Origin of the sequence: Lysinibacillus sp. NPDC093692, assembly GCF_050280125.1 — a bacterium.
GTDB lineage: Bacteria > Bacillota > Bacilli > Bacillales_A > Planococcaceae > Lysinibacillus.
This window is the reverse complement of record NZ_JBNNUW010000006.1, coordinates 57672-114575: the sequence shown is the minus strand read 5'-3', so window position 1 is coordinate 114575 and position 56904 is coordinate 57672. Positions and strand designations below refer to the sequence as shown.

At 37.2% G+C, this 56904-nt stretch carries 66 protein-coding genes, 1 riboswitch and 2 other annotated features (2 of these 69 running past the window's edge); of the genes, 22 read left to right on the top strand and 44 right to left on the bottom strand.

Annotated elements, in window-relative coordinates; all coding sequences use genetic code 11:
- Positions 1-121 (top strand) — a binding site (T-box leader) (it extends 117 nt beyond the left edge of the window).
- Between the two features lie 123 nt (positions 122-244).
- On the top strand, positions 245-1816 hold the full coding sequence (locus ACQKN4_RS08780) for a 2-isopropylmalate synthase (RefSeq protein WP_427483389.1): 1572 nt from the start codon (positions 245-247) through the stop codon (positions 1814-1816).
- A 98-nt stretch (positions 1817-1914) separates the two neighbouring features.
- On the opposite strand, the gene metG is transcribed toward ACQKN4_RS08780, so the two are convergent.
- The 4 genes from metG to rsgA all read right to left on the bottom strand — a co-directional run bounded on the left by metG (position 1915) and on the right by rsgA (position 6374).
- Entirely contained in the window at positions 1915-3549 is a 1635-nt protein-coding gene (gene metG, locus ACQKN4_RS08775) for a methionine--tRNA ligase (RefSeq protein ID WP_427483387.1), read from the bottom strand.
- 184 nt (positions 3550-3733) lie between these two features.
- Positions 3734-4000: a binding site (T-box leader), on the bottom strand.
- Positions 4001-4165: 165 nt separating this feature from the next.
- On the bottom strand, positions 4166-4813 hold the full coding sequence (locus ACQKN4_RS08770) for an HAD-IA family hydrolase (protein ID WP_079562198.1): 648 nt from the start codon (positions 4811-4813) through the stop codon (positions 4166-4168).
- A 55-nt stretch (positions 4814-4868) separates the two neighbouring features.
- The gene (fosM, locus tag ACQKN4_RS08765; protein WP_079562197.1) at positions 4869-5294 is read right to left on the bottom strand and encodes a FosM family fosfomycin resistance protein; all 426 of its coding nucleotides are present in this window, start codon (positions 5292-5294) and stop codon (positions 4869-4871) included.
- A 51-nt stretch (positions 5295-5345) separates the two neighbouring features.
- Entirely contained in the window at positions 5346-6374 is a 1029-nt protein-coding gene (gene rsgA / locus ACQKN4_RS08760) for a ribosome small subunit-dependent GTPase A (protein WP_427483506.1), read from the bottom strand.
- 419 nt (positions 6375-6793) lie between these two features.
- Between rsgA and ACQKN4_RS08755 the strand changes: the two genes are divergently transcribed.
- A complete protein-coding gene (locus tag ACQKN4_RS08755) occupies positions 6794-7876 on the top strand; it encodes a type III polyketide synthase (protein WP_427483384.1) in 1083 nt (360 codons plus the stop codon).
- 1 nt (position 7877) lies between these two features.
- A complete protein-coding gene (locus tag ACQKN4_RS08750) occupies positions 7878-8420 on the top strand; it encodes an isoprenylcysteine carboxyl methyltransferase family protein (protein ID WP_427483382.1) in 543 nt (180 codons plus the stop codon).
- Positions 8421-8495: 75 nt separating this feature from the next.
- On the opposite strand, the gene ACQKN4_RS08745 is transcribed toward ACQKN4_RS08750, so the two are convergent.
- The 4 genes from ACQKN4_RS08745 to ACQKN4_RS08730 all read right to left on the bottom strand — a co-directional run bounded on the left by ACQKN4_RS08745 (position 8496) and on the right by ACQKN4_RS08730 (position 10931).
- Complete coding sequence (locus tag ACQKN4_RS08745) at positions 8496-9290, bottom strand: hypothetical protein (protein WP_427483381.1); 795 nt, start codon at positions 9288-9290, stop codon at positions 8496-8498.
- A 14-nt stretch (positions 9291-9304) separates the two neighbouring features.
- Positions 9305-9583 (bottom strand): hypothetical protein, encoded by a 279-nt coding sequence (locus tag ACQKN4_RS08740; RefSeq protein ID WP_240518307.1) that lies wholly within the window; start codon positions 9581-9583, stop codon positions 9305-9307.
- Positions 9576-10151: a hypothetical protein gene (locus tag ACQKN4_RS08735; protein ID WP_079562191.1), complete on the bottom strand. Its 576-nt coding sequence runs from the start codon at positions 10149-10151 to the stop codon at positions 9576-9578. Before ACQKN4_RS08735 ends, ACQKN4_RS08740 begins: the two co-directional genes overlap by 8 nt.
- A gap of 141 nt (positions 10152-10292) precedes the next feature.
- Complete coding sequence (locus ACQKN4_RS08730) at positions 10293-10931, bottom strand: hypothetical protein (RefSeq protein ID WP_079562190.1); 639 nt, start codon at positions 10929-10931, stop codon at positions 10293-10295.
- A gap of 309 nt (positions 10932-11240) precedes the next feature.
- Here ACQKN4_RS08730 and ACQKN4_RS08725 point away from each other — a divergent pair, with 309 nt between their 5' ends.
- Both ACQKN4_RS08725 and ACQKN4_RS08720 read left to right on the top strand, forming a co-directional pair.
- On the top strand, positions 11241-12692 hold the full coding sequence (locus ACQKN4_RS08725) for a hypothetical protein (RefSeq protein WP_427483378.1): 1452 nt from the start codon (positions 11241-11243) through the stop codon (positions 12690-12692).
- A 252-nt stretch (positions 12693-12944) separates the two neighbouring features.
- Positions 12945-13553 (top strand): exosporium glycoprotein BclB-related protein, encoded by a 609-nt coding sequence (locus ACQKN4_RS08720; protein ID WP_079562188.1) that lies wholly within the window; start codon positions 12945-12947, stop codon positions 13551-13553.
- Positions 13554-13693: 140 nt separating this feature from the next.
- Here the strand turns inward: ACQKN4_RS08720 and ACQKN4_RS08715 are convergent, their stop codons facing one another.
- From ACQKN4_RS08715 to ACQKN4_RS08655, 13 genes are all read right to left on the bottom strand, one after another.
- Entirely contained in the window at positions 13694-14206 is a 513-nt protein-coding gene (locus tag ACQKN4_RS08715; RefSeq protein ID WP_427483376.1) for a YfiT family bacillithiol transferase, read from the bottom strand.
- 151 nt (positions 14207-14357) lie between these two features.
- Positions 14358-14840: a hypothetical protein gene (locus tag ACQKN4_RS08710; protein ID WP_427483374.1), complete on the bottom strand. Its 483-nt coding sequence runs from the start codon at positions 14838-14840 to the stop codon at positions 14358-14360.
- 99 nt (positions 14841-14939) lie between these two features.
- Positions 14940-15590: a hypothetical protein gene (locus tag ACQKN4_RS08705; RefSeq protein ID WP_427483503.1), complete on the bottom strand. Its 651-nt coding sequence runs from the start codon at positions 15588-15590 to the stop codon at positions 14940-14942.
- A 5-nt stretch (positions 15591-15595) separates the two neighbouring features.
- Entirely contained in the window at positions 15596-15724 is a 129-nt protein-coding gene (locus ACQKN4_RS08700) for a hypothetical protein (protein ID WP_427483372.1), read from the bottom strand.
- Between the two features lie 20 nt (positions 15725-15744).
- Positions 15745-16005: a GNAT family N-acetyltransferase gene (locus tag ACQKN4_RS08695; protein ID WP_427483370.1), complete on the bottom strand. Its 261-nt coding sequence runs from the start codon at positions 16003-16005 to the stop codon at positions 15745-15747.
- A 363-nt stretch (positions 16006-16368) separates the two neighbouring features.
- Positions 16369-17139: an alpha/beta hydrolase gene (locus ACQKN4_RS08690; protein WP_079562185.1), complete on the bottom strand. Its 771-nt coding sequence runs from the start codon at positions 17137-17139 to the stop codon at positions 16369-16371.
- Complete coding sequence (locus ACQKN4_RS08685) at positions 17136-17936, bottom strand: ABC transporter ATP-binding protein (protein WP_079562184.1); 801 nt, start codon at positions 17934-17936, stop codon at positions 17136-17138. Before ACQKN4_RS08685 ends, ACQKN4_RS08690 begins: the two co-directional genes overlap by 4 nt.
- An 11-nt stretch (positions 17937-17947) precedes the next feature.
- Positions 17948-18979, bottom strand: a complete 1032-nt coding sequence (locus tag ACQKN4_RS08680; protein WP_427483367.1) for a FecCD family ABC transporter permease — start codon at positions 18977-18979, stop codon at positions 17948-17950.
- Entirely contained in the window at positions 18972-19979 is a 1008-nt protein-coding gene (locus tag ACQKN4_RS08675; protein WP_079562183.1) for a FecCD family ABC transporter permease, read from the bottom strand. Before ACQKN4_RS08675 ends, ACQKN4_RS08680 begins: the two co-directional genes overlap by 8 nt.
- A 282-nt stretch (positions 19980-20261) precedes the next feature.
- On the bottom strand, positions 20262-21245 hold the full coding sequence (locus tag ACQKN4_RS08670; protein ID WP_079562182.1) for an ABC transporter substrate-binding protein: 984 nt from the start codon (positions 21243-21245) through the stop codon (positions 20262-20264).
- Between the two features lie 219 nt (positions 21246-21464).
- A complete protein-coding gene (locus tag ACQKN4_RS08665; RefSeq protein ID WP_079562181.1) occupies positions 21465-22295 on the bottom strand; it encodes an AraC family transcriptional regulator in 831 nt (276 codons plus the stop codon).
- Positions 22277-22771: a DinB family protein gene (locus ACQKN4_RS08660; RefSeq protein WP_427483364.1), complete on the bottom strand. Its 495-nt coding sequence runs from the start codon at positions 22769-22771 to the stop codon at positions 22277-22279. The genes ACQKN4_RS08665 and ACQKN4_RS08660 overlap by 19 nt, the downstream gene beginning before the upstream one ends.
- 24 nt (positions 22772-22795) lie before the next feature.
- Positions 22796-23362: a nucleotidyltransferase family protein gene (locus tag ACQKN4_RS08655; RefSeq protein ID WP_427483362.1), complete on the bottom strand. Its 567-nt coding sequence runs from the start codon at positions 23360-23362 to the stop codon at positions 22796-22798.
- A gap of 179 nt (positions 23363-23541) precedes the next feature.
- Here ACQKN4_RS08655 and ACQKN4_RS08650 point away from each other — a divergent pair, with 179 nt between their 5' ends.
- Positions 23542-24336 (top strand): sulfite exporter TauE/SafE family protein, encoded by a 795-nt coding sequence (locus tag ACQKN4_RS08650; RefSeq protein WP_427483360.1) that lies wholly within the window; start codon positions 23542-23544, stop codon positions 24334-24336.
- Between the two features lie 12 nt (positions 24337-24348).
- On the opposite strand, the gene ACQKN4_RS08645 is transcribed toward ACQKN4_RS08650, so the two are convergent.
- The gene (locus tag ACQKN4_RS08645) at positions 24349-24708 is read right to left on the bottom strand and encodes a YybH family protein (RefSeq protein ID WP_079562178.1); all 360 of its coding nucleotides are present in this window, start codon (positions 24706-24708) and stop codon (positions 24349-24351) included.
- Positions 24709-24895: 187 nt separating this feature from the next.
- On the opposite strand from ACQKN4_RS08645, the gene ACQKN4_RS08640 reads away from it, so the two are divergent.
- Positions 24896-25387, top strand: a complete 492-nt coding sequence (locus tag ACQKN4_RS08640; protein WP_427483357.1) for an SRPBCC family protein — start codon at positions 24896-24898, stop codon at positions 25385-25387.
- Between the two features lie 434 nt (positions 25388-25821).
- Here the strand turns inward: ACQKN4_RS08640 and ACQKN4_RS08635 are convergent, their stop codons facing one another.
- Positions 25822-26331 (bottom strand): transporter, encoded by a 510-nt coding sequence (locus tag ACQKN4_RS08635; protein ID WP_427483355.1) that lies wholly within the window; start codon positions 26329-26331, stop codon positions 25822-25824.
- A gap of 160 nt (positions 26332-26491) precedes the next feature.
- On the opposite strand from ACQKN4_RS08635, the gene ACQKN4_RS08630 reads away from it, so the two are divergent.
- A complete protein-coding gene (locus ACQKN4_RS08630; protein WP_427483353.1) occupies positions 26492-27352 on the top strand; it encodes an endo alpha-1,4 polygalactosaminidase in 861 nt (286 codons plus the stop codon).
- Between the two features lie 74 nt (positions 27353-27426).
- Here the strand turns inward: ACQKN4_RS08630 and ACQKN4_RS08625 are convergent, their stop codons facing one another.
- Both ACQKN4_RS08625 and ACQKN4_RS08620 read right to left on the bottom strand, forming a co-directional pair.
- Positions 27427-27939 carry a DNA-deoxyinosine glycosylase gene (locus ACQKN4_RS08625; RefSeq protein WP_079562176.1) on the bottom strand — a complete coding sequence of 171 codons (513 nt, stop codon included), beginning with the start codon at positions 27937-27939 and terminating at the stop codon, positions 27427-27429.
- A gap of 226 nt (positions 27940-28165) precedes the next feature.
- Positions 28166-28954 (bottom strand): DUF2268 domain-containing protein, encoded by a 789-nt coding sequence (locus ACQKN4_RS08620; protein ID WP_427483351.1) that lies wholly within the window; start codon positions 28952-28954, stop codon positions 28166-28168.
- A 107-nt stretch (positions 28955-29061) separates the two neighbouring features.
- Here ACQKN4_RS08620 and ACQKN4_RS08615 point away from each other — a divergent pair, with 107 nt between their 5' ends.
- A complete protein-coding gene (locus ACQKN4_RS08615) occupies positions 29062-29322 on the top strand; it encodes a hypothetical protein (protein WP_079562174.1) in 261 nt (86 codons plus the stop codon).
- An 87-nt stretch (positions 29323-29409) separates the two neighbouring features.
- Here ACQKN4_RS08615 and ACQKN4_RS08610 read toward each other — a convergent pair whose 3' ends face one another.
- The gene (locus ACQKN4_RS08610; protein WP_427483349.1) at positions 29410-30144 is read right to left on the bottom strand and encodes a polysaccharide deacetylase family protein; all 735 of its coding nucleotides are present in this window, start codon (positions 30142-30144) and stop codon (positions 29410-29412) included.
- 204 nt (positions 30145-30348) lie between these two features.
- Here ACQKN4_RS08610 and ACQKN4_RS08605 point away from each other — a divergent pair, with 204 nt between their 5' ends.
- The 3 genes from ACQKN4_RS08605 (at position 30349) to ACQKN4_RS08595 (ending at position 32103) form a co-directional block, all read left to right on the top strand.
- Positions 30349-30651: a YunC family protein gene (locus ACQKN4_RS08605; protein WP_079562172.1), complete on the top strand. Its 303-nt coding sequence runs from the start codon at positions 30349-30351 to the stop codon at positions 30649-30651.
- Positions 30652-30765: 114 nt separating this feature from the next.
- Positions 30766-31389: a DUF2238 domain-containing protein gene (locus tag ACQKN4_RS08600; protein ID WP_079562171.1), complete on the top strand. Its 624-nt coding sequence runs from the start codon at positions 30766-30768 to the stop codon at positions 31387-31389.
- Positions 31390-31452: 63 nt separating this feature from the next.
- Complete coding sequence (locus ACQKN4_RS08595; RefSeq protein ID WP_427483347.1) at positions 31453-32103, top strand: SIMPL domain-containing protein; 651 nt, start codon at positions 31453-31455, stop codon at positions 32101-32103.
- Between the two features lie 68 nt (positions 32104-32171).
- Here ACQKN4_RS08595 and ACQKN4_RS08590 read toward each other — a convergent pair whose 3' ends face one another.
- Positions 32172-32828, bottom strand: a complete 657-nt coding sequence (locus ACQKN4_RS08590) for a uridine kinase family protein (protein ID WP_427483346.1) — start codon at positions 32826-32828, stop codon at positions 32172-32174.
- Positions 32829-33165: 337 nt separating this feature from the next.
- Here ACQKN4_RS08590 and ACQKN4_RS08585 point away from each other — a divergent pair, with 337 nt between their 5' ends.
- Positions 33166-33411 carry a group-specific protein gene (locus ACQKN4_RS08585; protein ID WP_427483344.1) on the top strand — a complete coding sequence of 82 codons (246 nt, stop codon included), beginning with the start codon at positions 33166-33168 and terminating at the stop codon, positions 33409-33411.
- A gap of 46 nt (positions 33412-33457) precedes the next feature.
- On the opposite strand, the gene ACQKN4_RS08580 is transcribed toward ACQKN4_RS08585, so the two are convergent.
- The 9 genes from ACQKN4_RS08580 to ACQKN4_RS08540 form a co-directional block, all read right to left on the bottom strand.
- Positions 33458-33616, bottom strand: a complete 159-nt coding sequence (locus ACQKN4_RS08580) for a DUF1540 domain-containing protein (RefSeq protein WP_079562167.1) — start codon at positions 33614-33616, stop codon at positions 33458-33460.
- 276 nt (positions 33617-33892) lie between these two features.
- Entirely contained in the window at positions 33893-35155 is a 1263-nt protein-coding gene (locus ACQKN4_RS08575; RefSeq protein ID WP_079562166.1) for an erythromycin esterase family protein, read from the bottom strand.
- A gap of 67 nt (positions 35156-35222) precedes the next feature.
- On the bottom strand, positions 35223-35957 hold the full coding sequence (locus ACQKN4_RS08570; RefSeq protein WP_079562165.1) for an ABC transporter permease: 735 nt from the start codon (positions 35955-35957) through the stop codon (positions 35223-35225).
- Positions 35957-36667 carry an ABC transporter permease gene (locus tag ACQKN4_RS08565; RefSeq protein ID WP_427483341.1) on the bottom strand — a complete coding sequence of 237 codons (711 nt, stop codon included), beginning with the start codon at positions 36665-36667 and terminating at the stop codon, positions 35957-35959. Before ACQKN4_RS08565 ends, ACQKN4_RS08570 begins: the two co-directional genes overlap by 1 nt.
- Positions 36664-37575 (bottom strand): ATP-binding cassette domain-containing protein, encoded by a 912-nt coding sequence (locus tag ACQKN4_RS08560; protein WP_427483339.1) that lies wholly within the window; start codon positions 37573-37575, stop codon positions 36664-36666. The genes ACQKN4_RS08565 and ACQKN4_RS08560 overlap by 4 nt, the downstream gene beginning before the upstream one ends.
- A 422-nt stretch (positions 37576-37997) precedes the next feature.
- Positions 37998-39359 carry a sensor histidine kinase gene (locus tag ACQKN4_RS08555; protein ID WP_427483337.1) on the bottom strand — a complete coding sequence of 454 codons (1362 nt, stop codon included), beginning with the start codon at positions 39357-39359 and terminating at the stop codon, positions 37998-38000.
- Positions 39356-40024 carry a response regulator transcription factor gene (locus ACQKN4_RS08550; protein WP_079562160.1) on the bottom strand — a complete coding sequence of 223 codons (669 nt, stop codon included), beginning with the start codon at positions 40022-40024 and terminating at the stop codon, positions 39356-39358. Before ACQKN4_RS08550 ends, ACQKN4_RS08555 begins: the two co-directional genes overlap by 4 nt.
- A 276-nt stretch (positions 40025-40300) precedes the next feature.
- Positions 40301-40747 carry a VOC family protein gene (locus ACQKN4_RS08545; RefSeq protein ID WP_427483334.1) on the bottom strand — a complete coding sequence of 149 codons (447 nt, stop codon included), beginning with the start codon at positions 40745-40747 and terminating at the stop codon, positions 40301-40303.
- 78 nt (positions 40748-40825) lie between these two features.
- Positions 40826-41635 (bottom strand): GNAT family N-acetyltransferase, encoded by an 810-nt coding sequence (locus tag ACQKN4_RS08540; RefSeq protein WP_079562158.1) that lies wholly within the window; start codon positions 41633-41635, stop codon positions 40826-40828.
- Between the two features lie 225 nt (positions 41636-41860).
- Between ACQKN4_RS08540 and ACQKN4_RS08535 the strand changes: the two genes are divergently transcribed.
- Positions 41861-42706: an aldo/keto reductase gene (locus ACQKN4_RS08535; RefSeq protein ID WP_079562157.1), complete on the top strand. Its 846-nt coding sequence runs from the start codon at positions 41861-41863 to the stop codon at positions 42704-42706.
- Positions 42707-42760: 54 nt separating this feature from the next.
- Here ACQKN4_RS08535 and ACQKN4_RS08530 read toward each other — a convergent pair whose 3' ends face one another.
- Positions 42761-43144: a winged helix-turn-helix transcriptional regulator gene (locus ACQKN4_RS08530; RefSeq protein WP_079562156.1), complete on the bottom strand. Its 384-nt coding sequence runs from the start codon at positions 43142-43144 to the stop codon at positions 42761-42763.
- A gap of 110 nt (positions 43145-43254) precedes the next feature.
- Here ACQKN4_RS08530 and ACQKN4_RS08525 point away from each other — a divergent pair, with 110 nt between their 5' ends.
- The 3 genes from ACQKN4_RS08525 to ACQKN4_RS08515 all read left to right on the top strand — a co-directional run bounded on the left by ACQKN4_RS08525 (position 43255) and on the right by ACQKN4_RS08515 (position 46324).
- Positions 43255-44439 (top strand): MFS transporter, encoded by a 1185-nt coding sequence (locus ACQKN4_RS08525; protein ID WP_079562155.1) that lies wholly within the window; start codon positions 43255-43257, stop codon positions 44437-44439.
- A gap of 348 nt (positions 44440-44787) precedes the next feature.
- Positions 44788-45195 carry a hypothetical protein gene (locus ACQKN4_RS08520; RefSeq protein WP_079562153.1) on the top strand — a complete coding sequence of 136 codons (408 nt, stop codon included), beginning with the start codon at positions 44788-44790 and terminating at the stop codon, positions 45193-45195.
- A 160-nt stretch (positions 45196-45355) separates the two neighbouring features.
- A riboswitch (SAM riboswitch) is annotated at positions 45356-45460 on the top strand.
- A gap of 126 nt (positions 45461-45586) precedes the next feature.
- Entirely contained in the window at positions 45587-46324 is a 738-nt protein-coding gene (locus ACQKN4_RS08515) for a cyclase family protein (protein WP_427483331.1), read from the top strand.
- Between the two features lie 44 nt (positions 46325-46368).
- On the opposite strand, the gene ACQKN4_RS08510 is transcribed toward ACQKN4_RS08515, so the two are convergent.
- Both ACQKN4_RS08510 and ACQKN4_RS08505 read right to left on the bottom strand, forming a co-directional pair.
- A complete protein-coding gene (locus tag ACQKN4_RS08510) occupies positions 46369-46974 on the bottom strand; it encodes a DedA family protein (RefSeq protein WP_427483328.1) in 606 nt (201 codons plus the stop codon).
- A 102-nt stretch (positions 46975-47076) separates the two neighbouring features.
- On the bottom strand, positions 47077-47850 hold the full coding sequence (locus ACQKN4_RS08505) for a Cof-type HAD-IIB family hydrolase (RefSeq protein WP_079562150.1): 774 nt from the start codon (positions 47848-47850) through the stop codon (positions 47077-47079).
- A 748-nt stretch (positions 47851-48598) separates the two neighbouring features.
- On the opposite strand from ACQKN4_RS08505, the gene ACQKN4_RS08500 reads away from it, so the two are divergent.
- The 3 genes from ACQKN4_RS08500 to ACQKN4_RS08490 all read left to right on the top strand — a co-directional run bounded on the left by ACQKN4_RS08500 (position 48599) and on the right by ACQKN4_RS08490 (position 51425).
- Positions 48599-49294, top strand: coding sequence for a DUF2225 domain-containing protein (locus tag ACQKN4_RS08500; RefSeq protein WP_079562149.1), 696 nt, complete (start codon positions 48599-48601; stop codon positions 49292-49294).
- A 23-nt stretch (positions 49295-49317) separates the two neighbouring features.
- Positions 49318-49671 (top strand): hypothetical protein, encoded by a 354-nt coding sequence (locus ACQKN4_RS08495; RefSeq protein ID WP_079562148.1) that lies wholly within the window; start codon positions 49318-49320, stop codon positions 49669-49671.
- A gap of 329 nt (positions 49672-50000) precedes the next feature.
- A complete protein-coding gene (locus ACQKN4_RS08490; protein WP_427483326.1) occupies positions 50001-51425 on the top strand; it encodes an erythromycin esterase family protein in 1425 nt (474 codons plus the stop codon).
- A 55-nt stretch (positions 51426-51480) separates the two neighbouring features.
- Here the strand turns inward: ACQKN4_RS08490 and ACQKN4_RS08485 are convergent, their stop codons facing one another.
- Together ACQKN4_RS08485 and ACQKN4_RS08480 are read right to left on the bottom strand one after the other, a co-directional pair.
- A complete protein-coding gene (locus tag ACQKN4_RS08485) occupies positions 51481-52656 on the bottom strand; it encodes a DUF4272 domain-containing protein (protein ID WP_427483324.1) in 1176 nt (391 codons plus the stop codon).
- 57 nt (positions 52657-52713) lie between these two features.
- Positions 52714-53544, bottom strand: a complete 831-nt coding sequence (locus tag ACQKN4_RS08480) for a MerR family transcriptional regulator (RefSeq protein WP_079562145.1) — start codon at positions 53542-53544, stop codon at positions 52714-52716.
- A gap of 176 nt (positions 53545-53720) precedes the next feature.
- Here ACQKN4_RS08480 and ACQKN4_RS08475 point away from each other — a divergent pair, with 176 nt between their 5' ends.
- Positions 53721-54188 carry a GNAT family N-acetyltransferase gene (locus ACQKN4_RS08475; RefSeq protein WP_427483322.1) on the top strand — a complete coding sequence of 156 codons (468 nt, stop codon included), beginning with the start codon at positions 53721-53723 and terminating at the stop codon, positions 54186-54188.
- Complete coding sequence (locus ACQKN4_RS08470; RefSeq protein ID WP_427483320.1) at positions 54175-55518, top strand: MATE family efflux transporter; 1344 nt, start codon at positions 54175-54177, stop codon at positions 55516-55518. Before ACQKN4_RS08475 ends, ACQKN4_RS08470 begins: the two co-directional genes overlap by 14 nt.
- A gap of 160 nt (positions 55519-55678) precedes the next feature.
- Here ACQKN4_RS08470 and ACQKN4_RS08465 read toward each other — a convergent pair whose 3' ends face one another.
- The 3 genes from ACQKN4_RS08465 to ACQKN4_RS08455 form a co-directional block, all read right to left on the bottom strand.
- Complete coding sequence (locus ACQKN4_RS08465) at positions 55679-56218, bottom strand: GNAT family N-acetyltransferase (protein WP_427483318.1); 540 nt, start codon at positions 56216-56218, stop codon at positions 55679-55681.
- 126 nt (positions 56219-56344) lie between these two features.
- The gene (locus ACQKN4_RS08460) at positions 56345-56608 is read right to left on the bottom strand and encodes a CD3324 family protein (RefSeq protein WP_197143907.1); all 264 of its coding nucleotides are present in this window, start codon (positions 56606-56608) and stop codon (positions 56345-56347) included.
- A 286-nt stretch (positions 56609-56894) separates the two neighbouring features.
- Positions 56895-56904 carry the 3' portion of an AI-2E family transporter gene (locus ACQKN4_RS08455; protein WP_079562228.1) on the bottom strand. Its footprint extends 1034 nt past the window's final position, so the window shows 10 of its 1044 coding nt (coding positions 1035-1044); its start codon lies off the right edge, out of view; the stop codon is at positions 56895-56897.

Here is a 56904-nt window from a genome sequence, read left to right as displayed (position 1 = left end):
AGTAAGGGACGTCGGTTTCCTCCGTTAACGGGATAGACAGTGATAGCTGTCGATAAGGGGGCTTTTTCTGTAAAGTGAAAGTCAATTAGAGTGGTACCGCGAGCATAAACTCGTCTCTATATTTTTATATAGAGGCGAGTTTTTTTATTTTTATTGGCCTAGGTGTGGTTTTCGTCTCTAGCAGAGCTAACGGTTCAAAGCAGAGACAATATCAATATTACTACTACAAAAGGAGTGTTTGAAAATGGGAAGAAAAATTTGGGTGTTTGATACGACTTTACGTGATGGCGAGCAAGTGCCAGGTGCAAAACTGAATTTATATGAAAAAGTAGAGATTGCTCAGCAACTCAAAAAATTAGGCGTCGATATTATCGAAGCTGGGTTCCCTGCTTCATCACAAGGAGATTTTGATGCCGTTAAAGCTGTTGCACAAAAAGTTGGGAATACAAGCGACATTATGATTACTGCTTTAGCACGTGCTGTACAGGCAGATATTGACGCTGTTTATAATGCTGTAAAATACGCAGAAAACCCTATGATTCATATGGTACTCGGTACTTCTGATATTCATGTTGAGAAAAAATTTAGTAAATCCAAGGATCAAATTCTACAGATTGGCGTAGATGCAGTAAAATATGCGAAAACTCTTCTACCACAAGTCCAGTATTCAACAGAAGACGCTTCTCGTTCAGATTTCGAGTATCTTTGGAAGACGATCGAAGCCGTAATGAAGGCTGGTGCAACGATGATAAATGTACCTGACACAGTCGGTTTTGCAGAACCAGAAGAATTTGGAGCGATGATTTATAAACTAAATGAGCGTATGAAAAATTTAGACGATAGTGTTCTGTTAAGTGTTCATTGCCATAATGATCTTGGTATGGCAACTGCTAACACGCTTGCTGCGATTAAAAACGGCGCAGATAAAGTTGAATGTACAATTAACGGTATCGGTGAACGCGCAGGAAATGCTGCATTAGAAGAAGTCGTCATGGCATTGAAGACACGTAGCTCTGTATACAATGCTGAGACGCGTATCAACACCAAAGAAATTATGAATACGTCTCGTCTTGTTTCAAGCTTTATGGGCTTAGACGTACAAGTAAACAAAGCGATTACTGGAGATAATGCCTTTGCCCATTCATCTGGTATTCATCAAGACGGTCTTCTTAAATCTCGTGATGCCTATGAGATTGTCCACCCAGAAGATGTAGGTCTTGACGATATGGAGCTAGTCCTGACAGCGCGCTCTGGCCGTCACGCGGTGAAAAATGCTCTTGAAAAACTTGGCTTTTCAAATCTTACAGCGGATGAATTCGAAGGAATCTTCGAAGGCTTCTTAAAGCTGGCTGATGCAAAGAAAGAAGTTTACGATCACGATTTATATGTTATTGTAGAAAGCTATTATGAAAAGCATGACGCAAACAATGCTAATGCCACTCACTATAGTGATCAGTTCTTTGACTTCGATGATTTACAAGTCGTCAGCAACGTAAGCTTCCCTTCAGCAAGCGTGAAAGTCCGTAAAGGCGGCGAGGTATTTAAAGCAAGCGCAGTTGGCTCAGGTCCAATCGATGCCCTTTATTCTGCCATCGCAGAAATTACGAACATTGATGTAAAACTTGTGGAATATAATATTAATAGCGTTTCGCGCGGTAAAGAAGCGCTTGGAAAAGTAAAAATTACAATCGAACATGAAGGAGAAAAGTATATCGCCAAAGCTGCAGATACAGATATTTTAAAAGCGAGTGCGCTAGCTTATATTAATGCGATTAATAGTATCGTTGTTGCTAAATTAACGCCTGTTATGAATTAAATAATAGATCAATTATACCTCGGCATAATTGCGTCCGGAATCGGAAAGAAGTTAAAAGCAGTATGACACTATTTGGAGTCATACTGCTTTTACTTTTCTTATCGACTGCCCTCAACTAACTTTTGATATTCCTCTTCAATTAGTGCAACATCAAGACGTTCAAACAGCGGTGTCACTTCGCTAATGCCTGTTGGTAAGTCTACTTGTTCATGCCACTTCACTTCTTTTATTCCTAACATTTTTCTCACCTTCTCAGCTGAAAACGGTAAAAATGGATGTAATAGTTGTCCAAGGTTGGCAATGATATAAACACATGTCGCTAATGTTTGATTTCCAGCTTCCACATTCTCTTTCACCTGTAGCCATGGCTGCTGCTCATCAAAATAGCGATTAGCCGCACGAATATATTCAAAAACAGCCTCTAACGCTTGCTTAAAATGACCCGATTCTATATGATTCCCAACATCATTAAACAGCTGAATTGTGTGTGTTCGAATAGTGTCATCCACCTCTGCATGAGGCACTTGACGATCAAACGATTTCTCTAAAAACTTCAATGTGCGATTAACAAAATTACCGTAAGCGCCAAGTAATTCGCCATTATGACTATAAATAAATTCTCGGTAAGAGAAATCCGTATCGCGATTTTCTGGCGCATTCATTGTTAAAAAATATCGAATGGAATCTGCATCGTATCGACTTAAAATATAAGGCACCCATACCGCCCAGTTTTGACTCGTTGATAATTTTCGTTTTTCTAATGTTAAATATTCGTTTGATACAATATGTGTAGGTAATGCCTTTGCTCCCATCCCCATTAGAATGGCTGGCCATATAACTGTATGGAACGGGATATTATCTTTACCATGCACATAATATGAAATTGTTTCTTCATTCCACAAATCTTCAATCGCTATTTGGTGCTGCTTTGCCCATTCCAAACTCGCTGTTAAGTAGCCTGCTACTGCTTCAATCCACACATATATTTTTTTGCCTTCAAAACCTGCTACTGGCACATCTATCCCATTTGGTAAATCCCTTGTTACAGCACGGTCCGGGACCCCTTCTGCCAAGTAACGCTCTGTTAAACCTAAGGCATTATCTCGCCAGCGTTTTTCTACCTTTGCCTCCGCTAAATACGTCTCTAGCCTCCCCTGAAACTGACTAAAGGCAAAATAAAAATGCTCTGTTTCCTTGATAATTGGCGCATCCCCACAAATCTTGCAGCGTTTGTCGATTAAATCGAGCGGGTCTAAAATGGTTGAGCAATTATCACATTGGTCACCACGTGCCTTCGCACCGCAGTTTGGACAAATCCCCTCGACAAATCGGTCAGGCAAAAACTGCTTGTCCGTTTCACAATAAGCCTGTTCAATTTTCTTTTTGTATAAAAAATTGTTCGCTAATAGCTGCAAAAAAATTGTTTGAACAGATTCATGATGGTGCTGCGCATCTGTCCGCGTATACAAATCATAGGTAAATCCTAATTCATCGAAGCATTTTGAAAACTCTTCGTGATAATGATTAGCAATTGCTTCCGTTGTCGTTTTTTCCTGTGCAGCCCGAATAGAAATCGGGGTGCCATTACAGTCACTCCCTGAAACATATAGTACCTTCTCGCCCTTTTGTCGATAATATCTAGCCAAAATATCACCCGGTAATAATGCGGCAACATGCCCTAAATGCAAAGAACCATTTGCATATGGCCACGCGCCTCCAATAACAATTGTCATCCTAAGTTGCTCCCCTCGAAAAAATGTAAAAAGTGTAGATTAATTACGCCTCGGTGTAATCGCGTCTGGATTTTGATTGTGCTAGCACAATTCTTCCTTTCAAAACCCGCGACATCCGCCGGAGGCTTTATCTTCATTCAGGCAAGTCCTGAATGAAGATAAAAAAAACGCCCTAATCAAAATTGATTAGGACGAGTTTACCCGTGTTACCACCTATATTTACAAATAGCTCTCACTATTTGCCTCCATCAGTGCGTCTCATTTCAAATTTCAATGAGAGATACTGCCGCTGTTGTAACGAGTGCCCATCTCGTCGTAATCTACTCGCAAACTTGCTTTCGGTACGAAGCTCAAAGGTCATTTTCAAAAGGGGACATTTACCTCATTTCCACCAACAGAGGCTCTCTATACAATGCTTATCCAATTTACTTTTCCTTATCAATGCTTTTATTATAGATTTCCACTATCTTACTCTTTTTGATTATGAATTGCAATGTATGTCGATAAATCGTTCCTATTTCTCGATAAACTGAAAAAGTTGGGCGATAAATCATTCAATCTTCTCGATAAACCGAAAAAGTTGGGTGATAAATCAGAAAATGTAGTCGATAAAGTTTTATCCTAACTTTAAATCAAGTAACTCTTTTAAATCATCAATAACAATGTCCGCTTTCTGTAATTCGGTTTCCTGTGCAAAGTCGAAACGAACACCAACAGAGAATAACTGATTGTCATGAGCTGCTTGAATATCAGAAGAACGATCACCAACAACTACTCCGTGTTCAATGGCATTTTCCTCAATTACCTTTTTCACTAAATCCGATTTATGACCACTCGAAATGGATTGAATACTATATGTACCTTTAATAAAACGTTGTAATTGATAAGTTTCTACTATCGCCTGTAAATACTCAGTTTGTCCATTACTAGCAATGAATAAATCATAGTTATCCGCCAAAGTGGCAAGTGTTTGCTCTGCATGTGGGTACAATGCACCCTGACGATTCCGTATTTGTTCAATAAGCTTAACGTGGAATAATGCATTGCTTTCTTCCCGTGTCCCTAGCGTGTGTCTAGGACATAACGTTTCCCACACAACAGGTAATGAAACACCCATAATTTCGCGGTATTTCTCTATTGGTGTTTCTCCCTGCCACAAGCCCTTTGCACGTAGCACATCGAACGTCGCCGCTAGTGCTGGCTCTAATATTAGATTTGTTTGAAATAAAGTACCATCCATATCAAAAATAATAGCTTTTTTCATAAAATCACCCCTTCTACTATTATCAACGTAATCATCAGAAGGAGTGTTGCAACCTTTAGACATCAAAAAACTCCATATGCATTTTTTCCTTTTTATAATAATTCAATCGATCCTGTAAAGTCCCTGTATGAAATTCGAACTTATGACCGTCTGGATCTGTGAAATAAATCGATTTTTTATCTCTTACATCTCTTTGTCTACCTTCTAGGATATTGACATTAAGTTGGATTAACTTTTCATACATTTTATCAAAATCATCCTCATGGATAGAAAAAGCTATATGTGTATAGGATTGATGTATTTCATTACGAGGGATATCCTTTTCTACATTCAGGGCAAGCCACAGCCCATTTACATCGAAATAGGCTGTACTTTTCCCCTTCACTAATAATTTTGCGTCAAAAACCTTTTCATAGAATGCAATGGATGCCTCTAGATTGGAAACTGAAAATAATAAATGATTTATGTTTTGGATTGTCATATGTGTGTCCCCCAACTATGAGATAACCGTTCACCCCATATCAAGTTTCGTTTAATTTGATTTTTTACCTTTCTTCCCCTTCGCAATTTGCTTTGATTTGCGTTGCTCATTAAGTTTTGCCTGTGCATTTGCTTTTCGTTCGATAAAAGCAAGCTCTCTTTGCAATTTAAAGTAGCTTTGAAGACGGGATTGTTCAAGCACACCATCTGTAATAGCTTGCTGTACAGCACAATGCGGCTCCTTCTGATGTTTGCAATCTCTGTAATGACAGGCTGCAGAAAGTTCCTCAATGTCCTTAAAACTAGAGGATAAGCTGTCACTCTGATCCCATAATTGTAATTCTCGCATTCCAGGTGTATCGATTAAACAGCCACCACCTGGCAATAAAACTAATTCACGATGTGTAGTTGTATGGCGCCCCTTCGCATCATCTTCACGAATATCCGAAACCTTCATATAGTCCTCACCACTAAGGGCATTCGTCAATGTGGATTTCCCTGCGCCAGAAGAACCAAGTAATGCTCCTGTTACGCCTTCCGTAAATAGCGCACGAATATCCTCTAAGCCCTCCCCTGACAGAGCACTAGTCACAAAAATATCCACACCGAACGTTACAGACTCAACCTCACGTATCTTACTAGAAACATCTTCACACAGATCTGCCTTCGTCAATACAACGACCGGCTTCGCACCTGAATCCCACGCAGCTACTAAATAACGTTCTAAACGACGAATATTAAAGTCTGCATTTAAGCTCATCACCAGAAGTACGATATCAACATTCGATGCTACAATTTGCTCTTGTACTTCCGCCCCCGCGGCCTTCCGTGAAAAGACTGACTTTCGTGTAAACAATTTATGAATAATCGCCTTTTCCTCACCAGGCATTTTCTCAACTAGCACCCAATCCCCAACTGCGGGAAAATCCTCACGTGCTAATGATGTATACGCGTAATGTCCAGCAATCGTTGCCAGCCACTCCCCTTCTTCAGCCAGTACACGATAGGAATGCTTATGCTCCAATGTAACCCTAGCCGGCACACAGTTCGCTAGCTTAGCCTCCTGTTTAAATCCAGTCATTTGCTCTTCAAAATATGTTAAAAATCCCAAAGTTGTTAAATTCAATTTGTTTTCCTCCTAAATATGCATATCGTTTATCATCACTTGAAAATAAACACAAAAAAACCATGTCTCTGCGCAATTCGGCAGTTACAAGGTTCACAGGCACATTTAAGAGAATATACAAACACCACAATCATGAATTAAATCTCGTTACTACGTGTGGTTAAATTGTATATTTTAGGCGTGTGAAATTGAACAAACCGAATTGCTGTTCGTTAATAGCGGCTTTATTCATCATGTCACATCACCTACTTTCGATTTTGTTATTTTCAATATAACGGAATCTTCCGAAATTGTCAATTATAACTTACAAGCATGTATCCCCTCCCTACCTGCATACAATAAACAAGACCACTATTGGCGAAGGAGATGTTGAGTTGTCAAAAATCATTTCGATCAGTACATACAAACCACCTTACACATTACAACAGACAAATGCAGAGGAGCTAACGAAGGAACTCTTTCATGCAAAAATCCCTAAATTAGAACGCTACTTAAAAGTGTTTGAGAATGGTGGTATTGCAACACGCCATTTTTGTGTGCCACCGGAATGGCATCGTATGGATCATTCCTTCGAGGAACGTAACGATTTATATATTGAGCTTGCTACACAATATAGCGTTAACGTCATTCAAGCCTGTTTACAAAATAAAACGTTTTTACAATCACCGATTTCTCCTGAAGATATCGATGCTATTATTTTTGTGAGTAGCACAGGCATTTCCACACCGAGTATTGATGCACGGGTTATGAATCAACTTCCTTTTTCAGACCGACTTAAGCGTATTCCACTTTGGGGACTTGGCTGTGCTGGTGGTGCAGCTGGTGTTAGTAGAGCCTATGATTTTTGTCGTGCTCATCCGGAAGCAAAAGTTCTTGTCGTTTGCGTTGAGCTTTGTAGTCTAACCTTTCAGCCAAATGATTTTTCTAAAAGTAATTTAATTGGTGCCTCTCTTTTTGCGGATGGCGCAGCATGTATACTCGTCTGTGGAGACGAAGTGAATATCGCAGTAAAAAAATCAACACCTACCATTATCGGAACTGGCTCTAAGTGGATGCCAGATTCAGAAAATGTTATGGGCTGGAATATTAAAAATAATGGCCTACATGTCATTTTTCAGAAAAGCATTCCTGCCATCATCACCAATTGGCTCGGTCCATTCATTGAACAATTTTTATTAGAACATGAACTGTACAGTGAACAGCTTAACCATTTTATTGCGCATCCTGGCGGTAAAAAAGTATTAACAGCCTATGAAGATACACTTTATTTAGCTCCCCAAAAAACCGACATTTCTCGGGAAATATTAAAATATCATGGAAATATGTCATCTCCTACGGTGCTATACGTGTTGGAGCAATTTATGTTAAATGAAGGACAAGTAGAGGATACTGGTTTGCTCGTCGCTCTTGGCCCTGGCTTTTGTGCTGAAGCTGTATTACTTAAATGGAGGGAGTAACATGATTATTTACATTATTTTGATCCTCGTCATTCTACAAAGATTGACAGAAGTTTTCATTGCAAAACGCAATGAAAAATGGATGCTCTCACAAGGGGCTTATGAAGTTGGTTCCTCTCATTATCCGTATATGGTTACTTTGCACACCGCCTTTTTCGTGTTTTTAATGATTGAAGTAGTTACTAATCATAAAAGTGTATCGCCTTTATTTCCGTTATTATTTTTATTATTTATTGCCGTTCAAGCATTACGCATTTGGTGTATCCGCTCATTAGGGTCTTTTTGGAACACAAAAATACTCATATTGCCTAATGCAGAAGTGGTACGGAAAGGCCCTTATACATTTATGCGTCACCCAAATTACGCAGTGGTTTGCTTAGAAATTATTCTTCTGCCTTTAATGTTTCAAGCATATTTCACAGCCTTCTGCTTCACACTTTTAAATATAACAATGCTATCTGTACGCATTCCAATTGAGGAAAAAGCTTTACGAGATGCAACAAATTATAATCATGTATTTCACAAGAAGATTTCGGAGTCCTAGCCGAAATCTTCTTCCAATTTATAATATAAAAAGGCTGTTTCATCTTACTTTTGAAACAGCCTTTCACAGCATACTTTATACAGTTTTATCAGTATTTATTTCTATTGTTAGCTCGTTCAATTTGTGATCCAGGTCCTCAAGCAAGCGTAATTTATGATTCAACTGTTTTTCAAAATCCATTGATTGAGCCAATACCTTATTCACTTGGGCATCTACACGTGTCAGGAATTCGGGATCCACCGTCGGTTTTCCACTCAGAGAAGGGCTTTGTTTTTTTACATCTGCTAATTCTTCCGATAATTTTGCTACCTCACTGCTTTTCTCCTCTATTTCTTTGACTAAATGCTTATTAAGATTGTCTGAATCGGTTTGTTCTAAACGGGATCTGTCGATGGCTTCAATGATCGACTTCATTTGTTGGCCTATATCTCTCGTAAAGACATTCAACTTATTTTCAAGGCTATCCACTGTAATCTTATCTGAACTCATAGAAAGTAATTCATCTTTAGTGAAATTTAGAGATTCCTTTATTAGCTTATTTTCTACACGCAGTTCTTCCAGTTCTTTTAATAAACCCTCTATCGAAGAAAGTTGTTTTTTCTTCTGGATTTCTCTTGATTGTATATCATCATAGTAAGTTTTTATTGTTCTATCATGGTCTCTCTTCAGCTTTAATAGCTCCATCGAAAGCTCCTTCTTCTGTTTTGTTAAATCAACATTTTCTCGCTCTAATCTCAGTATTAGTGAATAATAATCACCATCTCTAAGCCTTTTAACTTCATTTTTATACTTCGCTAATTCGGCTCTTAAAAAAATGATCATTTGTTGAAGCTGGATAGGATCATTGTTTTTGACAATATCATTATCCACACTTACACCTCCTATCACGACAATTTTTTAAGTAAACTAATCACTTCTTCAAATTGCTCCTTACTCTCCTCTAACACCTCATCAAGCTGCTTAATCATCTTAATTTCTATTTCCTCATCGCCAACTTCATTAGCTATTCTCTTTTCTCCTGCTATTAAATGGGTAATAAGTAGATTCAACGTGCCTTTTTCGAGATAAGCAAAGCTATTGTTTTCCTCATTAATATAGTTAGGTAGATTTGCAAGCTGTTCCTTAATAATTTGATGGGCAACACTATCTATTTTTTCACTCATTTTCATCCTCCTGTATATAACTCATTCCATTGAGATTAATAGGATTTAAGACGACGATACCATCTTCTAACTGATCACAATATGTAAAACCCATAATACTTCCTGAATAAGATGAATTATTACCCCATTTAATTTGAAAGTTAGGAAATGATAGTGTCTCGTTTGGCTCTAACGTTGTTTTTCCTATAGGTCTAAGCCAAAACTCCTCTTTGCTCGATTGATCATTAATTCGCTCCCAGCTACTATTTCCTTTTAAATTTGGTGCGAAATGTTCATAGACATACCTTCCTGAAAAGGAGAATGGGGAGTCTTCAGGTAGCTTTATACATAGAGAAGGATTCGTTATAGGCTGAGTACCTATATTACGAATATGATAAGAGCCCAGGCATAAGCTTTCCTCATCGGGATTATATGAAATATTGATTGAGGATGTAAAATAACTAATAACGTTGACACTTTCCGGAACGATCAACTCCTCAATCGCTTTTTTCATTTCATGAACATAAAAATCCGTTTGTTTTTTCAACTCATTTATTTTTTCTTCTACACGATTGATGCGAGTAAGCATAATCAGTACCCCCTTACTAATAGTATTGAATTAATCAAATTGAATTCAAACTTCTTTATATGACAGTTACGTCCTTTCATAAAAAAAAAGAGAGGATTATCCTCTCTTTACAATATGATTTTCTTCTATGTGTTAGTACCATTAACCAGCAGGTGGGAATACAGAAGGGCATTGCGCTGGGCGAACTACACCCGGACACGCAAACGGTAATTCTGCTCTTGGCTCGCAGAAAGTCGCTAAGAATTCCACAGTAACTGGGAATGTAGATTGAATACTTTGGCAAACTGATATAGTAACTACTAATGCAGAAAACGTAATTGTACCTGCTCCAGGTGTTAGAGTTCCTGTTGAACACACGAAACAATCTAAATCTGTGAATAAAATTTCTACATCTGTCCCTTTCGGCGCACATAATGTAACTTGTTCACAACGTGAAACTGTAATAGGATTGCTTGTAAACCTAGTACCATTTGGTAAAGTAACAACTAATGTAAGAGTAAAGTTCTTTTGAATAGTCAGATTTTGAAGACATACCGTTGCACCATCAATGGAGAACTGACGATTCTCACGGTTCAAAATAACAATAGGATTAGTTGCTCTTGGAACTACAGTACATGTAACCACTGCACCTGTTAGGTTAGTAGTTGCTGTTACTCCTGGAAAAGTAATTGGTCCAGTAGTAGAAAACTCAAACGACGCTTCCTTTACAATCCAGTCGAATACCTTATCGACGTTTATACAAATTGTTTCCTGCAATTGGGATGGCATATTATCTTGCATCCTTTTGACACCTCCATATTTTTTTTACCTTTCGTTTGTATCTTATGTTTTCTGACTAAAAGTGCATGGGCTAAAAAGTAATTCGTTCTGATTTTTATTTAATCAAGTATGCCTCGGCATACTTGTAGCTGTCGCTACAGAAAATAATTGATGAAAGAAGTTAAAATACTTAAGTATCAGTATGTATCGTTATTAATTACATCGCCTCTTCTTAAGAAGAAACAAAAATGTTTGAAAGGACCGGTATATTTGTAACAGAAAGTAAATATTTTTAATAAAATATTAATGGACTGAAAGGGGGGAAATGCAATGGAAGATTCAAAATCAAAATTGTACTCCACTCAAGACATTGAAAAATTGAAGCAAAAAATAGAAACCTACAAGGACACGTTAACTTCATTAAAAACGGGAACTTCAATGGAAGATTATTTATTTATGAAAATTGATTTTGATGGGATTAAAACGCAAATGGCACTTTTAGAAGGGCTAACTGAAACAATAGATGATAAGCAAAATTCACAAATCGGAGGCTATGAGGAGCAGATAAAACTTCTATCAGCACAAATTGAGTCTCTGAATCAAACGATTGAGGAAATGAACCAAGAATTATTAAGGGTTTTAAACAAATTACTCACTATTGAAAATACTGAAGCTCCAACCGCTACACCTAAAACTGAAAACACATCCAAATCTATTGCTAACGGTGTACAAAGGGATCTGATCATTACACAGACAACAAACCAATCGGCGATTACATCAAAACAGCCATCTTATAAAATGCTACAAAGTCTGGCAGGAAAAGTAATAAATGCGCAATTAGATGGTAACAATGGTATACCTTCTGCTCACAACGAAAATCAAAGAAATGTACCTGAAGAACGCCATTTTAATCAACAATATTTTCAATCAATAAATACTCATCCAAGCCAAATATATAATGGTTTATATAGAAATACCACTACCAAATCCACCTTCCATTTTAAACACGCTACCAATGCACAGGAAATTCCAATTAGTGTTTATGAATCTAATACTTTACCGCATGCCGAAATCCATAATTCCACTGGCAACGACCTTAATACGGAAAATTTAGTTAATTACGGAAAACCCGAAAAAATTAATAACACTGTCACTATAGATGAAATGAGCTCTGTAATAACAAATGAGCCTGTCACTTCTGAAGTAGCTGAAGTAATTAACGAACATGCCATTCTCGAAGCTTCTAAAGTAGTTAATGAACATGCCATTCCTGAGGCTTCTGAAGCAGTTAATGAACATGCCATTCCTGAAGCTTCACAAGTAGTTAACGAACATGCCATTCTCGAAGCTTCTAAAGTAGTTAATGAACATGCCATTCCTGAAGCTTCTCAAGTAGTTAATGAGCATCCCATTCCTGAAGCTTCTCAAGTAGTTAATGAGCATCCCATTCCTGAAGCTTCTCAAGTAGTTAATGAACATGCCATTCCTGAAGCTTCTCAAGTAGTTAATGAACATGCCATTCCTGAAGCTTCTCAAGTAGTTAATAGGCATCCCATTCCTGAAGCTTCTCAAGTAGTTAAGCAAGTCGACACAAATACATCCACCACTTTAAAAAGTAACGAATTTGAAGTCTTTGAAGCTACGCCAGAGGAGAAATATGAAACACATATACAAATAGAAGAGATAAACAAACAACCTGAGCTAAAAGAAGAAGCAACTGAAGAAGGGCATAAAAAAGAAAAGAACTCTTTGTTTTTCAATTTCTTTCGAAAATGGAGTTAGTTTAAAATTAGGATGTACAGTGTTTAGCAAACTGGAGAAGTATACGATGAATAAGTCCAATAAGTATGAAAATACATATTGGACTTTTTTATGTTCAATTGAAAAAACAAGTCCCCTTAGTAAATACTCGTAAAATGCCAAAGCTTCTCAAATGAAGCCTCAAAATTTCCACATATAAAAACTACGATACAGATAATTGCCCTCCCCCCCCAATCTTAGCTGAATAGAATAATGAAGAAAGGGGGTGTAAAAATGTGTATGAATAATTCTATGTGTGGCTGCTCTTCTAATAATAATGAATGTGAAAATTTTGGACCTTTCTTAGCGGTCGACGCTGCATGTATTACTACACCAGCACCAACAGGCTCAATTATCCCATTTTCATCAGGAATAACTCCTGTTGCTTTAGTAACTGCTGGTTCTGGTTTAATTGCTTCTGTAAGTCTTGTAGGATTCGGTACAGCTGTTCCAGGGATAATACTTGCTGGCATTAATATAGATCTAACATCTAGTGCTGTCACAGAAGCTTTTACGGTTCCACGTCCTGGCACTATTACATCTATTTCTGCAACAATCGCAGCAACTGCCGCTTTAACCCTAACAGGAACAGCAACAGTCAGAGCACAAATTTACCGCGCAGTTCCGGGAAGCAATGTTTTCAGTCCTACTGCAGCATTCGTTGACCTAGTACCAAATTTACCATTAGTAGCTTTATTAGTAGGTACGATTGCAAGTGGTAATGCAGACGTTTCAGTGCCAGTAAATACTGGTGATCGTTTACTAATGGTGTTCTCCATGACTACTACAGGAGTTGCTGCTACTCTTGCTGGTAACGCAAGTGCAGGAATTAATATTGTATAAAAGATAATTATGTTCGTAATTTAGGTTAAATCTACCATATAGCACCATAATCCGTGTAACATACGATATTTACTTGAAAAACAATTTCAAAAGTAGGTGATTTTAAAAATCGCCTACTTTTCATTCTAAAAATATAATTATTAATTCGCCAAAGCAATCTGAATATGAACAAGATGATGCTTCCCGTGCCAAGCATATAAGGCTAGAGCTTTTTCAAGCGTCATTAATCCTGAATCAGGATGATTAAACGCTCGTTGTATTTGCTCTGCTGTTAGGCTTTCCAGCAAATAAACCCAGCGTGCATGTAAGCCCTCAGTCAATTTATAAGATGTCGAAACAGGTATTTCCGAATCCGGAAGCTGTGCCCATTCCACTTCGTTATAAGGTTTAATTGTCGGAGTATCCTCTGTTAAAGCTAGCTTAAAACGGATATAGCTATTCATATGACTATCTGCAATATGATGGACAAGCTGCGTAATCGTCCAGCCATTTTCTCGGTAGGATTTTATGAAGGATTGTTCATTTGCTCCGTTAAGCGCCTCTGCTAGTTGTGTCGGTAAGAGACGAATATCCTCTATCCATTCCTTTATTTGCTGCGCTGTCACTACTTCCGGAAATTGAAATTGTCCAATTGGGTATCGTAAATCGGTCATGTAGCTATCCTCCATTTCTGTGTTCTTACTTTTCATATTACCAATATTATATTTTTCACGCTATTCACATTTGTTCTTCTAAGTAAAACCCTCATTTTGTAAGGATTTTAGCTTACAAAATGAGGGTTACATTATATGGAATATCAACTTTTTATTCAGTAATATCATAAATTAACGTATCAAAATAGCTCCCATTCGTATAAAGTAAAATTGCCCAGTCCCCAGATTTCGGGATCTTCACATTTGAAGGTGCATGTGCATCTGCACCATTAACAGATCCACTAAGTCCTATATTCCATCCATTTAATAAAAGCGGATGTATGGTGTTAGAATCTTTGTGATACCCGACAATCGTTAATTGATTATCACGTCCTTCTTCAATCCCCCAAATATGCCACATCCATTTTTGAGTGTTTAAACTTGGCATACCGACTCCAATAACACCCGATTTATTTGAGTTACCAATAATACCTCTGTCTCCAAATTCAACAGCCTTTTTGTCCCAATCAATTGATTTAAAATCACTTTCTTGCACAAAGTCAGGCAAATCATCTGGCAGAGCAACTGCTTTCCCATTCATTGTACAGCCTACTAAAAACAACAACACTGAAAACAAAACTATACATCGCCTCACTTCATCCCCCCTTTATAAGCATGGTTCTTTCCTATGAAACGATTTTTCTACTCACATTGTTACAGATTATTCAGAAAATGCATTCTCTAGTTCAACCTATTATTCTATAAACCTCATCACATATTTAACTAACGACTTTAGAGGATGAATAATCGTTAACGATGACTCTTTTTCGAATTGCCGCGCAGCCTCAACCATTGAAAGCTGTGCAACTGAAAGATGCCGCAGTTCCCCTGCTACATCATGAAGAGCTTGTATAATAGCGTTATTATACGCATCCTTTTTTCCTTGAATAATCAATTCAAACGTATTGTCGATAACTTTCACTTCAGCATTATTGGATTTCTCATGTAGTAAGGCGTATTGATAAAGTCTGTCCATCGTCCCTTCTACGGTTTTAGGATTTGTAAAAAGTATCGTTTGAGGCCGTTCTTCTTCACATATTGCTTCAAAGAAGGGCTCGTCTATTTTAATAATGGGAATAGAAAGTTCTAGAAATTCTCCCTCTAACAACGCAATATAATTCGTACACGTTATTAGAATGACATCTATATTACAGCTTTCCATCCATTTAAGTTGTTCTTTAACCTTAAAGGCTAACCCTTCAGTTCCTTTTGAAACTTGATGGATAAGACCTGGATCCACAAAATGGATTAGTTCTACTTTCTCCATATTTTGAAATGCCCGTTCGATATATTCAATATTTGAATGATGTGCATGTAAACAGCCAAGTTTTTTCTTCAAGTGCAGTCCTCCTAATTAGTAAGCTGTTTTTCCATTGTCGCTACAGAAAGAGAGAAAACGTTACGATTTTCTTCTTTGTCCTCTTTTGTGACAACATAACCTAATGAGCAATATAACTCAATATTTCTTGGTACGCTCATTCGTACTTTACATTCGCTAATCATTTTCCTTTCGTACATGCGAATTGTTCAAGCTCTTCAATTAATGCTTTAGCTAATCCTCGTCCTTGCTTTTCTGGAATTACGGATAATCTAAAAAAATAAATTCTTTGAGCACTAAGTGTAAATCTTACCATCGCAACTGGTTGCTCATCGATATATCCGATAAAGGCATGCTCTCCATTTTTCATCACCTGTTCAATCGATTCAATTGTTTCACTTAGTGCACTTGATGGTGGGGTTGCATGTTCATACTCTATCAATTATGCCTCGGCATAATTGCGTCCGGAATCGGCTTTGTGCTTAGGCCTGCACGAGGGCCGACACGATGTCGGTCATTTCGGTAGTGCCACAGGACGTGGCGTTATTACCGATGCAGGTCAGTTAGCCGTTATCGCATGGATGCGATGGTTTTAGGCTAACATCCCCTAAGCACTCCTTTCCGATTCCGTGACATCCGCTGGAGGCTTTAACTACTTTCAGCGGATGTTTGGACACGCGCTGAAAGTAGTTAAAGGCTTGTAGCATAACGTCATGAATTGCTGATGCATCCTTTGCCTGCGCTAAAATAATGTTCATATACCAAAAACAAACCGCATCATCAGAAGATAATGCGGTTTGTACTATTAGTTTTTATTCACAAAACGAATGGCTTTACTCATTACCGTTGGGACGACTGATGCATGATTTTCCTCCAACGCTTCATAAAACGCTATGTCCATAATTCCCCCTAAATCGCTCGCAATTTGTTGCGCATCATCCACCATAAAGGTTTCAAGTTCCCCTACGCCGATGAATAATTTTTCATACGCAAATGGACGCTCTTTTATAAATTTCGAAGCATAACTGAATAGTTCATGCTCATTCCACCAAACAGAAGGACTAATCGCTATATAACGTTGGAAGGCTGCTTGATGATGGAATAATTGCCAAAGCACAAAGTAGCCCGCTAATGAATGCCCGAACAGTGATTGCTGCAGCATATTTACAGGGAATTGAGCCTGAATACTTGGCTTTAATTCCTCCTCTAAAAATGTACTGAAGTTTTCAGCTCCTCCATGTTTCTCATAGCCCTTTCCTTTAAATCTTGCAGGATACGTATACGTTTCGGCTTGTCCTGTAAAGTCATAAAATCTTCGTTCATGCATATCCGCACCATGCCCAATGCCAACAACAATAGTTGGCAAAATACCCGTTTTAGGTGCATTGCGACTTTGTAGGCGGACCGCTTCCTTAACAAGATGGAAATAGGACGATCCATCTAATACGTATAAGACTGGAAAACCTCCTTCCGGTATTTCTCCATTCGGTACATAGATATTTACCGTATACGTATAATCCGTAAACTTCGATACAATTTCTTGCGTCACATAATCAAGTGCTTTCTCCTCAATCATTTGTCGGTCTCCTTCATAACATCATAGCCGTAACATACGGGTGTTTTCGTAACTGGATCTTGCATAATACGTGCGTTAATATTGAATACGTTACGCATAACATCTGCACATAAAATTTCCTCAGGTGTTCCAGTTTTCATTACTGCCCCTTGTCGCATTGCGATTAAATGATCAGAATATCGCGCCGCGTGATTAATGTCGTGCAATACCATAACAATCGTACAACGATGCCGTTCATTTAAGTTTTTCACAATTTCTAGCACCTCTAACTGATGTGCCATATCTAAATAAGTTGTCGGTTCGTCCAACAGCAGAATACTCGTTTCTTGCGCTAAGGCCATTGCAAGCCATACACGTTGGCGTTGACCTCCAGAAAGCTGAGCAAGCTCTCGATCTCGGTACTCCATCGTATTTGTCACATTTAAAGCCCATTCAATCATTTCCTCATCTTTTTTTGTTAAGCGATTCACATTATTTCGATGTGGATAACGACCATAAGCTATGAGCTCCTCAACCTTTAACTGACCTGGTGCAATAGGCGTCTGTGATAAAATAGCTAGCTTTTTCGCAATGTCTTTCGTCGATAAATTTTGCATGTTTTGGTCCTGTAAATAAACCGTCCCCTGCTGCTTCTTTAATATACGACCAATCGTTTTTAAAAGTGTAGATTTCCCACATCCATTGGGGCCTATAATAGTCGTAATCTTTCCTTCTTCTATTGTTAAATTTAAGCCTTCAAACACACGAATTTGTTCATAGCCTGAAGCCAAATTTTCCATTCTAAATGCCGTTTGCATACGATTTCCCCCTATGCCTTCGATTTCACTAGTAAATATAAGAAATACGGAATCCCGATAATCGAGACAACAATACCAACTGCTAGCTCAGACGGCGCAAATACTGTTTTTCCTATAAAATCAGCTGCAATAAGCAATCCCGCACCTATTAATGCACTTACTGGCATGATGTAACGATGTTGTATACCTACGAGCTGTTTAGCAATATGCGGTGCCATTAATCCAATAAAACCGATACTACCTGATACAGATACACAGGCACTGACTAAGCCAACGCTCGCCAATAACAGCTTCATTTTCTCTTTTTCTACCGCTATCCCTAAGCTAGTAATACTATCCTCTTCTAATTGGAAATAATCGAGCAAATATGATTTCCGATAAACGTAAAAGCCTAATAAAATAAGCCACGGTAGCATAGTTACAACAAAAATCCAGTTTGCATTATAAATGGAGCCTGCCATCCAAACTGCAGCAGCTTCAAAATCTTGAGCATTCATTTTCAATGATAAAAATAATGACAATGCCCCAAAGCCACTATTAATCGCAATCCCTGTTAAAATTAACCGTTGCATATCTAAATGACCATTTTTTAGGGCAAATGAGAAAATTAACACAGCGGCCATCGCACCACCGATAAACCCAAAAATCGGCATCATCAAAATAGATAGCCAACTACTCATATCTGCAGATGTAAGATGTAATTGAAAGAAAAACATAAATATGACTACTGCTGCACCAGCACCAGCATTGATCCCTAGAATCCCAGGGTCTGCTAAGCCATTACGCGTAATACCTTGTAGCACAACCCCTGCCATTCCTAAGCCAACACCGACTAATGCTGCTATGACAATACGTGGTAATCGGAATTCAAAAATGACAAGATCAAATTTGGGGTTCGGCTCAATTCGTAGCAATGTTTTTAAGACATCCATCACCGACATATCAAAGACACCATTTGTAAGATGGAGATAGCTTGCACCAAAAATTAATAACACCAATATTGAAACAGTCATCAGGAATACACTTGAGGTTTTTTTACGCACGTTTTTCACCTCCGTGTTTACGAACTAAATATAAGAAGAATGGGACACCAACCAATGCCGTTAAGACGCCGATTGGAGTTTCGAATGGGTAATTAACAAAGCGACTGAGCACATCACAAAGCGCTAAGAAAAACGCACCTACTACAGCTCCACACGGAATGATAAAGCGGTAATCTACGCCAACAAGGAAACGTGTAATATGAGGAATAACTAACCCTACAAAGGCAATCTTTCCTACAAGTGCGACAGCCGTTCCTGTTAAACATACAACGGCAAGCATACTAATAATTTTTACGGCTTTTGTCTTTTGCCCAAGTCCAATAGCGATATCTTCTCCTAATGAAGTGATCGTAATGGCCTTAGCTGATAATAATGCAAGCACTAAACCAACTAACCCAAATGGAATCGATAGCATGAGCATATCCATATCTACCATATGGACTTTTGTGTTATACCAAACACTTACCGTTTGTGATACTTGGAAATACATCGCAATAGCTGTAGCAATACTGCTTAAAAACGTACCAATGACCGTACCAATAATGGCAAGCCTTACTGGTGATAAACCATTGCGAATTAAAGAGCCAAAACCAAATACAATTCCTGCGCCTAATGCTGAACCGAGCATAGAAAGTAAAATCATTTGGTAATTAGGAAGCCCTGGAAAAAATACGATTGCTAACGTGATCACAAATGCAGACCCATCATTCACGCCCATTAATGATGGAGACGCTAAATAATTCCGTGTAATACCTTGCATCACTGCACCAGCTACTGCTAAAAATGCTCCCACCAGTAAAACCGCTGCAATTCTAGGAATACGTCCTGTTCGTATAATTTGGTGGTCCACATTCGAAGGGTCAAATGCAGTAATCGCCTGCCACGCCGTTATTGCGCTAATGTCTTTTGTGCCGTACATAACGGAGACTAATGCCACAATCGCAATTAGGAATGGAGAAGCTGCTAATATTGAAAATGCTACAATGTTTGTTTTTTTCAACTTCCGCACCTTTTTCTATATCAATTTATGCCTCGACGTAATTGTAGCTATCGCTACAGTAAACATTTGCCGCTGTCGCGCGGATAAACAATGCGTCCAGAGGCGTTGGGCCAACAAATGTTTTCTGTGCGAAAGCGTAGTGATAACGCAGCGGCAGCAACATGATGTTGGTCACTCAGTCGTTGCCACAGGACGTGGCGTTCTTAGACTGAGTTCCTCTAACCTATAAAAGGCTGGTAATAGCCTGGTGATACCACCAAATCTACTACCAGCCTCTTTATACTATTTAAGTAATTTTTCAGCTGCGATATCTAAGAATTTCACCTTAGACCATGCAGTACCACCTTGTGCTAAAGGTTCAATGGCATTCACGAAAATTTGATTATTTTGTGATGCCTTTAAGCTTGTAAAGATTGGATTTTTTTGTAGCTCTTCTAACGCTTTTGGTGCGTCAGCATTTTCTGATTCCTCGAATTGAAGGAAAATAGCATCAGGATTAACCTCGGCTAATGTTTCAAGAGATAGTTCAGCCTGTGCCTTTGCCGTTTTTAAAATCTCTGGTATTGGAGCACCTAAATCTTCATATAAAACAGGGTTTAAGTAAACTCCCGCAGGATAGATATACATGATGCCACCACGTACTCGAATAACTAGAATTTGCTTGTCCGCTAATTGCTCTTTAGATTTCACTTGGGAGTCAGCAACCTTCGCTTCATAATCTGCAATGATTTTTTTTGCCTCATCTTCTTTACCTGTAAGCTGTGCAAGTAACGTTAAGTTCTCTTTCCAATTTGTAGAGACATGAGAATACGGAATCATCGTTTGAATTTTTTTAAGCTTTTCAGCCATTTCCTCAGGGTATTTTGAGGAACCTAAAATAACATCTGGATCCAGTTGAAGAATGGCTTCCGTATTCGGTGTCATTTTATTCCCAACAAGCTCAGCACCTTCTAATTCAGAAGCAAGATATGCTGGAATTTTCCCACCTATATCAAGCACACCAACTGGCTTGATACCGAGCATTGCCGCATCTTCCATAGATTCTAAGCTTGCAGCTACTATGTTTTTGACATCTGTAGCAATTTCATATTTTTCGCCTAAATATGTAATCGTTTGTGTTTTCGCTTCATTTGTTTGCGTTTCTGTTGCACTAGTTTCTGCTGCATTATTTGTAGATGTTGATGACTCTTCTGCTTTATCCGTTCCACACGCAGCCAAAGATAGAGCTAATAGAGCAGGTGCACACATTTTAAAATATTTATTCATCGATATTCTCTCCTAACGAACTTGATTATATTGATAATGATAATCATTTTCATTTATAAGTCAATAGTATTTATTTTTTAATTGATATCTATTATCATTTACGGATACTATCCTAACAAAGTGGAAAACAGATGTGAATGGACGATTTCACGAATCACATGGACTTTTGCCGATTCCCGAGCACAAAAAAAGCTGCTTCTTTTTAAAGAAACAACTTTTTTATAAGTATTTAGCTTCCTCAAGCATTGTTTTTCGATATGTTGTCGGCGACATTCCAGTACATTTTTTAAATACTCGACTGAAATAAAAGCAGTCTATATAACCTACACATTCTGCTATTTCCGCTACTGGCGAATCGTCATATTTCAGTAACTCCTTTGACCGTCGAATACGATATTCCGTTAAGTAGACGCTAGGATTCATCCCTGTATGCTGTTCAAACAGATAGGCAAACTTACGACGCTCCACGCCAAATTCTTCAGCAATTTTCGAAACAGAAAGTTGTGTAGCATAATTCTCATGTATATACTGTAAAGCTTGTTCCATCTGGTGACTTGCCGTATCGAGCACCTTCACTTTTGCCGACATAAGAATAGCTTCCAAAAGATTCATAAATAGAGTCTTTGCTTTTAGCACTGACATATTACCTGGCATTGCTTGGCTTTCTATTAACTGCTGTACATAGTCAATAATTTTAGTATGATAGCCTGTATTGATTAAAAAGTGCTGAGTTGATAATGGATATAAAATTGACTCTTCGGTAGAAAGTTGATAATGAACAACTGCATACTCCCATCCTTTATCATTAGAAGCTTTAATTTCGATTGGCATTTGTGGTCCTGCATGTACGACCATACCCGGCTCCATTGTATAAGGAGTACCGTTAAAACTAAATATAGCGCTACCAGCAAGTGGCACAACCAATCCACACTTCCCGGGGGCTGTTGTTCGACCTTTGTCTACTTGACCTGGCTCCATTTTATTCGTAAAAACATCCGTAAATTTTACAGACGCATGTGCATAGTAATCGATTAAATGCTTGATATCCATTTTATAGCCCCTACATTCTTTAAAACTGTTTGAATTTGTGAAAAATGATGTAGATCATGATCTACTAAACTAGCAAAATAACTGTAAAGTGTTAGTTCAGAAGCACCAATTGTAAAAGGCTGTTGCCATTGCTCATCCACTATTTCATAAAGCGCATCTATTAGCTGATGTCTCTGATGGATAAAATTAGCTATCGTTTCATCTTTACTTCGTGCACGACTATTCCTTGCTGCACTAGCATTCATCTCTCCTACATCTGGCCCTTTTGGTAAGCTCTCCTCTGTAAAAAGAAACGGTAAACGTTGATTTAACACAAATTCATCCCACGGTGTAAGATGTCCAATTACCTCTGCAACCGCCCATTTCCTAGGCTCTATAGGGGTACGCCATTGTTCTTCAGTTATGCCTGCTAAACTTTCCACAAATACGATAGATCTTTCATAATGCGAGATTATTTGATGTTTATCGTGATACAAATCCCTTAGCTCCTTCGCTTCATTTTAGTAGAAAATCTGTAGTTTCGTCCAAATTGATTCCCACTGTTTGTTATGGATTCTACCCTTATAAACTTCATGCATCGGAGAGCCCTTTTGAAAATATGGTGTAGGAGCGACAATTCCAGAAACTAAGTGTTTAATACCATGAGGTGCAGCTATCTCAAGTCTTCCATAAGAAAGCCTCACTCCAATAGCTGTTGGCATTTCTGGAAAATGCGCAATACCATCAATAGATGATTGATAAGGCTCACTGTTATTTACTACATGCATTCTTGCTTGGTTTTTCACAGACCAAGGCACATCAGGTAAATACTTCGTCAATTCTTGTTCATGTTGCTTCTCATAGTTATCTGAGAGATTTACTTTATCAAAATATATCACATCAATATCAGCTAATGGCGTTCTATATTCTTTTTCATGCAGATAATCCCACACCTTGGATCGAATAAATCCTGCACATATCCATGAATCAGGTAATTGGAGCTTTTCTACAATTTTTAGAATGTCCATCATCCATTCATCTGCAGCAATTAAGCTTTTTAACTCTTCTTCTGTTTTTATCAGTTTCATTCACCTCTGAATTCATAGCTATTTACAGTTCTATTTGAAGGGCTTAGAAGAGAAAAAATCGGCTGACCATTGTACCGATTATATTTATAAATTTTATTTATACAAAACGAAAGATAATATATTAGATTTATAAATTATTTACCAGTACCCTTTAACTAATAACGCTAAAGGAGCCGCTTATGAAAAAATCTTTTATTTTGATTGTGACTATTGCCATCGTAATGGGACTTTTTTATACGAAGCTTTCACTGACCCTCGTCAGTATTGGAATTATTGCCGCTTTTATCGGTACCCTTGCTGGGGGCGCTGGGCTTATTACGATCCCGGCCATGATGCTTGTTGGCATACCTATTCAAACAAGCATTGCTACGAATAAGTTTTCATCGGGCATTGCAGCGTTGTCGAGTATCTTTTATCTTCTTTACCATAAGGAGCTTCGACTAGCCTCTATTATGAAATATGTTGCTGTAGCTTTTGCCGGAGGAATTTGTGGTGCACTCCTAACAGTATCCATCTCAGAAAAAACGATGAATATTATTGCATGTATTCTACTTTTTTTCGCCTTATTTATAACGTTGAAAAATAAAGAATGGACTGTTAGTTCAGAAGAAGATGACACTAAGCACAGCGATAAATTATGGCAGCCACTTTTAATCGCGGTTTATGATGGTGGCTTTGGACCTGGCTCTTCAACCTTCAGCATACTACATTTTTTACGCTACCATTACTCCTATATAAAGGCTGTACAGCTCACACGAGTACTTATATTTGGGAGCTGTACAGGAGCATTTTTAGTATTTTACCAAACTGGCTTTATTCAATGGCATTACGCAATTGCAATGGCAATAGGATCCATTATCGGCTCTCAGCTTGGCCTTTTAGTTTTACCAAAAATCCCAATGAAAACAGCGAAAATATTACTAACAGTAATCATCTCGTTACTACTCATTCAAGTATCATTAAAGATTATATAGCTTGAAGCTTCACTAACTGCTTAAATGTTCATGGATTAACTTCCATTCATTGTTTAAGACCGTAAAAATATTCGTTGCTCTCCCGCTGCCTGATACTAATTTTCCGTTATGATAGCCTTCATAATGGTATGTATAAATACAGGTAGCTGATTGTTCATCAACCGTAAGCCAGTGCACATCAGTAGCCGAATAAACTTCTTCCTTTATTACATTCCAAGCATCAGTAAAATAAACACCTATTTCTTCTACAGTCGTACATGTTTGATCCGTAAACCAATACACCGCTTGCGGATGCAAAATTTCCTTTACGTTATAAAAATTATGGGAATTTGTAGCCTCAATATAGCGCTCTAAAGCTTGTTGATATGGCATGGTAATTTCTCCTTTTAAATCATATTATCTGAAGTTCTACTTTTTGGACATAAATATAATAAAGAAATATAGAGAAAGGGAAATATAATGGTCTGATTATTTTAGGGTATGGACATTTAAATAAGAATGCATGACAAGACTATTTCATGCAGTTTATGATGAGGGAAAATAAATAAGGAGGATACCCATGCTCGCTACTATTCAAAAACAACAAATTAACTATGGCGTAAAATTTAACCGACCGCTGTCACATTCAGTGGATACTATTTGGGCTGTATTAACAGAGAATGGAAAGCTTCAAAAATGGATGAATAATTTAGAAATTATTGATCTTCGAAAAAACGGTAAAATCCATTTTAATATGAATGATGGAACTGATACTTATATGGAAATAACAATTACAGACTATGTTGAGAAAGAGGTTCTCGAATTTGATTGGGGCAAAGATACAGTTAGATTTGAACTCTCCCCCACTAGCAGCGGTTCTATATTAGTATTACTTGAATCGATTGGTGAGCTAACTGAGCATACCCCTAAAGATTTAGCCGGGTGGCATATATGCTTAGGCCTACTTTCGGATTTATTAAATGGAACGGTACATGAAGCATTCCCAGAGGAAGAATGGCGAAAGTGGTTTGCAGAGTATAAGCAACTTGTGCATGACGTAGAGAAGAATTAAGTATATTAAGAATAAACTCCTAGGGTGTGAAGTTAATGCTCTAGGAGTTTTTAAGTGTTGAAAATCAAAATAGGTAAGGAAGTCTTAGTGCATGTTACGATGCTTTAAATGAGGTTGATTTCGTTCCATACTACTTGCTTTCGCACAGATAATAATACTGTTGCTGCCGCTTCGTTTGCTCTTCTCTTTCGCATTTTTCACTGTAACTTAGAGTGACATACGAGAAGATACCTGCCATGTGAAGTGGTTGATTGGAGTGGAGACTGGGTGACTCCTTGGGGATCATCGGACGCCCCCAGGAAACTCTGCTCTGTGCGAAAGCGTAGCGACAGCAACAACAAAGCGCCCAGTCGGAACGGAAATCAATCCCTCGTTTTGCTGAGTAGCTATACTTTATTTAAAATGACAACTTTATTTCATAGACATGCTCTTAATTACCATCTCGAACATTCATACGAGCGAATATTTCTTCTTGCAATAGTTTGGAAGCGCCAGCCACTTCTGCTACTCCATCGGAACCCTGCAATAAACTCTCTTCCTACAGCAGTTAGGAAGAACCAAAAGCTCGATCCATTAAACATCCATATATACGTATTTCTAAATAGGCATGATTGAATACCACTTGTTCCTATTCCGAATGGTGGAGTTGATGGTGCAAAGCTAGGTGGTGGGCCTAGAGGCATTTGACCTGCTGGTGGTGGGCCAAAACTAGGTGGTTCAAACGATGGCGGCGGGCCGAAACCAGGCGGGCCAAACGACGGTGGTGGACCAAAACCAGGCGGGCCAAACGACGGTGGTGGACCAAAACCAGGCGGGCCAAACGACGGTGGTGGACCAAAACCAGGTGGTCTAAATGATGGTGATTGGCCAAAACCAGGTCGTCCGAATGAAGGTTCGAAATCGGATTCTGGAAGTGGCATAATCTGTTCAAATGGATTGTTCATGATAAACCCCTCCTTTTACATAATTCAATATATGTAGGAGGGCTAATAACCGTTGAGCAATTGCCTATTAGCCTTGTATTTAGTCGACTTAAACTACATTCGTATTTTTACTGTAAACACCGTATAATAAAAGGCATGTTTTCCAAGAAAAGGGGTACTCATGCGAAAAATAATTTTACTAATTACTACAATTGTATTGTCCTTTGGTATCTGGCTATTTTTCAACTGTACAAATTTTTCTGCAGGATCAACAAGTATTCAAGACAGGCTAGCTGCTGTTAAAAAGTACAAATATTATTTAGATAAAGGGAACGATAAAATTGGCAAGGAAATGGCTAAAGAAGATTTGGTCATTGTGGAGCCAATCGAAATGCAGCAGAAATATATTAAACAGGCTCAAAAAAACGGAACATTAATTTATGGCTATATTAACGCAATGGAAGCAGACAAATGGAATTTAGAGTTTTATAGCCAATTAAAAGAAGAGGATTTTTATAAAGACGAACGCGGAGAAAAGATGTATTTCTCTGAATGGGATTCGTATTTAATGGATATGACATCTGAACACTATCAAGCGCTTTTACTAGAAGAAATTCAAAAACAAATTGTTCAAAAAGGGTTGGATGGTGTGTTTTTAGATACTGTTGGCAATATCGAGTCCTACTTACCTGAAAAAGAACAGGGCGTACAAAATGAAGCAATGCTTGCCTTTATAAAAAACATAAAGCAGCAATATAACGACTTGTCTGTCGCTCAAAATTGGGGCTTTCAAACATTAGCCGATTATACAGCACCAAATATCGATTTTGTTATGTGGGAAAACTTTTCTTATGATGTAGTCGGAGAAGATGAATGGGCGCTGAATAAGATGCAACAATTAATTCAGATCCGAGAAAAATTCGGCACTCAGGTGATGGCAATCGGATTTGACGACGAAGAGAAAAGTCGAGCCTTAGCTGAAAAATATCATTTTAAATTCTTTTATAGCCCAGCAGGATCTTACTACAACACATGGCAGTAATGTCATCATCTATTAAATAATGCTTACAATCCTCTCCGTCAAGCAACACACTCGGAGGGGATTTTGTCATGTAATTATCTAGACAAATAAGAGTGCATTACCCGCCAATCCTCAAGCTTTTCTTCAAAGGATTTAATATTTTTCCCTGGTATTGGGCTAGTTGAAGGCATTTTCTGATATGCTCGACCATCTAAAACCTCAAGGCCAATATGCTTTTTAAAAACCTCGAACGCCTTTGCGCCATTAAAAAGCACTAACTCAATATAAGGATAGTGTTCAAAAAGCGTTTTAAAGTCATTCGGTTTTTCATTACGAATGGCTGCATCTAAGCTTCCTTTACGCTCGCACGACTCTATGGTATCCCAGAGACCAATATGATGGTTCTTTAGCAATTGTAATCTTTCTCCATAATTCTGAGGTATTTCTACTTCTAAGATTTCCCCAATAATCGGCCAAAAGTGATTACGTGGGTTACCATAATATTGCTGCTTCTCTAACGATTGTTTCCCCGGCATTGAGCCGACAATTAGCACTTTCGTTGACAAATCAATAACCGGTGATAATACATTTTTAAGTTCATTTGACATGACAATCACTCCTTCCTTCTATTGTAGCGGAAGATTTGTGTCAATGTTATGGAAGGGCACATTCGCTCGTATCAAAATTAAGGTTCCTCACCATAACACGGGGTTGATTTCCGTTACGGCTGGGCGCTTTCTGGGAGCCGCCCAGTCATAACAAAGATCAGCTTATCCTCATTACATACATTACCCATCTCTATCTTTCAGTGATGAAACTTTACATAGGAATTGCTTATAAAGAAAAATCAGAGCCAGCAAGTATTTCCTCCGAGCTTTTTACATGCAGGTTATTGGATGAATGATTTTTTATATAGGTCCTTACTATTTCGTAACCAATGCAATATCCTATCCACTGAGGAAGCTTTCCACCATATAAGAACTCAACATGATTGTTTAATCCTTGAATATTGATTTGAGGCAAAATATGCCCCCTCCAAATTTCTAGCATCTTATCCAATGAGTAGTACTTCAACCATGGTGCTAACCATTTATCCCCGTAAATTTCCTCCACTGCACATTCTGCTAACCCTTCTAAAATTAAAGAATCTAATAAAGTCACATCGTCTAGCAATTTATTTACATATTGCAGACGACAAACATGATTATACTCATGTGCAAATAGCGCTTTAAGCTCCTGCTTTTCAAGCTCTCCTATATATAAAAACATAGCATTTGGATAGGCAACACCGTTTTTCTTAGTAATCGTTTGCTCCTGCGTGATTGGGAAGATATAGATTGGTATATTTGGACCGCTCCATTTCTCCTTTAAATAGTTAAATTCCTTCTGTACTACTTCCCAAACGTTTTGTCTTTTTAACATGTTAATATCTATTTTTTCATGTGACTGAAAAAGTCCCTGTTGCAGTAGTTCAAATTGTATTTCATCTAGAGATCCTCCAATAAAAATCTCTACTAAACGACTGCAAAGTATAGAGCGTTGTAAGTCCTCAAGATTTTTGTGATTACGCTTTTGACTAGCTATTAATTCATTGAGCCACTCATCTGTAGGTATTACTGACATACATTCCCCCCTTACTATAGCTTATGTCTGACGTAGACAATCGGCTAGTGATAATGTTTGCAACCGCATATATTAGCTTGTAAGGAAGCCGAAAGGAGGGATAGTTTGTGAATCCAGCTGATACTTATAATCTTTGCTGTAAATATCATGGTAAACGTGTAAGAATTGTAGAAACTGGTGGCAGAGTACATTATGGAGAAATAACTAGGGTGGATAGAAGACAGGTGTGGATTCTACCTGATAGACGATTTGGCGGTTATGGTTTAGGATGGGGTTGGGGTTTTGGAAGAGCCGGAGCAGCTTTTGGAATTGGAATCGCATTTGGGGTAGTTGCCGGAATTGCCCTAGCACCACTACTATTTTGGTAATATTGAAATGACTAATTTTACTATCCGCTGCGCGAAGACATGGAGAAAAAATAAGCCATTTCAATCTACTGAGATGGCTTATTATCCTCATTGCACTTGCTCTTGTTGCTGTTTGATTTTAATCAACTCGGATATTGTGACAAATGTATAGCCTTGTTTCTTCAGTTCTGGTAATATTTTTTCCAATGCTTTGATGGTCTGCGTACGATTGCCGCCTCCATCGTGGAACAAAATAACATCACCTGGCTCCGTTCCCTTCATCACTTTTTGTACAATTTTATTGACCCCTGGCTGTTTCCAATCTTGAGTATCCTGATGCCAAGACCACATCACTACTTTGTATCCATCCTTTACAGCGGCATTAATCATTTGATCATTATAGTAACCACCTACAGGACGGAACAATATCGGTGAAAATCCAGTAATACTATAAATTATTTCCTTTGTCTTACGTAGTTGTGACTGTAATTCAGCTACGGAAGCTTTAAACGGATGTGAATACGTATGATTGGCAAGCTCATGTCCTTCTGAAAAAGATCGTAAAACAAGGTCTGGATATTTTTCTGCATTTTTTCCAATAATAAAAAACGTCGCCTTTGCATCATACTTAGCCAATAAATCTAAAATAGCTGCCGTATACTGGGGATGAGGGCCATCGTCGAAAGTCAGAGCAATTATTTTGTCTTTTGTGTTAATGTCCCATACAACTTCCCCTGTCTCCTCATAATAAGGTCGTCCTTTATCCGCATAGGTTGTCACTGAAGAAATTACCGATATGATTAAAAAAAACAAGGATAGAACCAATACATATTTACGTGTCATAAGCATCACCTCCCAAGTTCAAATTCACATAACTCCGTCAACTTACTATTTACGAATTACAATGAATTATACTTATGAAGGTTTGGCTGTTTTCTCCTCTTAAAACACCGATCATTTTTGGTAACTAATAATTTTTTAATAAAAATGCCGAACACCTTTTTAACTATCGCCATATGTATATAGAGAGAAAAGGAGTGATTTCGGATGGTAACAATTGAGCCTATTATGATTAAAGGCCATTTTTTCACTGCAATAGTTGTTCAATTACCAAAAACAACACTGCTAACAATTTCTAACGACACGGGGTACATTATGTGTGGGGCTTTAGATGTTGGTCTATTAAATGACCGCTTAGCAGATCGGAAAATTATTGCCGGTCGAGCAGTTGGCGTGAAAACAATTGATGAATTATTGACAGCTCCATTAGAATCTGTGACATATGAAGCGCATCAACTTGGTATTTCTGAAGGAATGTCTGGTGTAGAGGCATTATTAAGAATGGTATAACAAAATTATTACAAAGCGTCAGTGCAATACGACTAGGCGCTTTTTTCTTCAGTCTTATAAAGTGTATAAGCTATTTACTCTATTCCTATACTTTAGACAAAAGGAGTGTTTGTTTTGTCTAAAGATAATCATCGGAAAATACATGTAATTTTGTTGTTAATAGTACTAATTATTTTCGTGTGGTCTGTCATAAAACCAGTATCCTATTTAGACTGGCTCGCAGAAGTTAGTCCCGCTGTCGTTGCAATTATTATTGTAGTCGCTATTTATAACAAGTTTCGCCTTACAACACTTTCTTATTTTATCATTGCCCTTTTATCTATTCTAACATTTATTGGTGGACACTATACTTATTCGGAGGTTCCACTTTTTAACTGGATTAAAGAGGAGTTTCACTTAAAACGAAATGACTACGATCGATTTGGGCATTTCCTAAAAGGTTTGATGGCCATTGTCATAAGAGAAATATTAATACGAAAAACACCACTAGTAAAAGGCGCCTGGTTAACAGGCATAACAATAAGCATTATGCTCGCTATTGCCGCTCTCTATGAAATCATTGAATGGCTCAGTACAAAAATTTCAAAGGGTAGTGGAGCAGCGAAAGATTTTGTAGGTATGCAAGGAGATCAATGGGATGCACAATGGGACATGCTTTCGGCCTTCCTTGGGACAATTTTAGCTTTACTGCTATTTACAAAACTCCATGATAAATTGTTGAGAAAGCAGACAAAGTAAAACAATTTTCTTCTGTAGCAAGCATAGCATAACTAATATGAACCATTCGAAAGGTGGTACTCTATGTACTATGCAAGTGTTAGTCAACAATCACCCCATGTATCTCGCGTAATTGCTGTCACTGGAAATGGAAAAGTATTAGCTACTCCAAGCTATGTTCAAATTCAGTTAGAAGTCCAAACAAGAGGAAAAAATGTACAAGATGCACAGCAGGAAAATGCGCTAATTATGAATCGTGTCATCCAATCTCTTTTAGCTCTCCATATCCCGAGAGAAAATATTCAAACAACGGTTTATACTATTTCCCCACTTTATGATTATAAGGACGGCCAACAGATTTTTAAAGGCTATGAAGTAACAAATGGTATTACCGTTAAAGTAACGGATACGAGCCAGATTGGTGAAATTATTGATACAGCAGTAGAAAATGGTGCAAATCGGATTTCCTCTATCCAATTCAACATTGACAATGTAGATGCCTATTATCAACAAGCTCTTAGTTTGGCCCTTCATAATGCCCAAATGAAAGCTAAAACGATTGCAGAAACGATGCATCTGCCTTTACAACCACAACCAATCGAAATCGTTGAGGAACATGAAGATACACCTGTCCTGTATAGATCAATGGCGATGGCTGATTCCAAAATATCGACACCTATTGAACAAGGTCAAATAGCCATTAAAGCGAATGTTCGAGTGAAATTTCAATATTAAATTGTATAAGAGCCTACACCCTATTTAAATAGGATGTAGGCTCTTATAGTTATTTAAGCTTGTAGAGATTATCTGTCGTTATATTCAAACGTATTTTTTTCTAGACATACTACTTCATCGGAAGTTTTAAAAATAATATCAAAATGCTCACTATACGAATGCATAAACAATTCATATTGAATCCGACGTTCTTCATGGGATTGCTTTAAATAATTGATATCGGTTCCCCTTTCAATTACATCACGACCGGACCTTCTCTTTAATTCCGTCTCACCATCTGTATAAAAATAAATTTTCAAATCAAATAGTTGGGGATCAATAAATGCTACACACATCCCCTCTACAATTGTTACTTTATTTTTTGAAGAAATAAACGCACATTTCATATAGTGCGTATCTATTGTCAATAAATCCAGACCCTTTCTAACCATTTGAATATCTCTTTCCAAAGAAGGCAAATGATGCGCCGCTGGATGGCAAGCTGTCATTTTAAAATGATGCCGCTCGTTTCGATAAGTATAATTGATAATTGTATGCTTTCGTATATCCGAACTAACAATGTACGGGTCTGTATTGATATAATTCACTTCATCTTCGTTAAAGCAGTTAATAAGATTATTGGCGAACGTTGTTTTTCCTGCTGCTCCATGACCAGAAATACCAATAACAATTGGCGTATCTTTCTTGCTGGCCCAAGTAACAATATTTTGCAATAACCTATCCATCTTTCTTCCCCCGCTACTTCTATTATTAGTTTTTATTTCATAGTTATTATACCTTCTTTGCTAATTAGTTCCAATTCGTTTAACGCATCGCCAATTTTACCTTTCTTTAATTGATCCGTATGTTCTTCTTTCTGATAACCTTCTAAATTAACGCTTATATCGCTAAAAAATAATATGGAGATTGAATATTTCGGATTTCACCTGAGCTGTCGGCTGTTGGATCTGAGTAGTCTTTCGGTAAAATCGAGCAAGATGAAGGCCCATCGGAATCATTCATGAAATTATATGGTTTGACATATATTTAAGCATCATAAATTGGTTCAACAAGGAGGGTTTCATGCAATCTGAAAAATTGCGATTAAGAAAGATTCAACATCTTGCTCATGAAATTACTGATGAAATGAATAAAAGCGGAGTACTTACTCACTTAGAAACGTTGATTCCTGTTATTGATAATTTATCTCGTGCGATTGGTGATTTAACAGATTCCTATGGAAAGTATTCATTAGATTATGTAGAGGAAAAAGTGGAAAATGCTCATACGCTTTTGTTTAACAAAGAAAAAGTGGATGTCTATTTATAAAGATATAGGAAAAGGGTAACCATTTATATGGTTACCCTTTAAACATTTAATGTGTTTCAGGATTAAATGTTTTACAATCTGTTTCTTCACTATTAGATGCATGTTGTCCCTTTTGACTTACAACATAAATTTTTTCTGCACCACATCTGTTTCCAGAGTTCCAAAATGTACAGTTATTGACTTCACAAAGAATTTCTTGTGCCATCGTTTCCACACCTCCTCTTTTTTATCATTAACAAAATTGAGGTATTCAATACTTAGTCTTAGAAGGTGTAATGAAACGGAAATATACATCATTTAAACTTCGATTTCATAGTGTTGAAAAACAAAATGGTCAAAGAAATCTTTGTGAATGTTGCGGCTCTTTAAGTGAGAGTGATTTCCGTTCCAGGCTACTCGCCCAGTCGGAACGGAAATCAACCCCTCATTTTGCCATAAGAGTCATACTTTAATTTCATTGTCTCAATAGCTTTTCTCCACGTTAATCAATAACCTTTGTTGGTGTTGCCTTTTGCACAATTATAATGCCATCATATGCCTCAGCAGGTGTCATATTAATTGTATAAAGCATCTTCATAAACTTATACCAAACACTAAAGTCATCTCCGATATTACCCATTCTTTGTTTTTGTGCTAAGATGTCAGCTAAATCCTGAGATTCATTAGCCTTTTTAAAGTCTACATAGAATATATTTTCCTTCACTTCGCTGAAAGCATCTATTAATGCATTACGGTGCTTAATTGTATACTCTTTTCTTACGCCAGACTCATTTTGTGCTTGAAACGTATTTTTAACAAAGTCAGTCCCAATAGCAAAGTACGCATCTTTATACACTTCGTCTAAGTATTGGCCCATAGATTTGTACCCTGCCAGATTCGCCGAAGTTTTTTCTATATGTCCATTATGAGCAGACATCAGTACTTTATCATGACCTCGACCCGCTTCAAAATCAACGATCCATTGTAAGTTGTTCGCTAAATATTCATCACGAAGATTTGCATAATTATTATCACTTAAAAATAATTGCGTTCGCTGCTTCATAATTTGCGCATATTGAGCAGCAAGTAAATAAGCTTCTTTCGACGATTTCTTTTCATAAGAATCTTTATTTGTTTGCAAATCCTTTATGATTGCATCCATACTTTTGTCAAGTTTCTCTAGCTGACTACTAGATAAATCTCTCATTGTTTTATTCGTCGCATCTTTTAGCTGTTCCTTATATTTCTTAGCACCTTCACTATTGACCACTTCGTAATAGTCTAGTAATCCTTTTTTACTATAATCATAGCGTTGCATATCGTTACCATAAAAATAAATTTTATCTTTCTCATTGGCAGTCATATTGTAATCATGCATCCACTGAACAAACTCAATCATTTGCTCTGTTTTATAAATACCATAATCCAAAGCTTTTACCGCTTCCTCAGCTGTGCCAGTACCATTTAAAATAAACTGATTAATTTGCTGAGCGCCACCAAAATCACCTTCTAACACAAACACACGAACATTTTCATTTTTTATTAAAGCTTGAAATACATCTTTCTTTAAAGTTTGGAATTCAACGTTACCATGTGTTGCTTCTCCAAAACCAATTACTTTCACGTCATTTGGAATATCGATATTTTCAACCGCGGATGTATATTTTGAAGCATCCTTAACAGCCTCTACCTTTCCCCACCCCGCTAAAACAAACACAAGAAATATTGTTGAAATTAACAAAAAACTCCTTTTAACAAGTGCCATTTAAAAAAGCCTCCCTTTATTTATAAAAAAGTTACTCCACATTAGCAGAATGAAATAGTCCCACACTTTATATAGCTTTTCGTTGGAAATATAAATATCCTCCAAGGAAAAACAGTAAGAATCCTCCTCCTACAACTGTTAATAATTGATCCCAAGGCACGAAGAATACATCACCTGTATTACCACCTACATTCATCATCAAGAAGGGCTGCCCCCATGGATAGTAAGGTCCAAAACGTGCGGAATTGACCGCTAATATAGACGGTAAAGTAAATACAACGTTTACTGCAAATGGAGCAGCAAAACTTTTAAACATAATGGACGTCCAAAGCTGCAACGCGACTAATGGCATTGTCGCTAGCCATCCGCCAAAAATACTTTTCCACACAATTTCCATTGGGAAGGGATCTGAGTAGCCTTTCATAAGACCTACTGCATATATAGAACATAAATATAATATCTGCATCGCCATCACAAGAAGCATAATTAATACATACTTTGCGGCAAACACTTTCCCTCTTGTCACAGGTAGTGCTAAAAGTTGTTTCCAGCCACCAGATTGATGTTCATATCTACAAATTAGACTCGCAAATACTCCTGAAATTAAAGGTAGAAATAATAATGCATACAATAAATTCATAGAAATTAACGAGCTATACCATTCATTAACTCCAGAATCCGCCATATCACTAAAATTCGATGTTAATCCTATAAAAAGTCCGATTATAGGTCCTGCCAAAATTAATGGCACCATTTTTGATTTACGTAATTTAAACCATTCAGCGCTCAATATAGATCCCATTACTTTACATCCCTTCTAGCGAAATCTATCATTCCGATAATATACAGCAAAATACCGATGCTGATTCCAAGCACGACATTTATAACGGTTTCATCCCATTGATTCATTAAAGATGGCCATTTCCAAATCATCCAATCAGGCAATACAAAGGAGGAATAGGCAAAAATCACGCCGAAAATGCCTACTGTAATTGGGATCCCCTGATTATGACAAACACTTGCAATCCAAAGTTGAAGTGCCAATATTGGCAATGACGCAAAATATGGATAGTAAGCAAATTTAGCAATTTCCATATATGGTGTGCTATCGCCTAAGTCTAAAAAGACTCCGTAAGCCAGTGTCACTAGCATTAAAATCGTGGAAGACAAGAACAGTAAAATTGCCAAGACCGAGAATTTTGATAAATACACTGTCAATTTAGACACCGGTAGTGCAATTAATTGCTTCCACGCGTTCGTTTCATTTTCAATACTCGCTATAAATGAAGTTAAAATAGCAATCCCTAAAACGATAGCAAGTGGTGTAAATGAATGAACATTTAATAAATAGTAGCCCCAATCGTCCTCGCTTTGCTCTAACAAATAGTCCTTCCTTACGCCGTAATTTACCATTTGCATCGCAACAACACCGATTGGTCCTAAAGCTGTTAGAAACCATAATCCTTTGCGTTTAATTTTCAAAAAGTCAGAAGTTAATAGTTTTCCTATCATAGCGCTTGCTCTCCTGTTGTCATTTGAAGGAAAATATCCTCTAAAGATCGTTTCTCTTCTTCCACTCGGTAAACCGAAATGCCTTCTTGTACAAGGATTTGTACAATATGTGCTACCTTTTCATCTGAGCATTCATCAAATAAGATGAGGTCATCCTTATGTTCTGCCTTAATACCATTTGCTACTAATGAACGCCAGCCCTTTTCACTATCACTCACTTTAATGACTACCTTTGGCTGGGCAAATCTACGCATTGCTTCAATTGAATCTTGGAAAATCATTTTCCCCTTTGTCACAATACCTACTTGCGTAGCCATTTGATCAATTTCAGATAATAGATGGCTTGAAATAATAATCGTCATTCCATATTCTGAAGGTAGTCGTTTAATCAAATTACGAATTTCGATAATACCAGATGGATCAAGACCATTCGTTGGTTCATCTAAAATAAGTAATTCAGGATTATGTAACAACGATGCAGCTATACCTAAACGCTGTTTCATCCCAAGAGAAAAGCCCTTTACTTTTTTATCTGCGGCATCCTTCAAACGAACAATTTCTAACACTTCATCGATCCGTGACTTCGGTACACCTAAAATTTTTCTTAACGCTTCTAAATTTTCATAGGCCGTTAAATGTGGATAATAAGAAGGGTTCTCTACTAATGAACCAACCTTTGATAAAATATTAATTCGTTCCTTCGTTAGATCTTTTTGGAACATTTTAACAGTTCCGGAAGATGGCTTCATTAGACCAAGAAGCATACGAATCGTCGTCGTTTTACCCGCTCCATTCGGTCCTAAAAATCCGTATATTTCACCTTTGCGTATTTTTAAATTTATATTTGATACAGCTTGCTCTTTACCAAAGCTCTTTGATAAATTTTCTGTTTGTACGATATATTCCATTGTCCTCACCTCTGTAATTATCATAAGAAATGAAGGTTAAAAACAGGTAAGGTTCAAGGTTAAATTTTGTTTAAAAAAGACAATTTATCAAAACATGGGTTGAGTTCCGTTCCGGCTGGGCGCTTTGTAGCTGCCGCTACGCTTTCGCACAGAAAACACACCCGCTGCCTCAGGCCAACACGATGTTGGTCACGAAGGCGTTATCACAGGATGTGATGGTTTTAGCCTTCGTTCCTCGATTGCTGATCTCCAAGGAATCGCCCAGCCGTAACGAAGATCAACTTATTTACATGGCGTACGTTTTATCAATTGGAATCCCTATTTTTGTGATGAGCTTTAAAAAGAACTTTGCAGACATACTATTTGGACAATCAATCTAAGTATGAAAATGAAGCATGCCTTAACATGCTTCACGAATTATTCTATTTGTAGTGTTTAATTTTAATTTTGGTGCCGTATTCACTTGACTCAATATCCCAATCTAAATTCATGCCCTTCACCATAATATCGACTATAGATAAGCCAATACCAGCGCCTTTAGCATCGGATTCATTTTTCATTCCGTTCCCGTGATCTTTTATGATAAATGCATCATAATGCTCCGTCGATTCGGTTTCAACGCCAATATATTTCCCGCTACTTGCATGGCGTAATATATTTTGAAATAAATTATCAAATATACGTCCAAGCCAAATCGGATCCACTTGCCATTCATTTTTCTCAAATGAATGTAGTTCAATATCGATTTCAAAGCCTTCCTTTTCAAATACTGAATACCATGTAGTCATTTGCTCACGTACAAAACGAATAACGTTGATTTCTTTCGCCTCAAATTTATATTTACTAGCCATCAACAGTGTATAGGACATTAAATTTTCTATTAAAGCGTCAACACTAACAATCGATGCTTCCATTGCCTTAATCGCTTGTTTTCCATCCTTTGATAATGCTTCTTTACTTATTGAATAGGATTGCGCCCGTATTTTCGTTAATGGTGTTCGTAAATCATGTGATAAATTAGCAATCAATTCACGTCTTAACTGTTCTTCCTTTTGCTCGCGATTCTTACTTTCCCTAAGCTCGCACACCATGCGATTAAAGCTATGTTCAAGCTGACCGATTTCATCCTTCTTCTTGACCTTTGTTTCAATAGGTAGGCCATCTACATCACGAAGTTCCATTGCTTCTTGAAGGTGCAACAGTCGTTTCCGAATCCCTTTGAAAAATAAAAAGGAGATGATAATGAAAAATAAAATAATCGCAATAACACCAAAAAATACAAAGGCACCATATTTTTCATAAACACTCCTAATTGGTGGTGTAAACACTTCTTTAGGAATTTCAAAAACGATAAATCCATTCGATTCATCCTCACCTAAAAAAGCAATGACAGTAAATGGATCTCCACCATAGCGTTCTTTTATAAACTTTGTTGTAAATGCTGGTGTCCATTTTGATGGAAGTTGCTCAGTCACATTCAATGTTGTAAGCAATGTACCATCCTCACCTACCCAAAACATAGATGCTTTAGGGTATTGTTTCTTCCAACTTTCAAAATGTTGAACAATTGCTTCCTCTGTCATGTTTTTTAAACTTTTAGCTTCTGCATGCCATTTTCCCTCTACTTTACTCTCAATCTCAGCTCCCTTTGAAAGATCATCTTCTCCATTTTGGGCAATCCCTAAAACAAAAAGAGGAATGACGAGATAGGCTATTTGAACAATAGATATAGCGAACAGAATGATAAACATATACTTAGCTAGTAATGAACGAAAAAATTTCATTGTTTCACCCTGTATCCAATACCACGAATGGTTTCAATAATTGTCGGCTTAGCAGGATTTATTTCTATTTTTTCTCTTAAGTATCGAATATGTACCATTAATGTTTTATCGCCTTCTATGTAGCTTTCTCCCCAGACACCTTCATAGAGCTGTTCCTTCGTTAAAATTTGATTTAAATGGCGAATAAAATACTGTAATAAATAGAATTGCTTACCCGTTAATTGAATTTCTTCATCAGTTTCCTTGTTGATAATCCGCATATCTTTCGTATAAATTTTTAAATGCTGAAGATCTAATACATCATCATTTTTTTGATATCTTCTTAGTAAAACCTCTATACGGGCTATAAGTTCATCTGGGTGGAATGGCTTCGTTAAATAATCGTCCGCGAAGTTAAGGCCTTCTATTTTATCCTCAACGGCAGTTCGTGCTGACAGCATTAAAATTGGGATCTCTTTATTTTCTCGCTTAATTCTTTTGCCAATTGAAAAGCCATCTAAGCCTGGCAGCATCACATCCAATATAGCGATATCTTTAAAAGCTATGTGCTGATCGACCTCTTCCCCAGATTCAAGCCATGTAACCTCATAGCCTCTTTCCGTTAAATCCTTTGTCACCCATTGGCCGATCTCTTTTTCGTCTTCTATGTACAATATCCGATACAATGGTAATCCTCCCAATCTAGATTTTAGAAATAAATGTTATTCTGTATTATACGATTTCATAGATTTGTACTCAATCATTGTCTGTAAAGTGAGAGAGTCATTGCATAAATCACATCTAAGGCTAGGGATATGTCGATAAAATTAAAAATTTGGGTGATAAAACTAAATAATTGGGTGATAAATTAAAAATTACGTCGATAAAACCAAATTATTTCTCGATAAAACAAGCTAACCATCAAAAAAACGTATTTGGATTCCCCAAATACGTCAATCTTTTCAGTTATTTGTAATAATCAACATATCATGATCATCAAACTGCCACATGTCCCCGTAAGCAACTTCCCAATAGTAGCCGTTCGGATCTTGGAAATAGCCACTATAACCACCCCAAAATACAGTTTCTGGCTCCTTGACGATTTCCGCTCCGGCATTTTTAGCTAATTCAAACACTTGATCAACTTCTTCTTTCGATTTTCCATTATAAGCAAGCGTAATCCCATTAAAGCCATTACCAATAGCTGGTGGATTTGCCTCGTTTATATCTTTTACTAAACGCTCAATCGGAAACAGTGAGATTTTTGTCCCTCCATTATTAAAGAAAATAACATCTGGGTTTGTTTCCTTGCCATACACAACCACTTCAAATCCCAGACCCTCTCTATAAAACCTAAGAGACTCGATCATATCCTTTACACCCAATGTAATTAAATTTAAACGATTCATCCTACTCTCTCCTTTATAAAAGATTCAATTACTTATTCTATCTTAAGCATTGAATCCCCTTCTAGCTTCTTGCAATCCTCATGTTGCTTCTGTCCATGTACTCTTTGTATAAGCCATTTTCAATCCACAACGCTCCATATTGTTTTGACTAATAGATGCAAATTTGGCGTGCCCTATCATTACACTACAATTTTGTTTGAGGGATTCGTTGATACGAAACTGTATTAACGCTTGGTGAATTCCTTGATTACGGGCAATTTGTTTCACGGCAAAGGCAGCTAAAACGGCCGTCCCATTATATACATATAAAGAACCAACACCAACGTCCTCACCCTGAAGAGAAGCAATATAAAACGACCAGCCAGGCTTGTCATGCAACACCTGATTATTTGTCGCAACACTTTCTGCTAAAAATGCTGGCATACCAAAACCTTCAACATAGATATTTCCGTAACGATCAAATCCGTCTTCATCGATTTGCCTTATTTTAATGCACGAATTCTTTGTTTTCCCTACCATCTCTTCATTTAGCTCACAATATAATGTTGCATGAAAATCACTCTGAAAAAAACCAGCATTATGTAAGTTTTTTAGCGAAGTAGTGTTTACATATTGAGGGGCTAAATCAAAACGGGCTGGGATTTCCCTTGCTTTATAAAAGCTAAGTATTTTATCTATCGTATCCTCTGAACTAAAGCTATCACCCTTTACCACATTGTATGAGGGACCGGGGATATTTTTAATGAAAAAAGCATAGGCACCATCAAATTGACCAACCTCTACTCCCATAGCATTGTTCTGAATTTCCTTTATTGCATTCAGCCTCGACTCAAACATCTTGATTTCCGTCATTTCAAAGTGATCTGCCAAGTTTTTCGTTATTACCACCCCTTATTCACCACCCTATAATTTTTACTTTTCTACCACTAATTGTAATCCACCCAGGTGACCGAACTACGTAAACTATAAAAATTTCTTCCTGTGAATCATTGATATTTCACAAAAGTAACCTCCACGTTTCTATGAAACTAAAAAGTGCGTACTTTTTTTCGCAATGGAACGAAAGCATAATAAAAAAGCACAAAGCAACAACGAAAATTGGAGGACAGAAAAATGATCAATCATTTACAAGATACAATCACATTAAATAATGGCTTACAAATGCCAGGAATGGGGTTAGGCGTATTCAAAGTAGAGAATGATGCTACAGCAGAAATAGTGAAAAATGCGATTGAGGTCGGTTACCGTAGCATCGATACTGCCGCTATTTATGGCAATGAAGCAGGGGTTGGTGAAGGTATTAGGCAGGCACTAACAACTACTGATTTACAGCGTGAGGATTTATTTATTACATCCAAAGTATGGAACGATGACTTGAGCTATGAAGCGACAATTGCAGCATACGAGGAAAGCTTAGAAAAATTAGGGCTAGATTATTTAGACCTCTACCTTATTCATTGGCCAGGTAAAAATAAATATCAAGAAGCTTGGAAGGCACTCGAAGATTTATACGAGCAAGGGAAAATTAAAGCAATTGGCGTATGTAATTTCCATACGTCACATTTACAGGATCTTCTTAAAATAGCACGTATCACACCTGTTATTAACCAAGTGGAATTCCATCCACATTTACAACAAGCTGAGCTACGTTCATTTTGCGAAGCGCACAATATACAAATGGAAGCTTGGGCACCGTTAATGCAAGGTGGGCTTCTTGATCACGAAACTATTTCAACAATAGCTGAAAAATACGGGAAATCAAATGCTCAAGTTATTTTACGCTGGGATATTCAAAACGGTATCATCACAATTCCAAAATCTGTGCGTAAAGAACGTATGATTCAAAACGCTGATATTTTTGATTTCACCCTAACTGAAGAAGAGATGGCGATCATTAACGCTATGAATCTGGAACAACGTGTTGGCCCAAATCCAGATGACTTTGACTTTGCTCTATAAACGGAAAAAAGAGACTGTCTAATTTTCTTCTCAGACAGTCTCTTTCCAATCTATTTAAGATGTATGCATCATCGCGATATCCTCATCACGTTGCATTAACAGTACATCTTCACCTTTATCTTGTAGCTTTTCGATATGTTTTTCACCCCAAGTGCAAAGGACGTTCAACACAGGGTCCATCTCTTGACCATAAGGTGTTAGCGAATATTCAACTTTTGGCGGTACTTGATTGAAAACCTTGCGATTAATTAAACCAGACTGCTCTAATTCACGCAATTGGCTCGTTAGCATTTTTTGCGAGATGCCTGGAATCAATCGGCGGAATTCATTCGTACGAATCTTACCATGGTGGTTAAGATGACAAAGAATAATAGGTTTCCATTTGCCCCCAATGACTTCAAGAGTGGCTTCAACACCAATATTATAAACTTTTTTCATTGTAAACCTCCTGAAATATTCAAAAGTAACTAAAAGTACTCTATACAACTTTTAGGCATGTATGAATATTACAATACACTATACAAAAAATCAAAGGAGATAGTAATAGAATGAAAGAAACAAAAGTTCCGAATGCTAAACTAACATTACTCGCACTTGCAATCAGTGCTTTTGGCATTGGCTCAACAGAATTTATCAGCGTCGGACTCCTCCCATTAATAACAGAAGATTTTGGTATAACGTTAAGTACTGCGGGTTTAACCGTATCCATATATGCACTAGGCGTAACTATTGGTGCACCGCTTTTGACAGCATGTACATCAAGCTTTAGTCGGAAAAATGTGTTACTGCTCGTCATGGTACTTTTTATTATTGGTAATTTACTCACAGCTCTAGCACCCTTATTCTCATTACTAATAATCGGCCGTGTTATTTCAGCATTAGCACATGGCGTGTTTATGTCTATTGCCTCTGTTATCGCTGCAGATGTTGTGGAACCTAATAAACGAGCAAGTGCAATAGCTTTTATGTTCACAGGGTTAACATTAGCAACTGTCACAGGCGTCCCGCTAGGAACTTTTATTGGACAAGTAACTGACTGGCGAATGTCGTTCTTTTTCATTGTTGTTATTGGTATTATCGGATTAATTAGTAATGCCCTGCTTGTACCTAGTCAATTATCTAAAGGAAATCCAATATCTATTCGAGATATCGGGAAAATCTTAGGGAATATAAGAATGCTACTAATTCTCTTTATTACCTCAATTGGATATGGTGGCGCATTCGTAGTATATACGTATATTTCCCCTATTTTAGAGAAGTATATGGGCTACTCACCGAAAGCAATTGTCGTGATCTTAATCGGATACGGTATTTGTGTTGCAATCGGTAATACATTAGGTGGTCATTTTGCGAATAATAACCCTTTACGTTCTATCTTTATTATCTTTATCGGCTTAGCACTGGCTGTACTCGGCATTGGCTTCTTTTTGGAGTCATCAATCATGGGATTATTAATGGTCCTTATGATGGGTCTATTTATGTTTATGAATGTACCGGGATTACAGCTTTATGCCGTTCAGCTTTCAGAAAAATATATACCATCAGCTATTTCAATGGCTTCCGCATTAAACATTTCGGCCTTTAACATTGGCATTTTTATAGGGTCATACATTGGAGGATTCATCATTCGCCACCAATCATTAGCACATACACCTATATACGGATTCGGCTTAGTGATGCTTGCAGCAGCTACTACATTCCTATGGTTAATCTTTGATAGAAACAAACAATAGTCCCCTTGCTTATAGGATCAAAAAACAATGAAAAGGACATATTTGTCAATGTTATAGCACTTTAAATGAGGATAATTTCCGTTCTAAGCTACTTCGCTTTCGCTCAAAAAATCTGTGGCTAATGTTTTTTTATCACTATAAATTAAAGTGCCATGCCAGAAGATACATGTTGATTGGAGTGGAGGCTGGGCGACTCCTCGGGGATCAGCGATGACGGAAATCAATCCCTCCTTTTGCAGAGACTTGAGTACCTTTTCGCTCAGGCTTTTCAAAGCATTTGCCATTAACACCTAAAGTCTTTGTTGTACATAAGATAATGTATCAACTATAGGATAGGAGGAAATTTAGTTGTATTACAATCCTTATCCGTATTTTGTCTATCCTAATTATTATCCGGCATGGGTAATGGCAAATCAACCAACTACTCAACAACCTTCTAGACATCTAGCAATGCCTGACCCAACGAATAGAAGTCCATTTCCATCCATCAATACAGTGAAATTAAAGACTTCCGCGAAACGAGTCAAGATTATTATGCAGCAAGCACAATTACTTACGGATAAAATTGATGAATCAGAGCAATTTGCACATGATCTTATGAACGCAGCGCAACTATCAAATAAAACAGAAGTTGAAAAATTAATTACGTCAACGGGCGTTACGATAAAATTCGAAACTACCTATACGCCAGATGGCATTCGTATAATATTTACTGATAGCGGCTGTTGTAAGCTTACATTAGCTTTGAGTTGGTGAAGAGTTGGCCCTTTGAAGAGGGCCTCTTTTTGCTTTTCGCATGCTTTTGGAGGTTTTGAAGTGTTGAAATTTTTTAACCTCGTATCCCTATTGAACTTGTAACCTATAAATATGCTAAATTATTTGTAAACTTTATTTCTGAAAATTTTTATATCGTATTTTCTTATCAAGAGAGACGGAGGGATTGGCCCTATGAAGTCTCAGCAACCAGCCTATAGGTATGGTGCTAATTCCAAATGGCATAATTTAGCCTTGAAGATGAGAAGACTTACTGCATTTGCTTTGCACAAGAGTCCTCTTCTACAAGGAGGACTCTTTTTTATTTGCTCTTTAACGTGAATGATACGCAAAGAATCGCACCCAAAATATGCACAGAAAGCAGGGAAATAGTATGGCAAACGAACTTTTACAAGCAATAAAATTATTGAAATCAAAAGAATGGGTTGATTTAACACATACATTCGGTCCAAACTCTCCTCATTTCTTTATGTTTGATGATGCAAAATTTGAAACATTATTTTCACATGATGATGGATTCTTTGCACAACAATTCTCTTTCCCTGGACAATACGGAACACATATCGACCCACCTATCCATTTCGTGCAAGAAACACGCTATTTAGAGGAATTGGAGCTAAAAGAACTAGTACTCCCACTAATCGTTATTGATAAATCGAAGGAAGCTGAAATTAACAACGACTACACGTTAAGCGTTCAAGATATTCTTAACTTTGAAGCTGAATATGGAGAAATTGAAGAAGGTACCTTTGTTGCGCTGCGTACAGATTGGAGTAAACGTTGGCCAGATAAAGAGGCTTTCAGCAATAAAGATACCGATGGCAATAATCATATTCCTGGCTGGGGATTAGAAGCTTTGCAATTTTTATTCAACGAACGAAAAGTAAGTGCAATCGGCCACGAAACTTTTGATACGGATTCAGCAACAGATTTTCGTAAAAACGGTAAGTTAGACGGCGAATATTTTGTGCTTGACCAAGATACTTATCAAATTGAGCTTATGACAAATTTGGATAAGCTACCTCCAAAAGGCGCCGTTATATTCAATATTGTGCCGAAGCCTGAAAAAGCATCTGGATTCCCTGTTCGTTCATTTGCTATATTGCCTTAATATAGCAACAGGTCTGATTCAATAAATATTGAACCAGACCTTTCTTAATCATTTATATTAGTGGGATTCCTTTTTTTAAAAACAACATAAACGATCAGCATAATTATTATAAACAATACTATAAGATAAATGCTGTAACGGGATAAATATGCCTCAACATAATGCCATTTCTCACCTAGTACATTACCTAAAGTAATAAACGTAAATGTCCATATAACTGCTCCCGTATACGCAAAGAAAGCAAATTTTTTATAAGGATAATTATTAATAGCGGCAATATATGCTGTAAGATGGCGCACACCAGGAATAAAATATCCTATTAATAATAATCCCGGCCCTATTTTTGCAAATAACTCTTTAGTAAAATCAATTTTCTGCTCAGTAATATGAATTTTCGAACCGTATTTTTGCAATAAAGGTAGCCCGAATCTATAGCCTATATAGTAGCTCAAAGTAATTCCTCCTACCGCACCTACGATAGCGCTGATTAAAGCAGGAATATGTGCAAGCGTTTCTCGATAAACGCTATACCCTACATATGTCAAAAATAATTCATCAGGAAGTGGCAGCCCGACAATCCCCCCAATTAGGACAAGAATGATGCCAAAATATCCATAATGTTCAATAAGAGATTGCACATGCTGCGCCATAAATCCATCCCACCTAAAGCATAATAATTTTTATAGTTAGCTTTATCATAACTCAATGGAGACAACATTATGAGTGTTATGAATTCAATACAGTTTTTTCCATTAAATGATTCCTAGCTCACGAAGAGCATAATCAATACCATCTTCAGTTGATTTCTTTGTTACAAAATTAGCGATATTTTTTAATGCTTCACTACCGTTACCCATTGCAATACCGAAGCCGACCTGCTCTAGCATATCGATATCATTATCTCCATCCCCAAAAGCAAGTGCTTCATCAGGACTCAAGTCGAAATATTCTAGTACAGCTTGAACAGCAATAGACTTAGAAACATCATGCTGCAAAACATTTGTTATGTTAGGATGCCACCTTTTAAATAATAAATGAGGAAATGTGGAGGTATACTTTTTCTCAACATCCTCATCACCATATAAACACATTAAATACACTTCTTTCGTTCCAATATCTTCATTGATAACGGGAAACTCTCGCAAAGATAATGTTTCTTTCATAGCTTTTAATGTCTCTTCTTCTTGAACGTTATTCATTGATAATGTTTCTGTAAAAAACGATAGACTTTGTTTATTTTCATCAGCAAAAGCCTTCACTACTTGGACTACTTCTTTGGCAATCGGTATTTTATGTATGACTTGATCTTGGTGCTTAACATATGCACCATTAGCTGTAATAAACGTCTCTATTCCTACATTCCTTAAATCCTGGCACATTGATAAAGGTCTTCCTGTAGCAGCTACAATATGAATTCCTTTATCCTTTAATTGTTGAATAGCGGTCCTTGTACGTTCTTGCATACGACCATCTTCATAATTAACAAGCGTTCCATCTACATCAAAGAATACAATTTTATAATCCATCGTTTGCTCCTTTTCATTTTACATATTAGATGTAAATCTAGCAGAGGAATAACACCAAAGCATGGGGGATGATTTCCGTTCGGCAGGGCGCTTTGCTGCTGCCGCTACGCTTTCGCACAGAGTAGAGCTTCCTGGGGGCGTCCGATGAGCCGCTTCGTAGCTGCCCAAGGATTTGCCCAGCCGGAACGAAGATTACCCTATAAATGTCATCCACAATTTTGATGATGAATCTAATTTAAAGACACTCATTTCCACTACAGGCGAGCGTTAATTGGCTCCTCTTTACCGTCAATCATAATCCTATATTCCCTATCCAGCATACTTGTAATTTTACGTTAATAATTGAGAGGAAGCATCTTTATTCCAAAACACAATATAGGTATTTTAACCTGCACAAACGACTTTATAATAAAAAAATAAGTAGTTATTTATTTAAACATTTGTACGTATTTCGACAAACTAAAACGAACATGTAAATTACTTCAGCAACACCGATAAATACTATTACGGGTACGTATCGGTATTTCAAATAACTAAAAAAGCATTGAACATTTTTATTTTAATAATTCTAAAGGAGTATACCAAAGAACATAGAATTGTTAAAATAAGAGAAACTAAATTAAATATATTGAACGACATTGCCCTTCATATAAATAGAACAAAAGAAATATATTCACATCCCTCTTACTACCATCAGAGGTAGGAGTCTTCTACATAAAATTATTTGGGTGGAAAGGAGTTGATTCTTATGGCATTTAATATTTATTACTATGAAAGTAGTGTGGATTGTAAGTTTTGCAAAAAGCATTTTACTACATATAAAGTTCGCCCTAATCGATATAAAATTATCGAGGAACAAACAGACTTCATGCCAGTTTATGAAGGTTTAAACCCGTTATTGTATGAGGTTGCCGTTTGTCCGCATTGTGGCTACGCTTATCACAAAACTATGACAAGAACGTATGGACCTTTCATGCTTCTTATAGATGAGCTGTACATTAAAGAGCTACAAAAACCAATGGATATTTGCAAGGAACGTACGATTGATGATGCCATTGTAAGCCTTAAATTAGCCTATCTTGTATCAAGAGCATCAATGGAAGAGTCACTTCTTATGGCCAATTTCGCACTAAAAATAGCCTGGCTATATCGCTTAAAAAATGATCATGAATCGGAAATGCGCTACCTCTTTGCAGCAAGAGACTTTTACAGTAAATCTTTTGCATCCAATCAAGAGGGCGGAGAGAGAATTCAATATTTACATGCAGAATTAAGCCTTCGACTTGGAGATATTGCTGAGGCGAAAAAAGGATTCTCTCGATTAATTGCAGATCGACATGTTTCCAATAAATATCGAAAACTAGCACGAAATCGTTGGGAAAACTATAAATACGACGATCAACCTAACAACGTAAATGACAATATAGGAGAAGTCATCAATTAATGTAAACGGGGAGAGTAATAAATATGTTGCTATTTACTAATAGGATTGATGTGAGAGAAGAAGATATTTTTTCGGAATTGCATCATTTTTTACTAAGAAAAAATAATCGCTATTTAACGAACGATGAGGTAGTTGCAGTGACTGGGGTTTCATCAGACCTACTCTATAAATGGGTAAAAGCAGGAAAGTTAAAAAAATCGATTTTCCCTAATTTAGGGGCGCCTTGTGAACGCTGTGGACAAATTACTCAGGCAAAAATCTGTGTTAGTTGCTCATCAACAATCGTTAGTACATTAAAACAAGAGGAAAAGGATCGTGCATGGTTCAATCAAATACAACGGAATCATCCTAGAGCTAGCACGTATCACTATAAATAAAATTACATCTCTACAGTGTACTTACACTTTGGAGATGTTTTTTTACTGTCTTCGCTCAAATAACTTTAATAATGGCTCATCACCCTAACGTGTGGTTGATTTCCGTTCCGGCTGGGCGCTTTGTCGCTGACGCCCCGAGGAGTCGGCCAGCCGGAACGAAGATCAACTAATATAAAATGTTTTTTTAAAAATTTCACCCACTACTTTTGGTGATGAACCTTAATCATGTAATTAGACCAAATTTAAACAAAATTTAAACAAACTCCCCTTTTACTTTAAACTTCACTATCTATAATTAGCCTTAACATATAACGAAGGACTGATAGAGAGTGACAAAAGGTAAGAAACGTAAGGTTTTATTATCATTAAGTATCGCGCTAACAAGTTTTGTAGCGTTCAACGGAGTTTCAAATGCATCGGCAGCAGTTCCGGTGATAGAAGAACGCGTAGCTTTCGAAAATAAATTAGAAGTTAAGGTAGCTCGCACATCTAATGAAACACTTCAAGAGTGGAAAAAGTGGACAAACGACCATGCTTACAGTTTAACGTCCATTCAGCCTGAAGCTATTATTCAACAAAACATTCCATCTAATAAATTTGAAGATTTAGAGATGCTAAAGCCTTTACTCCATGATAAGCGCATCGTTTTTTTAGGGGAAAGTTCACATGGCGCAGCAGAATTTAACCTAGCAAAAACACGTTTAATTCAATTTTTACACCAAGAAATGGGCTACAATGTCCTAGCCTTCGAAAGTGGTATGGGGAATGCCATGAATGCTCAGGGGCAAATCGACAAACAAACAGCGAAACAAACGATGAAGGATTCTATTTTTGGTGTATGGTGGACAAAAGAAACACTACCGTTATTTGAATATGCTAAAAAAACACAGAAAACAGATAAACCTTTAAAATTAGCAGGCTTTGATATTCAACAGCAAAATGCATTTACGAACGGTGACTGGCTACAAAATAGTCAGCTTGCGAAACAGTTCAGTGAAGTAGAGAAGCAACTTGCTGATTGGAGCTTCGGTAAGGATTTAAAAGGCTACCAAGAGGCGAAACCTAGCATTATCGACGTGTATAAACAAGTAAAATCACAAGTACAGCTTAAAGAAAAAGAGTTACAAGCAGCTTATCCTAGCGAGCCACATATTGTAAAACTTATGGAACGTACTTTGGCTGACCGTATCCGTTTAGCAGACGAATATGTAGAACTATCAATTCAATCAAATATTGATCTAGAAAAATATAACCCTGAGTCTTTTTATAAGACAATGGAATGGCGTGACCAAGCAATGATGGAAAACCTACTTTGGTTGGCAGAGGAGATTTATCCGACTGAAAAGTTTATCGTCTGGGCGCATAATGACCATATTCGTAAAGCACAATCCGAAGTAATGGGTTCTCCTTACCCGGTAAAGTTAATGGGTGAGCGTCTACCAGATATCTACAAGAAATATAGCTATGTACTTGGCCTTTATATGGCTAGTGGCGAAACAGCAAACAATATGGGTGAACCTATGACCGTTTTACCTCCTATAAAGGGATCGGTCGAGGATATTCTTTCGTCATCAAATAAACCGTACACATTTATCGACATGCGAAACCGTCAAAATGAGCGAGGAAACTCATGGATGTTTGAACCACGTTTATCGTATAGCTGGGGAATGATTCAGGAAAGTCTTGTTCCGCGAGATCAATATGATGGCCTTCTTCTGATTGATAAGGTAAGTAAGCCTAATTATATTAAATAATATTGTTAAAATAGCAAACTAGCTCAACCTACTAGTTTGCTATTTTTCTTTATGTTTAAGTATCCATTGAAATTGTATCCCAGTCTTCATTGCGATGCCCTATTATCCAGAACAAGCCCCTACGTCTTTCCATAACGATACTTTCATTCATCCCCGCAGGAGCTGGTCGTTCTTGTATACGACTATCTACACAAGCCCAATGATATCTGTAAATTTTGTCGGCTTCATCTAAAATCTCTTCCTGACTACGCATGACAGCTTGAAGATAAAGTTGTTCAAACGTTTCACAGTTAGAAACAACTTGAATGGCATACTCGCAATCGCATACTTCATCAGGAAAATCGAGTTCTTCAACAAAGCCAAGTGCCCAAATAAGTGCCCAATAAGCCTCGTATTGCCATGAAATATTAATGGCTTTTTGCACATCTGGTTCTGAAGCTTGTAAAAAGTCTCTTTCATTTTCAGTTAGATAGTTTTCCACTTTATATGTGCGTAACATATTGATGAAAAAGTCTCGCGATTCTTCCACATTTCCGCCTTGTGCCACATCACAAGCAAATTGAATGACAATTAACAGAGCTACTGCTCTTCTAGCAATGTCTTCTTTGGTTTTAAACTGACAAGCCTCTATTGCTGGGAGTTGAGGAAGGGAAGCTGTATATGGAATAGCTTTTTCTTTTAAATAGGCTATTGTTTTATTTTTTCTTTGCTCGCCTTCTTCTGATGTCACCTCTTGTCCCATAACCTTGCGTGTACACGCATGGGGTCTGAAATTGGACGGTCCTGATTGCCCGTCAGGATAAACAATAACCGCTCCTTCATCGTCTAACAAAGTGCCATTCGGTAAAAAGCCAATCCCCCCTATTTTTGATAGCAGTTCCGTAAATAACAGCATCTGGTCTTCATGTATCTCTTTTTCTGATTCAATCGCAATCACTGTATTTAAAACGGCTATTTGAGTCAACACTAATTCTTTTAAATGATCATCTTCAAAAGGAATGTTATCGTAAAACCCCATCATCCCAGGAATATTATTAACGAAGTAGTTTGGATTCGTATCTTCAGACATGACTCTAATGATTAATTTATGTTTTTTAAACAGCGCCTTAGACTTTAATAAATACTCGTTTTCATTTTTACCAATGGCAAAACCTTTTGCAAAAACATCTGAAATTTTAAACTCAATATCATCAATGTTGTTCTTAGATGCAAATATTGTAAAATAGTTCATTCTTCTCTCCCCTTTTATTCACCAACTATTTTTTGTACCTAAATTACATACTACGGATCAACAACCCTTTTTAATTTCTATCATAATTTTCGTTACATAATCCTCTTCACGATTTTTAATAACGGCGTCATAAATATATTCCTCATATACGTATTGCCCTAGTTCAAAGCCCTTTTCCCGCATGACCTTAAATAATCGCTCATATGATTCACCCAATGTAGTGGACGTTCCTACATGGTATCCAACAATAAAATCCCCTTCAATCGCTTCGAAATAAGGATGGCCTTCTCGTGGATGCGGCTGCTCTATATACAAGTAACTATAGTTATCATAGTTTCCGGCTAATATTTGCTCTCTTCTTGTAATTCCTCCAATAGGATAGCCTGTGTCTAATTGCGAGCGATCTAATTCATCTATAAAGTCTGAAACAGCCTTCGTAAACTGTTCTTCCGTCGAATCCTCAATATTCTTGCTTAAATACAACGTTGCCTCTGGCAGATGTTCAATCGTAATGCTATCAAAATCAAGGTGTAAAGCCTCTTTTGTTAAATCAATTTTGACATCAATAATGCTTTCAATCATCTCCAGCTCCCGGCGTTTTTTCGCTACAATTTCCTTTTGCTGATACATCAAGTCTAAAAAATTTTCAGGTGATTTTTCGGCCATATATTTTTGAATATCTTTTAAAGACATGCCGACCGCCTTTAATAGCTCGATCACACTAAAAAATTCATATTGTGCAACAGAATAATAACGGTAGTCTTTACTATCTTTCATAATTGGTGATAATAAACCAATTTGGTCGTAGTAAATTAACGTTTGTTTATTAACCTTGCATATTTTAGCAAACTCACCAGTTGTAAAATATTTTACATTTTTATTAAACATTTTTAAAATCCCCTCCTTGACTATATAGTAACTATATACATTAGATTGTAGCTATTCACAATTAATTATGCCAGTGCATAATTGAGTCCGGGATCGGTTTGTGCTTGCATAAAGATCCCTTTCCGATTTCCGTGACATCTGCTGAAAGAAATTAAAAATAGAAAGGTTTTGAAATTATGTTCACGGAAATTCGTGACATTACAGCTTTAAACAAAGAGGAAGTATTAGCACTACGCATTGCTGATAATCAGCAAGATTTTATTGAAAGTACAGAACAATGCTTAGCAGAGGCAAAAGAAGATAAACGCTTTATCCCTGTAGGATTGTATAAGGAAGATCATGCAATCGGCTTCGCTATGTATGGCATGTTCCCACAAACAGACAATTCACAACGTGTTTGGTTAGATCGCTATTTCATTGATGAGCGCTACCAGCACAAAGGATTGGGAAAATACTTTTTACAGCAGCTTATTCAATATTTAGTAGCTAAATACAGCTGTCAAAATATATATTTAAGCGTTTATGACAACAATACAGTAGCTATTCAATTATATAAAAAGTTTGGCTTCGTCTTTAACGGTGAGCTAGATACTAAAGGTGAAAAGGTGATGGTAAAGGAGGTATATGCTCATGACTACCATTAATCCAATTGAAACAAGGCCGCTCAGGCCCTTGTTTTTATCATATTTATTCCCAGCTATGATTGGTATGTTGCTGATGTCAGTCAATATTTTAGTAGATGGTATTTTCGTTAGTCATGGAGTTGGACCAGCCGCTTTAGCAGGAGTAAATATCGCCGTACCAATTTTCTCGATTTTACTATCCATTTCCCTTTGGATTGGTATGGGTGGAGCAACACTATTTTCAATTTCCCTCGGTGAAGGCAATAAAAAACGAGCACATCAGCTCTTTACATTAGCATTTACAACAATGATCGTTGTCGTCATGACACTGATTCTAATCCTTTTATTAAATTTAAAGGAAATCTCCTATATATTTGGGGCAAGTGACGCCACCTTCCCTTATGTTCAAGAGTATCTACATGTTATTTTGATTTTCGGTGTGTTCTATACAATTGAAAACTTATTAAGTATTTTTATTCGAAATGATGGCAATCCAAAGCTTGCGATGATGGGCTTAATCACTACTTCTGTGTTAAACATTATTTTAAACTACATCTTTATTTTCGTACTCAATTACGGCGTAACTGGCTGTGCCCTAGCTACAGCAATCTCCACAATAATCGGTATGTCGGTTCTATGCCTACACTTCTTCCGCAAGCAATCCGAATTAAAATTTGTTCGTACATTTTTCAGCACATCTGATTTAAAGAAAATATTCGCTATTGGTCTACCAAGCTTTATCGTTGAAGCCTCCGTCGCTGTAATGGTTATTTTATACAATGTTACATTTTTACATTATTTAGGCTCAGACGGCGTTACTGCTTATGCAATGGTTAACTATATTCATACTGTACTTTTAACAGTATTCCTTGGCATCGGTATGGCCTTACAGCCACTAGTTAGTTATCACCACGGTGCGAGGTTGATTGACCGATTAACAGCATTATTGAAAATAGGTATTGCCACTGCATTTATTGTAGGTTTAACGACTGTCATTATTGCTATGTTATTCCCTTCCCAGCTAATTGCATTATTTGGTGATAGCACATTTGACATTCGCAATATGGCTACACAAGGCTTTATACATTTTGCAATTGGGTATGCATTCCTTGGAGTGAACATGGTATTTGCGGAATTCTTCCAGTCAATTGAAAAAATACGTCTTGCAACAACCATCATGTTACTTCGCAGTATTCTATTATTTATCCCTGCTCTCGTACTATTGCCTAAATTCTTTGGCCCACAAGCTATTTGGTGGACGTTCCCTGTCGCAGAAGGTATTACCGCATTGCTAATTTTTATATTTATGAAGAAAAAAACGCATACAATTTTTTCAGTAACAAGTTCTTAAATGCACAATAAAAGAAGTTAACCCTCTTTCAATTGAAAGGGGGTTAGCTGTTTTTTATTGTTTTCCTAAATAAAAGAATTAACTATCTACAAGGCATTTGAAGGCCATGATTGTTCCTCCATCAACCGCTAGCAGAATACCGCCAAACCATTGACCTATTCTAATAGCTCTTATTTAATTCCATATATTCATCACGTAAAATACTCATAATAATTTCATCTGAATACTTACCGTTCATATATAAGGATTGCCTTAAAGCTCCTTCCTTTTTGAAGCCTACCTTTTCGTACGATTTTATTGCCCGAATATTATGGGAGTATACTTGTAACTCTAAGCGATTAAGCTGAAGCTCCTCGAACGAAAATTTTTGAACAAGCTGAACCGCTTCAGCCCCATATCCCTTGCCACAATCCTCTATCCTATGTAAAGCTATGCGAAATATTGCCTTTTTATTGTCTAAGTCTATTTCCATAATAGCTAAATCACCAATAACTCGGCTATTTTCTACTAAGCAAATAGCAAAATCACGGCGTGTAGAATCTTCGCTAAATCGACTCAAAGCCTCTCTAATTTGATCCTTCGTTAAAATGTTACGTATACCTGTCATATACATAATTTCTTCATCTTGAAAACACTCATAGATACTATCTACATCTTCTTCAGTAATTGGTCTTAAAAATACACTTTGCCCTGTAATCATAAATCAACCTCCCCCTTTAACTATATTGAACAAGATTTCTAGCGGAAAGAATATGCCTAGTTCGATTAAGAAACGTACTAGACATACAAAAAGCACTAACATATCAGGTGCTAGTGCTTCAATAAATTACTTTGTATATATAATTTTTTTAATCGTTTCTACAGCTAAATGATATTCCTTAGATAATTGTTCAATAGAAGCTCCATTTGTAAACGCTTCTTTTATAGACTTATTCCTATTCTCAATATATTTCTTTGAGCCTGAACGAGCACCCCACTCTAAATACGTGTTTTCTATTTTAGGAATATAAATCGTTTCACCTTGAACATATTTTTGGATTTCTACTAAAAGTTCTTTCGGTAATATAGCTGAAGCCTTCTTATAAGCCAATTATGCCAACCCCTCATTTATTTTGAAATGAATAAAATAAGGTAGCAAAGCTAATTTTATAAGAAATACTTCAGGGCAAATATTGAAATTCACCCCATGCAAAGTATTGCCCTATCAAAATTAGGCTTTGCATGGGCTGCTTCCGTATCTAGGAACTTAACATAATTACTCACATCTACCCCCCCTAAATTGTGTCATTGTTCATTTTATCATATGTATATATTTTCAATTAATAAAACAAAAAGGAATCAGATACACTGATTCCTTTTCCGAAACTTTATTCAATTTATTGGTCC

Excerpts from the sequence above, each read along its gene's own strand:
- ACQKN4_RS08780 (WP_427483389.1), top strand. The coding sequence starts at position 245 with ATGGGAAGAAAAATTTGGGTGTTTGATACGACTTTACGTGATGGCGAG.
- metG (WP_427483387.1), bottom strand. The coding sequence starts at position 3,549 with ATGACAATTGTTATTGGAGGCGCGTGGCCATATGCAAATGGTTCTTTG.
- ACQKN4_RS08770 (WP_079562198.1), bottom strand. The coding sequence starts at position 4,813 with ATGAAAAAAGCTATTATTTTTGATATGGATGGTACTTTATTTCAAACA.
- fosM (WP_079562197.1), bottom strand. The coding sequence starts at position 5,294 with ATGACAATCCAAAACATAAATCATTTATTATTTTCAGTTTCCAATCTA.
- rsgA (WP_427483506.1), bottom strand. The coding sequence starts at position 6,374 with ATGACTGGATTTAAACAGGAGGCTAAGCTAGCGAACTGTGTGCCGGCT.
- ACQKN4_RS08750 (WP_427483382.1), top strand. The coding sequence starts at position 7,878 with ATGATTATTTACATTATTTTGATCCTCGTCATTCTACAAAGATTGACA.
- ACQKN4_RS08740 (WP_240518307.1), bottom strand. The coding sequence starts at position 9,583 with ATGAGTGAAAAAATAGATAGTGTTGCCCATCAAATTATTAAGGAACAG.
- ACQKN4_RS08735 (WP_079562191.1), bottom strand. The coding sequence starts at position 10,151 with ATGCTTACTCGCATCAATCGTGTAGAAGAAAAAATAAATGAGTTGAAA.
- ACQKN4_RS08730 (WP_079562190.1), bottom strand. The coding sequence starts at position 10,931 with ATGCAAGATAATATGCCATCCCAATTGCAGGAAACAATTTGTATAAAC.
- ACQKN4_RS08725 (WP_427483378.1), top strand. The coding sequence starts at position 11,241 with ATGGAAGATTCAAAATCAAAATTGTACTCCACTCAAGACATTGAAAAA.
- ACQKN4_RS08720 (WP_079562188.1), top strand. The coding sequence starts at position 12,945 with ATGTGTATGAATAATTCTATGTGTGGCTGCTCTTCTAATAATAATGAA.
- ACQKN4_RS08715 (WP_427483376.1), bottom strand. The coding sequence starts at position 14,206 with ATGACCGATTTACGATACCCAATTGGACAATTTCAATTTCCGGAAGTA.
- ACQKN4_RS08700 (WP_427483372.1), bottom strand. The coding sequence starts at position 15,724 with ATGAGCGTACCAAGAAATATTGAGTTATATTGCTCATTAGGTTATGTT.
- ACQKN4_RS08690 (WP_079562185.1), bottom strand. The coding sequence starts at position 17,139 with ATGATTGAGGAGAAAGCACTTGATTATGTGACGCAAGAAATTGTATCG.
- ACQKN4_RS08685 (WP_079562184.1), bottom strand. The coding sequence starts at position 17,936 with ATGCAAACGGCATTTAGAATGGAAAATTTGGCTTCAGGCTATGAACAA.
- ACQKN4_RS08670 (WP_079562182.1), bottom strand. The coding sequence starts at position 21,245 with ATGAATAAATATTTTAAAATGTGTGCACCTGCTCTATTAGCTCTATCT.
- ACQKN4_RS08665 (WP_079562181.1), bottom strand. The coding sequence starts at position 22,295 with ATGGATATCAAGCATTTAATCGATTACTATGCACATGCGTCTGTAAAA.
- ACQKN4_RS08655 (WP_427483362.1), bottom strand. The coding sequence starts at position 23,362 with ATGAAACTGATAAAAACAGAAGAAGAGTTAAAAAGCTTAATTGCTGCA.
- ACQKN4_RS08650 (WP_427483360.1), top strand. The coding sequence starts at position 23,542 with ATGAAAAAATCTTTTATTTTGATTGTGACTATTGCCATCGTAATGGGA.
- ACQKN4_RS08645 (WP_079562178.1), bottom strand. The coding sequence starts at position 24,708 with ATGCCATATCAACAAGCTTTAGAGCGCTATATTGAGGCTACAAATTCC.
- ACQKN4_RS08640 (WP_427483357.1), top strand. The coding sequence starts at position 24,896 with ATGCTCGCTACTATTCAAAAACAACAAATTAACTATGGCGTAAAATTT.
- ACQKN4_RS08635 (WP_427483355.1), bottom strand. The coding sequence starts at position 26,331 with ATGAACAATCCATTTGAACAGATTATGCCACTTCCAGAATCCGATTTC.
- ACQKN4_RS08630 (WP_427483353.1), top strand. The coding sequence starts at position 26,492 with ATGCGAAAAATAATTTTACTAATTACTACAATTGTATTGTCCTTTGGT.
- ACQKN4_RS08625 (WP_079562176.1), bottom strand. The coding sequence starts at position 27,939 with ATGTCAAATGAACTTAAAAATGTATTATCACCGGTTATTGATTTGTCA.
- ACQKN4_RS08620 (WP_427483351.1), bottom strand. The coding sequence starts at position 28,954 with ATGTCAGTAATACCTACAGATGAGTGGCTCAATGAATTAATAGCTAGT.
- ACQKN4_RS08610 (WP_427483349.1), bottom strand. The coding sequence starts at position 30,144 with ATGACACGTAAATATGTATTGGTTCTATCCTTGTTTTTTTTAATCATA.
- ACQKN4_RS08605 (WP_079562172.1), top strand. The coding sequence starts at position 30,349 with ATGGTAACAATTGAGCCTATTATGATTAAAGGCCATTTTTTCACTGCA.
- ACQKN4_RS08595 (WP_427483347.1), top strand. The coding sequence starts at position 31,453 with ATGTACTATGCAAGTGTTAGTCAACAATCACCCCATGTATCTCGCGTA.
- ACQKN4_RS08590 (WP_427483346.1), bottom strand. The coding sequence starts at position 32,828 with ATGGATAGGTTATTGCAAAATATTGTTACTTGGGCCAGCAAGAAAGAT.
- ACQKN4_RS08585 (WP_427483344.1), top strand. The coding sequence starts at position 33,166 with ATGCAATCTGAAAAATTGCGATTAAGAAAGATTCAACATCTTGCTCAT.
- ACQKN4_RS08580 (WP_079562167.1), bottom strand. The coding sequence starts at position 33,616 with ATGGCACAAGAAATTCTTTGTGAAGTCAATAACTGTACATTTTGGAAC.
- ACQKN4_RS08575 (WP_079562166.1), bottom strand. The coding sequence starts at position 35,155 with ATGGCACTTGTTAAAAGGAGTTTTTTGTTAATTTCAACAATATTTCTT.
- ACQKN4_RS08570 (WP_079562165.1), bottom strand. The coding sequence starts at position 35,957 with ATGGGATCTATATTGAGCGCTGAATGGTTTAAATTACGTAAATCAAAA.
- ACQKN4_RS08565 (WP_427483341.1), bottom strand. The coding sequence starts at position 36,667 with ATGATAGGAAAACTATTAACTTCTGACTTTTTGAAAATTAAACGCAAA.
- ACQKN4_RS08560 (WP_427483339.1), bottom strand. The coding sequence starts at position 37,575 with ATGGAATATATCGTACAAACAGAAAATTTATCAAAGAGCTTTGGTAAA.
- ACQKN4_RS08555 (WP_427483337.1), bottom strand. The coding sequence starts at position 39,359 with ATGAAATTTTTTCGTTCATTACTAGCTAAGTATATGTTTATCATTCTG.
- ACQKN4_RS08545 (WP_427483334.1), bottom strand. The coding sequence starts at position 40,747 with ATGAATCGTTTAAATTTAATTACATTGGGTGTAAAGGATATGATCGAG.
- ACQKN4_RS08535 (WP_079562157.1), top strand. The coding sequence starts at position 41,861 with ATGATCAATCATTTACAAGATACAATCACATTAAATAATGGCTTACAA.
- ACQKN4_RS08530 (WP_079562156.1), bottom strand. The coding sequence starts at position 43,144 with ATGAAAAAAGTTTATAATATTGGTGTTGAAGCCACTCTTGAAGTCATT.
- ACQKN4_RS08525 (WP_079562155.1), top strand. The coding sequence starts at position 43,255 with ATGAAAGAAACAAAAGTTCCGAATGCTAAACTAACATTACTCGCACTT.
- ACQKN4_RS08515 (WP_427483331.1), top strand. The coding sequence starts at position 45,587 with ATGGCAAACGAACTTTTACAAGCAATAAAATTATTGAAATCAAAAGAA.
- ACQKN4_RS08510 (WP_427483328.1), bottom strand. The coding sequence starts at position 46,974 with ATGGCGCAGCATGTGCAATCTCTTATTGAACATTATGGATATTTTGGC.
- ACQKN4_RS08505 (WP_079562150.1), bottom strand. The coding sequence starts at position 47,850 with ATGGATTATAAAATTGTATTCTTTGATGTAGATGGAACGCTTGTTAAT.
- ACQKN4_RS08500 (WP_079562149.1), top strand. The coding sequence starts at position 48,599 with ATGGCATTTAATATTTATTACTATGAAAGTAGTGTGGATTGTAAGTTT.
- ACQKN4_RS08495 (WP_079562148.1), top strand. The coding sequence starts at position 49,318 with ATGTTGCTATTTACTAATAGGATTGATGTGAGAGAAGAAGATATTTTT.
- ACQKN4_RS08485 (WP_427483324.1), bottom strand. The coding sequence starts at position 52,656 with ATGAACTATTTTACAATATTTGCATCTAAGAACAACATTGATGATATT.
- ACQKN4_RS08480 (WP_079562145.1), bottom strand. The coding sequence starts at position 53,544 with ATGTTTAATAAAAATGTAAAATATTTTACAACTGGTGAGTTTGCTAAA.
- ACQKN4_RS08475 (WP_427483322.1), top strand. The coding sequence starts at position 53,721 with ATGTTCACGGAAATTCGTGACATTACAGCTTTAAACAAAGAGGAAGTA.
- ACQKN4_RS08470 (WP_427483320.1), top strand. The coding sequence starts at position 54,175 with ATGACTACCATTAATCCAATTGAAACAAGGCCGCTCAGGCCCTTGTTT.
- ACQKN4_RS08465 (WP_427483318.1), bottom strand. The coding sequence starts at position 56,218 with ATGATTACAGGGCAAAGTGTATTTTTAAGACCAATTACTGAAGAAGAT.